Origin of the sequence: Acidiphilium acidophilum, assembly GCF_033842475.1 — a bacterium.
Classification (GTDB): domain Bacteria; phylum Pseudomonadota; class Alphaproteobacteria; order Acetobacterales; family Acetobacteraceae; genus Acidiphilium; species Acidiphilium acidophilum.
The window spans coordinates 112548-170218 of record NZ_JAWXYB010000001.1 but is presented as its reverse complement, the minus strand read 5'-3'; the positions used below and the strand labels follow the sequence as shown (position 1 = coordinate 170218).

The window sequence follows — 57671 nt, the reverse complement described above, 5'->3', positions numbered from 1 at the left end:
CCGTCGGTGCAGACGAGCAGAACGTCGCCGGCGACGGGTTCGACCGAAACGACATGAGGATCCAGCGCCAGCGGCACGGAGGTCCCGCCCAGCGACTGGGTGAGCGCGTGGCTGCGTCCCGCCGCGCGGCGCGGCATCGTGTCGTCGACGCTCAGGAGGCTCAGCCCGCCGTCACGCGCGAGGTAGACGCGACTGTCGCCGACGTTGAAGACGCTGACCGCGCCGCCGGCGCGGCGGAAACCCGCCACTGTCGTCCCCATGGCCCTGCGACCCGGCGCCTCGTCCATCGCCGAGAACACAGCCCAATTCGCCTCGGCGATCGCCGAGCGCATGTCGGAAGCGCCGTCCCGATCGAAATGGCGGCAGAGCGCGTCGAGCGCGACCGAGCTCGCCACGTCACCCGAGCCGTGGCCGCCCATGCCATCGGCGACCAGAACCCAGGGACGGGTGCTCGGCAGGGACCCGGACCAGTTCCCGTCGGGCGCGTCGCCGGCGATCCCGCCGACGCGCCAGCCATCCTCGTTGGCGGTACGTACGAGGCCCACGCGCGTGGCCGCCCACACCCGAGGACCTTCAGCCACGCTTCCTCGCCGTCGCGCTGCGCTCCGCGAGCGCCCTGATCTGCTCGACCAGCCTCGGCTTGCGCGCTACGTAGCCAGTGACGCGGGAGAAGCCTGACCGCCGCACTACGTCTCCGAAGAACGGCCGCGTCGAGATGACGGCGAGGCGGTCGTCCTGGACGAGGAAATGGAACTCGCCGCGCGCCGCCTGCTCAAGCCGGAGCCGACCGGCATTGGCGCGCTTCGTGAGCTCAGAGAGCGGGTCGTAATGGTCTCCGCCGCGCGGCTCGACCTGCGGTGCCAGGAACGACGTGAACCGCTGCTTCACACCGTCGGAGATGAGCCGGTCGATTTCCCGGAGGACGTATCCGTTCAGCCTCGTCGGCTGCATCCCAGCACTCGTCACCAGCAGCTCCCGGTTGGCCTGCTTGAGCGCCTCGAACAGCAGATCGTCCTGCTCGTAGCACGCCAAGGGCCGCAACGGCATCCTCACCAGCGTGTGGCGCGCAACCGCCAGCCGCTCTTCGGCCGCGGCCAGCGCCCTGGCCGGTCCGGACGAGCGGCCAGCGGACGCAGCCGCGGGGCGGACCGATTGAACCTCGGCGACCGCCGACGCCTCCTCCTGCCGCGCGGCCACCAGCTGCTCGTCGGGGACGCAGTCCCGCACAGTGTCGCGACCGAGCAGCCGGTCCAGACGCCTGCGCGGTTGGTCGCCGGCGACCGTCCTGACGAAGCCCATCTTCTTCGGACCGCCGTGCCACGCGAAGGCGCGCTCGTGGGATTCGGACAGCTTGCCGCCGATCGCGAACGCCACCTGGATCTCCTCGCCCTTCAGGGGCGCGAACACGAGCGCGACCGCGTCGCGGAAGACGTTGTTCCGGCGCAGCACCTTCCTGAGCCCCAGAACGGTCCGGTTGAAGTCGTCACCGCCCTCCCGCCTGATCGCCCGGCTCACCTCGGGGATCGACAGCTTGTCGACAGAGGGCGGCTCCGCCGGATACGGCCTGATCTCCACCGCGCCCGCTGACTTGAGCTCCGAAGCGCGCACCACGTTCTCGCCGGCCAGCCTGATCGGGGTCCGCCGGATGCCGTCGTAGTCAACGACAAGTGTCTCCTCGCGGATGACCTCAATCAGCTCCTGCGCCAGCCGCTCCTCGCCTAACTCGGTCAGGCGGAAGACGTCGAGGCCATCGGGCGAGGCTATCCGGCTCGCGGTCCCCTCAGTCACGAGGACGTTCATCGCGCCCTCGACGACGTCCCGATTGAGGCCGAGCATCCGCGCGATGTCCTCCTCGCGCGTCTCGCCCAGCGCCAGGCAGCGCATGGTGAACTCCTGGATGGTGGGGATCGCACGCTGGCTCGTCGTGAACGCCTCGAGCGTGAGCCGGAAGACCGGAAGCCCGACCTCTGCGTAGTCGACCAGCTCGAAGCCGTCCCGGAACTGGTTGGCCCGCGCCACATCCTCGGGGGTCATCGGGCGATCTCCAGCGTGACGCAGGTGTCCTCGTGGGCATCCATGAAGTCGATCACGGGGCGGAAGGGATTGGCCCCGCGCGCCATCCGGCAGAACATCTGGTCGCCGACGATCGCCAGCGCGGTCTTGCCGCGCGAGAGCGCCACGTTCAGCCGCGGCCGCTCCTTGAGGAAGCCCAGCACCGCGCGCGGGTTCGAACGGACGACCGAGTAGATGCAGACGTCCGCTTGCCTACCCTGAAACGCATCGACGCTGTTGCACTCGACGTCGAGGTCGGCCCACTCGGCGACCCCCTGCGAGATCATCTCGCGCAAGGCGCGGACCTGCGCGGTGTAGCCCGCGATCACCGCGACGGAGATGCGGCGCTTCTTCGCCTTCCCGACGAACTGGAGCCGCAGGAGAAGGTCGCGGACGGCGGCGACCTCGGCCGGGTTCCAGAAAGTGTCGCCCTCTCGGCGCTCCTCGCGGTTCGGCAGCAGGTGCGTGGAATGCCAAGTCACGGGCGCAGCCAGCGCGAGGTCGAGGTTGAGTCCATGGTCCGTGACTGGGCTCTCGAGCAGCCCGCCGTAGAAGCACCTGCTGACCAGCTCGCCGATCGGACGGATCATGCGGTACTGGTGGGCGAGGCGGTCGCGATTCTCGCGCGGCAGCCCGTCGCGCTCGTCCAGCAGCCGGTCCAGCAGCGTCGCGCGGATCTCTCGGTCGTCGAACGCCTTGAGGAGGTCCTCGCCGAGGTTGTCGAAGAAGGGCGGCAGCTGCCTCGGATCGCCGACGACGATCCAGCGACGGCTGCGCGCCATCGGGATCAGCATCTCCGTCGCGGTGGCCTTCGACGCCTCGTCCACGATGCAGAGGTCGTATTCGACGTCCTCCATCCCGCGCACGCCGGCGACGCCGACGCAGGTCCCTGCGATCACCTGTGCGGCCGAGAGCATGGCGGCGTTGAAATCGGGCGACCTGCCGATGCGGAGCTGCCACTCCTCCAGCAGGGAAAGGCGCGCCCGGCAGGCCTGGACGAGCTCATCGCCGGCCAGAAAGTGAGCGGCCCACTCGACGAGGTCCGCAGGGTCCTCCGTCGTCGCGAGTCCGGCCGCGTATTCGCTCATCGTCGACATCTCGGTCCGCAGAAGCGCCATGTCGGAGTCGAGCTTCTTCAGCTCCCGCCTGAGTTCGGCGATGTCGGTGTCGAGCTGGGTCGCCTCCTCGCCGACCTCGTCCGGATCGACACCGTCGGCGCGTTCCGACAACTCGGCCTCGACCTCCTGCTTCTCCTCGGTCAGCTCGGCGATCTCGGACTCTATGGCGTCCCGCCTGCCGAGCATCCCCAGCAGCCGCTCCACCTTCATGCCGACCGCTACGGTGGCGCGATCGACGCCCTTCTCGGCCGCCCAGCGAGCCATGTCCGCCTCGGCCGCTGCGCGGACCTGCCGGATCCACTCCTCGACGCGCAGCTCCAGCAGCAGCGCCCGGCTCGACTCCGCGACACGCGCATCGTCGGTCCGTCCGATGCGGATGATGTCCACGGAACCGTCGAGCTCGACGATGCGCTCGATCACATTGTCGAGCGCGATGTGTGTCTGCGACGAGAGCAGGATGCGGTGGCCGGGGTTGCGACGCAGCCACTGCACGATGATCTCGCCGATCAGCTTTGTCTTGCCGGTACCCGGCGGACCCTCGACCGCCAGTATGTCCCGGACGCCGAGCGCCTTTCGCAGGATGCGGGTCTTCTCGTCGTCGAAGTGCTTGTCCGTTGGGACGACGTCGTCGACCGGAATGGGGGCCGTCGCGGACGAGGGATCGAGGATAATCGGCTTGAGTCGGTCGCCGACGGCGCGGTCGAACACGACGGCGTCGAGGGCTCTCGTCTGGTTGGTCAGCGCGCGCTGCGCCGCGGCCGTGTTGATCGAGATCTCGCCGCGGCGGGGCAGCCTGCCGGGATCGCCGAAGACGACCTCCATCGTCAGCATGTTGAACGACACAGCGGTGATCGTGCCCGTCACGCGCCCGCCCTGGTATGAGACCACGCGCTCCTGACCGACCACGTCGTCCGGCTGCGCGATCTCGGTCGTGAAGACGATGAGGTCGCCCGCGAACGATCGGTCGACGTATTGGATCGCGCTGCTGCGCTTCGCCTCGAGGTCAGCCCGGTCCCTAAGATATGACCGCCAGACCCTGAAGATCCGCCCCGAGGCGCGCGCGGCGCGCTCCTCGGCGACACGTTCCGCGAGCGTCCGGGCCTCGGCGAGTGCGAGGGCCAGCTGCTGCCCGGCGCGTTCCGCGTCCGACGGACGTCCGAACCGGACCGCGACGGGCCTCACCAGGGCGGCCTCGCGCAGATCTGACGCCAGGCCCGCGCCGATCTCGCTCGCTTGCGTTACGTGGACGAGTTCGCCGTTTCGTCCCGCCACGATGGCGTCGAACCGCCAGGTCGGGCCGATGAGCTCCAGCCGGTCGCGCTCCGCCTCGACGGGCGTGCCTGGGATGACGCCGCACACCTCGCCGAGCTCGTCCTGGACGAAGCGCTCGATCAGGACGTCGTCGTCGGCGTCGAAGCGCCGCTGCAGGGCGATGCGCGTGCGCGGGTTCAACTGGATGAAGAGTTCGAGCACCGGCTCGCGGCCGATCTGCTCGCGCAGCATGCCCTGCTCGAGGCGCTGCTTGAGCAGAGACGCCAGGGGCGGGCGGCGGGTCGGGTCGGCGTCGAGGCATGCGAGCAGGACCGCGCGCACCGCCTCCGGCAGCACCGCCTCCTGCACGCCGACCGCGAGGTCCGCATCGCTCATAAAGACGCGACCTGTCACGCAGGAGAGGGCAACCGCCGCGAACGCATAGGAGTCGCGCGTGAGGACATGGGCCTGCTCCGGCGCGGCCGGTGCATAGCCCGGTGTTCGGTCGAACCGGAAAGTGTGCCCGGCCACCGGGGCCCACGAACCGCCGTCGTCGAGCAGCTTGGCGATCCCGTAGTCTGCGAGCTTCGCCACGCCGCGATCGGTGACCAGGATGTTGCGCGGCTTTATGTCCCGGTGGGCAATCGGCTCCGTCCTGTTCTGCGCGAAGCATATCGCGTCCAGCAGGGGCTCGCCGTAGGTGTCCCAGAACTGCGTCCAGGACATTGGGCCGTCCGCAAGGATGACGTCCTCAAGGTTGCACTCGATCCACTCGAGCACGAGGAACCAGTGGCCCTCGTCGTCGCGATCGATCTCGATCAATTGGACGATGTTTGGGTGGGTCAGCGCCTGGAGCGACCCGGCCTCGCGCTCGAAGCCCGCCCGCCCGCGCGCGTCATCGGGCCCGAAGCGGACGCGCTTGATCGCGACCATGGCGCCAGCCTGGCGATCGAAGGCCTGCGTGACACTTGCCTGGGCGCCCTTACGGACCGTCTCCGTCAGGAGATAGCGACCCTTCAGCATCTCGGGAGGCGAGGCGGCGGCTCCGCTCACGCCGGAAACCCGAAGCGGTCCACTGACGCCGCCGGCGTCAGCACGCACTCGCTCGCGTAAATGCCGGTGCAGTGTTCGAGCCGGGCGCAAGAACCCAGCAAATACATGTTTATCAAAGCAAGCTCCCATGTTTATCAAAGCAAGCCCCCATGTCATGATGCATCGTTCATCCGGCTCGGGCAACCGGGATATGCACCGATCCGGTGCATTCGCCGGGCGGCGTCGCCTGGCGACCGGCCCCTCGTCCGACTCGAAATACGAGGAGGCGGGGTTCGCCAGCGGGACCAACGCGACCGGCTCCAAGCCGAAGGCCGGCATCACCGCGAGCAGCATCGAGAATATCGCTGAGGCGACGCCGGCGGGCGCCGCCCGCACACATGACAGACGGGTCGCCGCGGACGACCTGCTCGGTGAATCAGACCTGTTGCTCCGCCGCAGCGATCGCTACGTCGCGGCCTACATCAAGTCCGGCTACGACGAGGAGGGCGGAGAGGACGACGGCAGGCAGTAGGCCATTACACAATCCAGATCGCACTCTACATGGGCATGCTTAAGCGCCCTGGGCTGTCCGCCGACCGTTTCCCGAAAATCTAGGGTGTTCGGAGCGACCCCGTCATTCACGACTTCCACGCGACCCCGGGCTGAGGACGTTTGGCTGCTCTTCAAAGTAGCGAAACCGTCAGCTGCCAGTCCGCGACCGTCCCATGGTCCGTCGCGACGCACGCCGCGCGGACAAGCGCTGGACGTCGGCTTCTGACAAGAGCTGACGCTGAACCTGCGGCATGGGAATGACGGTTTTGTCCCAGACCTGGACTTTAGCGCGACCGCCCGGATGGTCCGCTATCAGGATCTGGGCTTGAAGCCGGCTATGGCGGACATGAGCGCAAAGCGGCTGTTCGACCGCAGCATAGGCATTCAGCCAAGCTGGCGCCACATCAGCACTTCATCAGCATATCCCACCGCCGTTTTCAGTGCCCTCGGCTCCATGCCGTATGGCTGAAATTCACATTTCTGATAGAGGGCCAGCGCCGCATCATTGCCCTGCACCACCGTCAGCGTCAGCTGATCAACAACGTCCCGCGCATACTCGACAACGGCCGCAACCAGCGCGGCTCCGATCCCCTGGCCGCGCGCTTGCCGCCGGACATACACTCCCCAGACGACCCCTTTGTGCTGATGTTTCAGGCCCGTTTCCTGTTTGAACCCAGCCATTCCAATAATCTGCCCACCGGCAAACGCCCCAAATATTGTCGATGTCGCAAGCCGCGCGGTGAATTCCGCAAGGGGCCGATCCCGCTCCACCTCATACACCGAGCCAAACGAGTCCGGAGCGCCGGCTAAGGCGGCCAGACGAATGGTGCGGTAGTCTTCGACATCGCTGACTTCGAGGCGGCGGACTTCGAAAAGTTCGGTCTTCTGATCAACCTCGAACATAGACCACCTTTATCTTGAGCGGAGGCGATGGCAAAGGTAGAGAAATCAATCCCCTGGATTGGTTAGCACTCGAACCGGTTTCTTGTAGCTGTGGCAATATCGAAATGGCTGCCGCGCGGAGTTGTCCCAACGGAACCTTCCGGGATGGCTCATATTGCCCGGGAACGGTGGGTGAGGCGCTCAAGAGAGAAAATCCCAGGGATTGATCACAGTCAAACCTGCGGCTTCGAAGGGGCTGGTATCGCGCGTCGCCACAAGGAACCCATGCTGGGCCGCCGTGGCGGCAATATACCCATCAGCAACGCCGATCGCTTTTCCAGCCCCCCTCGCCCGCGCCATCAATTCGGCATAGACCGCCGAAATCGGCAAATCGAAGGCCATCACTCGCCCTTCGAAGAGGGGCAGTACCTCTCCCTCCAGGCGATCGTGCAATACTTGTCGACGCCTGCCGACCGCCAGGGACGCGATGCCGAACCGCAGTTCTGCAATCGTGATAGCCGACAGATACAGCGTCTCGATCGCCTGAGAGTCGATCCATGCGAGGACGCGCGTAGCCGGCTCTGGCTTCCACGGCTCGGAAACGACATTCGTATCGAGAAGGATCATTCAAAATCCATTGGACTGGCGGCGGTTTTGTCGCGGTTGTGCAGAGCCGCCACCTCTTGTTCCGACAGCCCCGCCTCGCGGCCAATGGCATTGAGAAGCGAACCAAGCTTGACCCTCCCCTCCGGACGGACCGCCGATTCCAAAATATCGCGGATTTCAGCTTCGGTACTGCGACCGTGCTGTAGTGCGCGCGTTCGCAAAGCGCGATGCGTTTCCTCTGAGATGTTGCGGATGGTAACTGCGGGCATTTTATCCAATCCAGCCGTCTTGAAAACGATGATATCATCGTAGTATAAATGATATCGATCAGCAAGTCCGATCTGTTCCCTCGGCTGATTGGCGTGGGGTCGCAAACGGCAAAGTCACCTGCTCGTGGCAGTGAGCAGGTGATGATCATTGCCGATTGGCCCATTCGCGCTCAGCCGAAATCACACCTTGGTACGCTCCGCAAGAGCCAGCGCGTCCTTCACGACATGCCCAAATATCTCGCGGTCATCTCGATTTTGGTGTGGCCCAGCAAGAGCTGCAGGCTCGGAGATTGCCGTGAAGCGCTCAGCCTCGGCGGCCATGCGCGCAAGGTATGCGGGGCATAATTGTTGTCTACGCGGACCAACTCACACCGGATGATGAACGTCGGCGCGCGGCGGAGGGCGGAGGGCGGCGAGGAAGCTCCCGTTCTTGAAACACTTAACCGTGTTTAACACGACGCAGTGCGAGGGGCTGCCAGCCACATAACGATGCCGGCGCCACCGGTCGAAACCGGTCTCGTTCTGCCGCAGGTTACCGACGTCGTAGCTGATTGCATTGCAGACGATCTATTTGAAGCGATCGTCGGCATCCTGCCACAGACCGGAAAATCCATCTTGCCCGGCGTCGTCACGTTCACTGTGGACGAGACCAAGGCCTGCGATGGGATCAATCCGCGCACGGCAGAACCGATCAAGATCAAGGCCGGCAAGGCTGTCCGTTTCAAGTCGTCCCCGCCTTGCAAACCCGCGTGTGATCGCCGGCAAACGCACAAGGAAGCGTGTCGTGTGTCGCCGTCTGTTCGATCAGCGCTCGTCCGTGACGACCATCGGGTGATCGGGGTCGATGCGACGAAGCAACGTGGTGGCCAGGCGGTGATCACTGGCGGCCAGAGCGCGGATAACCAGGTGGCGCAGATCGGGCCACACATCGGCAACGCGTCCCAATGCCACGAAACATTCATCGGAACCCACCGTCACCAACGCTTCGATGACCTCATTCGTCGGCTCTTGCATCACGAGCCCGACAAGGGAAGGCACGGCCTCGCATCGTCCCGCAACACCGAGGGCGATCGCGGCATCACGGGCGACGTCGTGATTAAGATCTTCGAGCAATTCGATCAGGCGTGGAATCGCCGCGGGCCAAAAGCGCGCACATCGACAGGCGCTGGCGCGCAGATCGGGTTCGCGCGCGTTCAGCGCATCATGCACGATGGTCGGTGGCACCCGTACCCTGAGCCTCGCGGCCGCCTTCAGGGCCAATGACAGACCCGGCTCCGCAACGACATGATCATTGATCAATCGTTGCACCGTTGCGGCTGCCTCGGGGCCACCGATCGCGGCCAATCCCGCCAAGGCCACGGTTTGCTCGCGAACCGGATGGGTCATCCCGAACCCTTTGAACCGCCGGCACAACGCATCGAGCGCCGGAACGGCCCCGGCGATCTGACGGCGGACGGCCTCATCCACGAAGGCTGAACAATCCACCGATCCCACGAGCGGCAGTTTCTCCAGCAACAGTCTGTCATCGACCGTTCGCGGATCGATTGGCTCTGAGCCCGGCGGCGCCGTCGCTGCGCGCACCGGTGCCTCCCAGCCACCTCCGCCGAATAGGTCGCCCTGTCCAGGCAAGGCTGATCCCGGCAAGCCTATCTCATCCTTTGGTTGGCTGAGGCATGACCCTTAATAATCAAACGGTCCACGGAATTCCACCGCTTTCTGATGGCGGCGCGCAACGATCGGCCTCGGCGCGGATCCAGTATCCTTCCGTCACTCAGGCAACCCCAAAATGCGGCCGCTGACAGTGTCGCCCTGCAGGGCCTTCACACAGTTCGTGAACCCCGTCATGCGCTCCACCGGCCATTCAGCTGCCAACCTCACGAGTGTCGACCATATTATCTGAATCGGGGGATTCTCATCAGATTCCACACCGCCTAGACTCACACCATCATGATCGAAACCCCTGCCATGCAGGGGAATCGCACTTGAAATTTTCAGAATAAGGGGGGCTTGCGTGACTGAGCGGGAGCGATTCTACCGACGGCGTGTGAAACACTTCAGGGGAGGACACGTTGGAGGAATTTGCTGCGTGCTGGCAGGGTTTGGAAGATCCGCGGACCAGTAATGCCGCTTTGCACAACTTCCATGAGCTTTTGATGATAGCCTTGTGCACGGTTCTGTGCGGTGGCCAATGCGCTGTCGACATGGCGCTGTTTGCCCGCGCGAAAGAGTCGTTTCTGCGGGGGTTTCTGAAGCTTGAGAACGGACTACCCAGCCATGACACGTTCAGCCGGCTATTTCGTCAGATCGATCCGGAGCAGTTCAGCGCTGCGTTTCAGCGGTTCATGGCTCGATTTTCCAAGACGATCGAGGGTGTTGTGGCGATCGATGGGAAAGTCCTTCGTCGATCTTTCGATCATGCCCGCGGCAAATCGGCGTTGCATATGGTCAGCGCTTGGGGTTGCGAACAGCGTCTCGTGCTGGCGCAGATCGCCACAGACGTCAAATCCAATGAAATCACCGCAGTGCCGAAACTGTTGAAGTTGCTATCATTGAAAGGCACGATCGTGACAACCGATGCGTTGAACTGCCAGCGTGCGATCGCGCAACAAATCGTCGATCAAGGAGGTGATTACGTTCTCGCGCTGAAGGGGAACCAAGGCAACTTGCATGGTGATGTCTCCATGTTTCTCAACGGCGTGCCGTGCGACGAAACCAATACGACGCGCACAGTCGATGCTGATCATGGTCGTATCGAGACCCGCACCGCAACCGTTTCAGACGATATCGCCTGGTTGCAGGAGGGACACCGATGGCCGGGTCTTGCCGCCATCGGCAAAATTGTCCGTATGCGCGAAACCTCCACCAAAACCACGACTGAGACCGCCTACTACCTGCTCAGCACTGTGCTCTCCAGCGAACGCTTCAATGAGGTTGTCCGGTCACATTGGGGCATTGAAAACCGGCTCCATTGGAGGCTCGATGTCGTCATGAACGAGGATCAGGATCGAAGCAGATTGGGCAATAGCCCAAATAATCTCGCAGTCCTGCGACATATGGCCCTGAACGTCATGCAAAAAGAGAACGCCACCAGGGGCTCCCTGCGCGGCAAATTCAAACGGGCCGGATGGGATGATGCCTACCTCACCAGCCTCCTACAACTATTCTGAAGTGCGATTGCCCTGCCTGCCATGGCTGGCGTCATGCTCGAATTGCGCGCCTGCGCTCCGGAAAAGAACCGGTTCCGCAGTTGGCGGATCGAAATCGATCGCGATCTGTTTGGCCTACTCAATGCAAGGATCACGTTCGGCCGGATCGGCACAACAGGACGAACCCGGCGATGGGATTTCCCGACCGACGCAGAGGCGGCCCGCTTCCTGCGCGCCAAACTGCGCCGCCGGGCCAGCGGGACGCGACGACGCGGCGCCGTCTATCGCGTGATCGACGCCAGCGCGACCGCGATGCCTTTCATCGAGACCCTCCTATCGGTAGATAGATCTCCGGAATGAGCGACATCATGAACCCTATGCCGAAGCCCGATCTGTGGCAGGCCTATCGCTACCCGTGGCCGTTCGCCCAGGACCTTGCTTCTATGGAAGCCGATCGACCCTTTCACTCCGGGAACGGCCGAGCCTGCTTGCCCCACACCCATGACGCAGCGCACACATTGCTGCCACGTCAGGCTTCTTCATTGTGCTCAACGTCGCGATGCCAGCGACGAAGCAGAATCGCTCGAAGCTGACCGCTACTTTTTCCCAAGCATCTTCTACAATTCCAGGCAGTGTTGCCGCTTCGGGCGTGGTATCCTTCATCGCTCTGCCTTTCTCCTTGGATTCGATACTCGAGCCTTCAAACTCAGGCTACGCAACGCCGCTCCTCTCAATTCAACAGCGGACGCGCCGTCCCCTTCGGGGGGGGGCTGACGTTGCTACCCTGGCGGAGACGCATCGAGGCTAACACCTAACTATCTGAGCGATCGTACGTTCTATTGTTCTTTTAGATTCGAAGGTTCAGAGACGAATGGATTTAGGAAATATGTGAAGTATTTTCAAAAACGGCTACCGATTACGAGTTAAAACCTACCGGTTACGTTTTGAATGACTACCTTGCACGAGCTCAAAAGCTACATCTTGCGAGCAGGAGCAACCTATTGCGAGTGAAAAGCTACTTATTACGAGCCATATCTTCGATCACGGATTTGGCGGCAGAAAAAAGCCACTTGAAAAGCTACCCGGTTGCTGACAGGGTAGTTTTGAGATGACCCGAGTCCCCACCATCCAAGCTATCACAGACCGCTCAGCTCGATCGAATGATCTTGTAGGTGCGGGTGAAGTGCTTGATATGCAATTTGATACGACCAGGAAGGGACTATCCCTTCGGGCAGCTAAGCTTCTGCATCTCCTTATCAAAGAAGCGGGGAGCAAGGCGGTTGATGATGTGGAGCACCGAGTACCCGTTGCTGCCCTGAATACCTCGATGCATCTTACGCTCGATGAGTTTATCTCTACGGTTAAAGAATTGATGTTTGTCCAGCTTGGCCTTCGCGCCCTCAATGAAAGGACGGGCTTGCCGGAGCTCTATTTTGACCCTCTTATTCACTCAGTCAGCCGTACCGACTCGGAAGAGGATTCCGCGATGGTTGGTTATCGGCTTTCAAATACTTTGCGGCGAGTAATGAAAGACTCGGTCCATTGGGCCATCCTTTCCCGCCAAGCTGTAATGGCATTCGAAAGTCGTTATGCATTGCGTCTTTACGAACTGGTTTCGCTGCGAATCAACTTGACACGCAGCACGGAAAAATTTTCGATCGATAGTTTGCGCGAAAAACTCGGCGTTCCGGCGGGTAAGCTTATGAAGTGGGATGCGTTCAACCGCAAGGCCCTCGGCCCAGCGATAGCCGAGGTCAACCAGCTATCCGGCTTTACCGTATCCGCATTGCCCTACAAATCCGGACGGTCCGTTGCGGGGGTAACGCTGACTTGGGGGATTGCGCCTACGCCAGAGAGGGTGAAAGTTCAACGAGAGCTTGAGTCGAGCCGGGTTGGCCGTGCTGTGCGCCGGGATCAAGGTTCAGACAAAGTGGTCGATCTTCTTTCTATGCCACCCCAAAACGGTGAAACTTCATATTTCCCGCGCCAAGGTAGCATCATTTACTCCAAATGGGCTGAAGTAGCTCGAAATAGTTTACCACAGCAAGACCGACCAGACGTTGATCTTGTTGCGGAACGCTTCCGTGATTTTTGTTCTCGGAAAGCGATCTTATTGAGTAGCTCAAAGATCGAAACTATTTTCACATCATTCTGTAAATCGTGGCGCCCGGAGGACTAGCTTGTGATAGCACGTTCGGCAACCTATTGTACTGGTCAAATGCTCCTTCTACTGGATAGACCCCTTGGTTTGTAAGCAAAAGCAACCGTAGACGCTTCCGCATTGCGGGCCGTTTTTGGCTACACTGAAGCTGGAACGTTAAGGGTTCGGATATCGCATTCTGCTAGCCTCGTTTGTTGCTCCGCCGCAGCCAGGACCCACCTACGACCTCAGTTGCGAATTAGGGAGAGCCAATCGATGCAAGACGGTGGCCCCTCCCCTCCCCTCCCCTACCTTGTAAAAACTACTTCTCGCGACTCGGCTACGACATCGTCAACAAGCAGGTGCTATCACGTGGTGGCGCTTGGTCCGGACGCTCTGATACAGCGAGAAACTACTTTCTACGAATCGGATTTATTCGACCGCCTCGTCCTGACAATTAAACCGTAAAAACAGGAGGTTAATGTTATTTTGCGGACCATTGCCTCTTTGAAAAACTACCTTCTGCGAGCGTCCTGTGGCAACGACGCTCGATGATTCAACTGCGACTTTTTGCGAGTGTAAGAGCTACCAGTTGCGAGCGTTTATATCGCTTAAATGCGCACAAAAAAGTAATAAGATCAGGGCCTTCTGACAAAAACTACTGATCGCGACTTAACCCTGCCCCGTGCTTCTGCGACTAAAGTTGCTCGCAAAAGGTAGTTTTCCCCTTGCGTGCCACATATGACCTTCCGGCTCCCTGCGGGCGTCATTGCCTACGCATTTGCTGCTCAGCTGGAGTCGGTTTCAACCTGACGCTCGTAATTGGTAGCTTTTAGCCCAAGCGCCGCGGAGAAGCGACCGATTGCGAGACCAGCAGCAGGTGCCTAAGCCGCCCTCGTTCCGTTAGGATTCACGCGACCGCTACTGTTTCAACGTTCCATTGGAATTGTCATTCATTGGACGGACACTATATCCCACGCTTGGCGAACCACTCATCGAGTGCTTCAATTACCATCTCCTGGATGGAGCGCCGTTTCAGCCGACCTGGGCCCGGCCTCCCGGCGTCCGCCAACCGAAGATAGCGGTTTTCATCCAGCTTGACTGTGGTTGCGACCGTCTGCCCCGATGACGTAGAAATCGGTCGGAACATCTCTGGGGTTGGGGGCCGCGGCTGCGTTTCCGATTTCCGGGATGCCGAAACGACGGAGCGAGGGTCAGTAATATCTACTTCACGCACAGGATCGGGTTCGAAGAGCCTTGCCCCCTTCCCTTCCTTCTCATCCTCACCGTAGGTTAAGGCGGCCGGATTATCCAAGGCGATTGGCTTCGCGCCGCCCTTCCTAGGAATAGGGAACGCGCTTAAGTCAGGCCCCTTACTCATGCCGCCTCCTTCACGTACTTCCGTAGCCGCGTTATAACGTACTTCCATAGTTCCGCAATCTCATGTGCAGAGTTACTATTCAGGTCGAGTTCGGTAACGGTCCTACCGTCAATTCCTGATGTAGGAAATGCCACCGAATGATGAATCGTGGCCGTTGCGACGGTTCCACTTTGAGAAAGCGCGATGGCCGCCTGTCCTGTGATCCGCGCATTTTTGGTTGCTCCGTTGATCACGAACACCATAGGCTTCTTGGCCTCGTCGACGATGTCAATCGTTCGCCCGACCGCGTCTAGATCGTCCGGTGACGGTCTAGTGGGAATAAGAACTAGATCGGCAAGAGCAACCACTGCCCGGATCAGGCCAGTGGCCTGAGGCGGCGTATCAATGATGACTAGTTTGAATCCGCCGATTCGCGCCTGTTCAATATGGTCGGGTAGGTCCTCCAGCCGACTCGCAAAAAACACCGGCGAGTCTGCTTGGCGGCGATTCCACCATCCGGCCAAGCCGCCCTGAGGGTCGGCATCGATTAGAACGACCGGTCCCTCGCCCGCGCGCTCGGCTTCCACTGCGAGATGACGCGACAGAGTGGTCTTTCCCGCCCCACCTTTTTGCGAAGCCAAAACAAGCACATGCATAACGGTTTTCCATATTTAGTCTCTGACTTAGTGTCATACTGCCAAAAGCACCGGGAGGAAAGGACCATGCACGCATGGATAGGCGGGAGCACGGCCAGCCTTGCGACCATGCGTACGCCAGTGCGGTAGTACGTAAGCGCGTACGTGCGGCATAGTGGTCTCGGTGATTCTCTGCCAGTTGATTTTCATATGAGGTCCGCACTCGTGACGCAGACACGAGCGTATGTAACTGCGTACGTACGTACAAGGCCACGTCCTGCCCCCCCCCGCGAGGCACGCATCGGGTGGAGCGGCAATAGTAAAGGCAAATGGATACTTTTTAGCGCGCTATAGACCTGCTCTCCGATAACGTCGCGGGGGGATAGCCTAATCACGAACGGCCCTAACCTGCACTGTTCCCTGATGCCAAAGATCAAAGTATGCGGATCTACGTTTAACCGTACGCACGGAGGACGGCAATGGGCAAGCGCACAACCGTACGGCCAGAGGCACAAATATGGCGCGACAGCGACATGGGTCCCCACGCTCTCACAGGTTGCTGATGGCCTGGCACGGCGGCACCCTCGCATGGCCTGTTGCGCCCTTACGCAGAACGCACGGGCAAATGGCAGTGCGGGCGGGCATGCGGACCGACGTACGTACGCAAGGGCGGCCGTAGGTTAAAGCGAAGCGGCGGGCGAGAAGGGATATTATCATGCCGCTTACGTTTTTAGCGGAAGTCAGTCAGCACATACGGGCCGGTGGCGATAAATACGTGGGTCCGTACGCACGTAGAGCCGGACGTGCCATCTTGCGGGTGATGCAGCATTGGCCTTCCCGTCTAGTATGCCTGAAACCGGGGCGACGGATGGGTTTGCGTACGTACGCGCTTAAAACAGGCGGCAAAACGATAGGTAAGGACAAACGTACGTACGGACAAAAGCCCGCTAAGCTTTGGAGCGGTGCGTACGTACGCACGGCCAAACGTGCCCACGCCAATGAGAGCAGCACACATCTGGGCGCCGCAGGGTTTGCGAGCGGCATAGTTCGCCCATCTATCTGACCGTTCTAGCCGCAAACGGCAGATTGCTGCTGCTACGGATGCTACCTCCCCGATAAAGCCATCCATACCTGCCATCAAGTGCCGAACTCCGTATATGCGTACGCACGTACAGCGATACGGCCACAAATATGGCGTAATGCCATGTGTTTAACCATGGAGCGACGCACCGGGCGGCGAAAGTACAAGACAAGCGGCAGAGGACTGCACGGCAAGATTAGCGGTGCCCACGTACCTACGGGCCCACGTGCCCACCTGCAAAAGGAAGTGCGACCGGCATGGTTTGCGCGTGTGTCTGACGGCTGTGGTTGCAAAAGGGCACGAGGGCATTCTCATGGCCCGTCCGATGGAACATATAGTTGGAATCCAAAAATTATTGCTCTGCAAATAAATGTTTGGATGCCAGCAGGGGAAAGGATGCGGAACCACAACAAAGCCAAACATCCCTCGTAGGCAGATCGAAAACTTCTATCGGAATAATGCGTGTCAACGCTCTCGCTGCAGTCCGCGCAGACCAAAAACTACGGAATTGCATCAAGCAAGTGTCCTTCGGGCAGATTGCCGAAGACCAGATACTCGTTTGGCGTTGCGTAGGCTTGCTGCTAACCGGTACGCCTCGGCCGAGGCAAACGGCGGCATCCATCCAGCTGGTCAATGCCCGGCACTTCAGGTTGTGCCCGCGAGATTCCGCCGCATTAATCCCTCCCTCATCGCTGGATGCCGCGCGATGAGGGTAATGCTCTGCGTGCTGAGCAGGTTGGTGGCCAGCCGCATGGCCGGGTACTGCGCGGCGACTGCCAATGCACAGCGGTGTGCCGGAACAGCGGACCGCCGATTACAGCCGCTGAAGACTGACAGCGAGCAAGGGCGCGAGCTCGGCAGACGTCGCTATCGCCATAGGGAAGGGGGGCAGTCACCTACTGGGTAAGTCCGGTCGCGCGAGCCAGCGCCCGGAGTCGTATTCAAGTTGGGTGGCGTCTTCCAGCATGCGAATGTGTAAACTCGTTCAAAGGCGCTTCTGGCAGTAGGTCGCTCTAGCCGTCCGCACGGCCCTTGTTCGTGTTCTTGATAGCTAGCACCAGCCAACACCGAGGTTTCGGACTAGGGGCCCTTATCAGGGCCTTGCGACGGCAGTGGTGAGTTCATCGTACAGGATCGTGAGTGTCTCGACCGAGAGCTCCTGCAGCGCGAGGGCCAGCATCGTGGCCCAGCGTGGCACGGCAGCCCGGTCGCGGCACCATTTGTTGACCTGGCGGGGGCTGACGCCGCTGAGGCGGGCAAAGCCGGCCTGGCTGACGTCGGCCTGCCTCAAGAGGGCGGTAAACGCTGAGCCTGAAATCGCTTCCATCGATTTATCATAGAAGCCAGTTCTATTATGAATGCAAGCTGGTGGCTTGCTTTTTGTGGCAGGGCCGACCTACACGCGATAATCACTATTATCGCGCGTAGTGGAATTATTTGGGTTGCTATCGGTCAGGCGTCGGCCTATCGGTCGAATCATGGTCGATCAACCTCCCGAATCGGGTCGCGCTCTCGACGGTGAGATCCTGACCGATCCCGCGGAAAACCAAGGCACGGCGGTCGCGCCGGCCCTGACGCCGGCTGGGCAGGCCGCCCTCGCACAGGCGCAGGCGTTCGCGCGCCAGGCGGTCTCGCCCGCGACCCTGCGCGCCTACAAAGCGGACTGGACCCATTATGCTGCATGGTGCGATCGCACCGGCTTTGTCCCGGTACCGGCAACCCCGGCCGTGGTGGGCGCTTATCTCTCCAGCCTTGCGGTTTCTCACGCGCCGACCACGATCCGCCGGCGCCTGGCGGCGATCGGCACAATGCACCGGTTTAATGATCTGCCGTGGAATCCGGCCCATGGTGATATCCAGCATCCGCTGCGTGGCGCCCTCCGCAACCACGGTCGCGCGGTGCAGAAGGCGGCGGCATTGACGCTACCGATGCTGCGCCAGCTGGTCGCCACCTGCGATCGCACCGCGCGCGGCCGGCGCGATCGCGCCTTGCTGCTGATCGGCTTTGCCGCGGCGCTGCGTCGCTCGGAACTGGTGGCGCTGCAGGTCGATGATGTCGCCGAGGACGCGCGTGGGCTGCGGCTCCGCATCCGGCGCGGCAAGACCGATCAGGCAGGGGAGGGGGCTGAGATCGGCGTGCCGCGTGGCCGCCATGTCGAGACCTGCCCAGTCCGGGCGTTCCAGGACTGGATGGAGATCGCCACCCGCAAATCAGGACCTTTATTCCGCCGGATCAGTACCGGCGACACCATTGGGGATGTCGGGATGCATCCCGATGCGGTGCGGCGGATCCTGGCGTATCGCGCCGAAATGGCCGGGCTGGTGATCGAGGGGTTCGATCGCTTGAGCGCCCACGCGCTGCGCGTCGGATTTATCACCGAGGCCTACGCCAAGGGGGTGCGTGACGAGGATATCATGCGCCACACGCGTCACCGCACCCAGAGCGTGATGCGCGGCTACGTCCAGCGCGCCGGTCTGGTCAGTGACAGCCCGGCCGGCATGCTTGATCTCTGATGGCGCTCCGGTTTCCGTGGGAGACCGAGCCTGATTCGCCTGAACCGGTAACCCCGCCGGCGCGACATCCTCTGCCGCCCCCGCTGCCGAAACCGCGGGGGCGTCGGCCGTCTGGCCCATCCCGATCGGATGCGCCGCAGACCGCACCGCCCACTTCGATCTGGCGGTATCACCACCTCACGATCAAAGGCCCATCGGCCGAGCTCGAAACATTTGCATCGGCCGCGCGGGGCCCCGGGATCATCCCCTGGGAGATCAATGGCGCGGCGATCGAGGAGGATATTTTTATCCGCGCGGTGAGCCACACTGGCGGGCAGCGGAGTCTTTCGGTCGCGGGCTGCCGAATTCTCGCCCGTCAGTTCCGCGAGCGGATCGAGGCCCGCGAGGCCAGGGCACGAGACCGGATCGGGGTCAGGCGCGCGTGCCCGTTCGATCTGCAGGTCCTGGTCCCGATCCCGCTGGCAATCTTGACGCTCGGGCATGATCATCCGACCGCGCTGGCCTGGTTGTCCCGCCATTGGGGGATCAGCGATCTGCCGCGGCAGGTGATTGTGCGCCCCGACGCGGGGCCGGGGCGACGGCAGAAAGTTGGACATGGCGTTCTCAGCTACGGGTTCTTCACGGCGGAGACCTCCCCGCGGCCAGCACTCATCGCCATTGCCGAGGCCTGGCCGGGTCTGAAATTCCAGCTGCTGCCGATCGCGACGGATTGATCGCCGCTATGGATGGGGCATCCGGCATAGTGGACGGGGCAGGGGAGGGGGGATCGCCGCATCTTACGCTGGATGGGTTTGACGGATCGCTGGCCCTGCTCCTGGCCCAGGCACGGGCCCATCAGATTGATCTGTCGACGTTGCGTTTACCTGAGCTGATCGACCAATTGGCTGACCGGTTGGAGCGGGCGAGGGCGACAATCCCGCTGGGCCATCAGGCGGATTGGGTGGTGATGGCGTCGTGGATTCTGCTGTTGCGGTCTGACCTGCTGTTGCCAAGGGATGCGCCGGCGCAACAGGCGGCGGAACGACGTGCGTCAGATCTGCGGGACCGTTTGGTTGCGTTGCAGGAGATCCAGGCGCTGGGCGCCTGGCTGGAGCAGCGGCCGCAGTTGGGACGGGACGTTTTTGCCCGTGGCCGATCTGAGGCGATCGGAAGCGTGATCGGCGGTTCGATCGAGGTCGATATGATCGCCTTCCTCTGGGCGTGTCTGGAGCAGTTCGATGATCCCGCCGACGCCGTCGATACAAGGCCAATCTATCGGCTGCCGGCTCTGGACCTGTATGATATTCCGGAAGCCCGGGACCGGATACTCCGACTGTTGGCCGAAAGCGGAGAGGGGCTCAGCCTCGATCAGTTGTTGCCGGGCCCCAACCAGCAGACCGCTCAACCGCCAACGGAGACCCGGTTGCGTCTGCGCTCGGCGTGGTCGAGTACGTTCGTCGCCAGCCTGGAGCTTGCCAAGCAAGGCGATGTCGCGCTGGCGCAGGCGGAAAACTTCGATCCCATCATCGTCAGCGTCGGCTCCAGCGACCAACCTCTGCCGCATATTTCTGCGATGCCTTCCGCCTCTCCATAGCCCCATCCTCTCAAGAATTTGAGCCTCTCGGAACACCCGGTGCGGTTCACCCCCTCAGAGTCGACCCGAATCACACGAATTGAGGCAGAGCCATTTAAGGAAAACTGACATCTGGGCTGAAAACCGTGGCGCTGGCTGGGCAGGTCGCCGCCGCGCCGACCCGCAGCTGATCGGCGCGGGTTAGGCCGCGAGCGCCACCGATACCGCGATATTGGCCTGAAACGCCGCCTGGGCTTCGGCCAGTACGGCAGCGGTGGCGTCGGTATCGAGTCGAATGGCGTCGATTGCGTCGCGGTACGCGCGCCGGAACGCGGCCAGATCGGGGATCGCCTCGAAGCGGTAGAAGGCGAGTGCCGTGTCATCAAGGCCGAGCGCGGTGCCCAGACGGCGCTGGAGCATCTGGCCACCGTTCAGATCGCCGAGGTAGCGAACGTAGCCATGGGCAATCAGCAGTGCGGGGGCAGTGGCCGTCGCGTGGGCGATCCGATCGGCGTATGCCCGTCCGGCTTGCAGCAACGGCAGCGTGCCCGCCCAGTCCGGACCGGCGAGGGCCGCCAGATCGCTTTGCAGCGCGGCGGCGCGATACACCGCCGGCAGCGCCAGCGCCCGCAGGTGCGGGTGATCGCGATGCTGTTCCAACCCGTGCTCGATCTGTTGATAGGCGGGCAGTAGGTTGCGCAGCAAACCGGCGTACTGGTCGCGCGTGATCGTGCCGCGCAGCATTTGCGCGACAACGCCAGAGCGTTCGGCGTCGCGGTGCAGATCGTGCGTGGCGTGCCGCAATGCGGTGGCGAGAGCCGGTGGCGCTTCGGTCGATCTTGCTTGGTCGACTGAAAAAACCGGGCTATCATCCATCAAACATTGATTGAACCGGTTATGACCACTGTCAACCTCGCGCAGCCTGACCTGACGTTGCATCTGGATCGCGATGGCGTCATCCGCGACACCACATTGTCGGACCGCATCGAAACCGGCGGCCTGCAGCCGTGGCATGGCCGGCCGTGGAGCGAAACGGTGACCGCATCGGGTTTCGCGACGATCGAACGGATGGTCAAGGACGCCTGGCGCACCGGCGTTTCAGCCTTCACGCCGGTCAACCAGCTGTTTCCAAGCGGTGCGGAACTGCCGTTGGAATATACCACGGTCAGGCTCGGCGGCGATGCCGGGTTGCTCGCGATCGGCCGGCGGTTTCATGTCGTTGCCGATCTGCAAAGCCGTCTGATCGCGGCGCAGCAGGCGATGGAGCGGGACCATTGGCGGCTGCGCGATGTCGAGATCCGCTATAATCTGATGTTCAACGGCGCAAACGATCCTTTGCTGCTGCTCGACGCGGCAACGCTGCGCATTACCGAGGTCAACCCAGCGGCGGGGCGCCTGCTGGGCGTCGGCCATGACTGGAGCTTCATCGATCAGATCGCGAAGCCGTCGCAGCCCGTGTTTCATGCCATGATCCAGCGCGCCCGCACCGATGGGCAGGCGCCCGGTGTGATCGTGCAACTCGGCACCCCGCGAGAATCCTGGATCGTGCGGGCATCCCTGGCCGATGGCGGGGTGGTGCCGTCGTATTTGCTGCACCTTACACCGGTGGCGGCTAGTCCGCGCGGCACCACGCTGCCGGACCGCAGCGTATGCCCCGCCCTGATCGCGCGCCTGCCCGACGCGTTCGTGATCATCGATCGCGATGGCGTAGTCCGCCAAGCCAATGCCGCTTTCCTCGACCTGATCGAGGCGGCGAGCGACGCGGTCGTGCTCGGGGCCCGGCTCGATCGCTGGCTCGACGGGAGCGGCAATGATCTGGCCATGGCGCTCGAGCTGATCCGCAATCACGGCAGGATCATGACGATGCCGTCGGTGATCCACGGGGAATACGGCGCGGTCGTCGAAGTCGAGATCTCGGCGAGCAGCGACGACGGCATGATCGGGCTGCTGATCCGCGACACCTCGCGCGGGGCGATACGGGGTGGGGCTGGCAACGGTGATCCGTTGCAGGCGGCGCTGGGCGCGCTTTCGCTGGAGGTCGGGCCGACCACGATGCACGAGGCGGTGGACCAGACCGTGGCGGCCGTCGAGCAGCATTTCATTCGCGCCGCCCTCGAGCAGACCGCGGGCAACCGCAAGGCGGCAGCGGCATTGATCGGTCTTAGCCGCCAGAGCCTGTATCTGAAAATGAATCGCTACGACTTGGAATAGCGCCAACCGACCGCAATCTAAAATGCGGCAGCAACGCGGGGAGGCACGCCATGACACAAAAATTCGTGCCCGCACCGGCATTCGGCGAGGCCGATCTTTCGAACTGCGAACGCGAGCAGATCCATCTTGCCGGATCGATCCAGCCGCATGGTGCGCTTTTGCTGTGCAGCGAACCAGGGCTGAAAATTGTGCTGGCGAGCGAAAACGCGGCTGAATTCCTCGGCCTCGCCCCTGCGGGTGAGCCTCACACTCTGATCGGGATGGCGCTGTATAAGCTCGCCGGTGATCTGGCCGGCCGCATCCGCCCGCAACTGCGCGCCCCGCTGCGCACCCAACCGCTCAGGCTGCGCTGCACCGCCGGCCGGCCGCTGCGCGGCATCGATGCCATGATCCATCGGCCGGCAGGCGGTGGCGTGCTGATCGAACTCGAACCGGCGGGGCCGACCATCGACGTGGTCGGGCCGATCGAAGCGGCGCTGCAGACCATTCTCGGCTCGGTCTCGCTGGCAAGCCTGTGCGACGAGACGGCGCGGATCTTCAAGGCGCTGACCGGCTATGACCGCGTCATGGTCTACAAATTCGACGATGAGGGTCACGGTCAGGTGTTCGCTGAACAGCGCGAACCAGGGCTGGAGCCGTATCTCGCGAACCGCTATCCCGCAAGCGACATTCCGCAGATCGCGCGCCGGCTTTACGAGCGCCACCGGGTGCGCATGCTGGTGGATGTCGGGTTCAAACCGGTCAGGCTGCATCCGGCGCTCTCGCCGATCAGCGGCGCACCGCTCGATATGTCGCTGTGCGCGCTGCGCAGTTCGTCGCCGATCCATGTGCAATATCTGCAGAACATGGGGGTGCGCGCGACGCTGGTGGTGTCCATCATGGTGGGCGGGCAGCTATGGGGATTGATCGCCTGCCATCATTATGCACCGTTCTTCGTCGCCTCGGAAATTCGCGCCGCCTGTGAATTTCTGGTCGAAGCCGTCGCGACCCGCATTGCCGCGTTCGAGAGTTTTGTGCTGGCCCAGGCCGAATTAGCGGCCCGGCGGCTGGAACAGCGCATGGTCGAGGCGTTGTCGCGCGAGGGTAACTGGAAAAGCGCGCTGTTCGACAATCCGCAATCGCTGCTGCACCCGGTGCGCGCCACCGGTGCCGCCTTGCTGTTCGACAACGAAGTGACGGTGACCGGCGATGTGCCGGGCACTCAGGACATCCGAGCGATCGGCACCTGGCTCGACAGCCGGGCCGCAGAGTCCGGCACGGAGCAGGCCAAGCTTGATCAGGCCAAGCTTGATCAGGCAATGACCATCACCGCGTCGCTCACCGGCGAGGCAGAGCATTTCGAGGCGATCAAGGCGGCGGCGAGTGGGGTGCTCGCGGTATCGCTGTCCAGCGAACCCGGCACTTATCTGATCTGGGTGCGACCCGAACAAGTGCGCACCGTCACCTGGGGCGGCGACCCGACCAAGCCCGTTACGATCGGGGATACCCCGGCCGACCTGTCGCCGCGCCGCTCCTTCGCGCAATGGCACCAGGTGATGCGACTGCAATGCGAGCCCTGGACCGAGGCCGATATCGCAGCCGCCCGGCTGATCGGCGCCATGGTCAGCGACGTCGTCCTGCAATCGCGTACGGTGCGCATGCTGATCGCGCAGGATCAGCTCGAACGCGTCCGGCGCGAGGTCGCCGTATCGACCCAGCCGGTGATCGTGGCTGACGTCAACGGTGATATCCTGTTGATCAACCGTGCCTTCACCGCCATGGTCGCCGGCGCCAACCACCCGTTGCAATCCCTGACCGACCTGCCAGGACTGTTCGTCGATGCCCAATATGTGGCCGAACGGTTGCAGACGCTGCGGACACACCGGCTCAGCTGGCGCGGTGAAATTGCGATCCGGCGGGACAGCGGCGAGGCGCTACCCTTGCTGATTCGCGCGGACCCGATCCTGGCCACCGCAGACCGCGTGCTCGGGTTCGTGCTGATCATGACCGACATGACCGAACAAAAGGCGGCAAGCGTGGCACGGCGACGCTTCCAGGATGGCATCATCGAACAGAACCGCACGGTCAGCGGCTTGATCGCGTCGAAACAAGACATGACCGTCCAGAATCTGCTGAAATCGGTGTTCGAAAACGCCCAGCTTGCCGCACTCGAAATCACCGACCGGGTTGACCCGTCACGCATGCCGGAAATGCTCGAAAGCGTTCGCGACTCCGTCCGCCGCACGACCGTCGTGCTGCAGAACCTATTCACCCAGGACCCCCCGGGCGAAGAGGCATGACACCAGCTCGCGTCAGGTGAACTGGCTTGCGCTTCAAAATCGAGGATACGTTCAAGCGGTTCTGCCTCAATTCGTGTGATCGTGGTGCTGCTTGATGGCTGGGACAGAGACTGGGCTGATGTGGCATGGTCAAAAATGCAAAATGGGCGCTTGGATCTGCGATCGAGCTCTTGGGGTCGGAGTGCCGCGACGGGCGCTGGACGATCTCGGCCGTGGGACTGGGGAGCGCTCGTAGTCCCAGATGTAATACCAACCTGCCTATCCAGTGACCGTTTTGATCCAGTCTCGTTGTGTGATCGAAGCGATTTGTTTTGGCATCTGCATGAACTTGTTCCAGGCGTTTCGGCAGGCGGCAAGGATTTCGTCGTAGCTGTTCCAGACCTGATGGCTTAGGAAGTTGCCACGCAGAAATTGCCAGATGTTTTCGACTGGGTTGAGCTCTGGGGAATAGGGCGGCAGCGCTAGCAGGCTGATGTTGTCAGGCACTGGCAAACGTTCGCCGGCTTGATGCCAGCCGGCGCCATCGAGCACCAGCACGGCGTGCGCGCCAGGCGCGACCTGCGTGCTGATTTCCCGAAGATGTTCGGCCATCGCCTCGCTATTGACTGCCGGCATGATGATGGCGGCACCAATACAGCGTTTTGGGCAGACGGCGCCAAACAGATAGGCGGAGTCATGGCGATTGTCGCGCACAGCCACTGGTCGGGAACCCCGCTCTGCCCAGACATAGGTCAGGGTTCCCTTCTGACCGACACGGGCTTCATCGGCGAACCACACCTCGATCGGCTTACGGGCCGCCGTGGCCGGGATCGCCGCCGCTACCAGGCCAGCGAAGTCTTTTTAAAAATGTCCTGTGCCGCAGTGTCCTTTTTCGGATGATACGGACGCGGCTGGACCCGCGTGAACTTGAGCCGCCGCAACAGTCGGCTGATCGACGTCTCGTGCAGGGTAACCGCAAACTCGGTCTCGATCCGTCGCTGCAGGTCGACACAGCGCCACCGTACCACGCCGTCACGCTCCAGGTCCGGGCCCTGCCTGACCCATGCCGCGATCTGCGCCTGCTGCGAAGCCGACAATCGGGGTGGCGGGCCGTTGCGGCGCGGCGCATCGCCCAGTCCTTCAGGTCCCAATCCATTGTAACGGTGCACCCAGTCGCGCAGCGTCTGCCGGTCCATGGCACAGGCCTCGGCCGCATCGCGCCGAGACCAGCCTTCGAGAACAAGAGCAATCGCCAGCAGCCGCCTCGAAATCTTCGCATCCGTCGCGCGAGCCGCCCGCTCGCGCAGCGCCATAGCCGACAAGTCCAAACGCGTTATCGCTACCGTCATCGCAAACCTCCTCCAGGGAAGTTCAGCGAATCATACCCGCCCGAGCCGCGACAACTCACTTTCGAGTCAACGGAACCTCAGGTTGGTATTATGCCGTTTGAACGGACAGCGAAAGCGGGAAGGTAAGGAGAACCAGATACCAGCCGGAGGCCTCTACCAACGGAGAGCAACTGATGATACCATTTCCGAAATAAAGAGTGAATTTGGGCGGTTCGGCTCGATTCATACGGTTTCACCGTCGGAGGGCTGAAACGATGACTCCCGAGGAAGACAAGTTTCGGGTTGACGGAACCCTTGAGCGTACTTCCCACACCAGCGCATCGATTGTCCTGACGAACTTGGGCACGCTGCTTGCAGATCTTGAACCGCTTTACAAGGACATTCACGCCCATCCAGAATTGTCGATGCATGAGACGCGAACGGGCGGCATTGCGGCCGACAATCTCCGGAAGGCAGGCTACGAGGTGACGACCGGGGTCGGCAAGACGGGTGTGGTCGGACTGCTCCGCAACGGCGACGGGCCAACCGTGATGCTGCGGGCCGACATGGACGCGCTGCCGATCGCGGAGAACACCGGTCTTGCCTACGCCAGCAAGGTTTCGGTTAAGGATGATGCAGGAAATGACGTTCCGGTAGGCCATATGTGCGGCCACGACATGCATGTTGCGTGGCTAGTTGGGGCCGCGGCATTGCTGTCGCAGGCGCGCAGTGCCTGGAAGGGCACGTTGATGGTCGTGTTCCAGCCGGGCGAAGAGACCGCGCAAGGCGCGCAGGCCATGATCAATGACGGCCTGCTGAAACGCTTTCCGACACCCGATGTCGTGCTTGGCCAGCATGTCATGGTCGGCCCCGCCGGTACCCTTGCCGGCAGCGCCGGACCGATCACGTCCGCGGCGGACAGTCTGCAGATCCGTCTGTTCGGACGTGGTGCGCATGGCTCGATGCCGCAGGCAAGCATCGATCCCGTCGTCATGGCGGCATCAATCGTCCTGCGGCTCCAGACCATCGTGTCCCGCGAAGTTGCCGCGAACGAGGCGGCGGTGGTTACGGTCGGCGTGTTGCAAGCCGGCACGAAAGAGAACGTCATTCCTGACGAGGCCACCATCAAGCTGAATGTGCGGACCTTCGATGCCGGCGTGCGCAAGCATGTGCTTGCTGCGATCGAGCGGATCGTCAATGCCGAGGCCGAGGCTTCTGGAGCGCCGCGAGAGCCGGAGATTACGCCGCTCGACCGCTACCCGCTCAACGTGAACGACGAAACCGCCAGTAACCGCATCGCCGCGGCGTTCCGAGACTATTTTTCCCCCGACCGGGTGAGACACACCGGACCCGCGCCGGCCAGTGAGGATTTTGGCTGCTTCGGCACGGCGTGGCATGTTCCTTCGGTGTTCTGGTTTGTGGGGGGGAATGATCCGAAATCCTATGCCGACGCCAAAGCAGCGGGTAAGCTCAATGATCTTCCGGTCAATCATAGCCCGCAATTCGCGCCGGTCCTGCACCCCACCCTGGAGACTGGCGTCGAGGCGCTGGTCGTTGGCGCGTTAGCCTGGCTCGATGCATGCTGACGTTCGCGTGCATCGACGGGTGTTGCGGGAGCCGTAATGGCCACGATTGAGAGCTTTGTGCCTATCCTGGACTTGGGCGGGACATTTGTATTTGCGATTAGCGGGGCCGTCGCCGCGGTTAATCGCCGCCTCGACATCTTCGGAATCCTCGTCCTGGCCTTCGTGACGGGAAATGTTGGTGGGATTACGCGTGACGTGCTGATCGGCGCGGTGCCTCCAGCCGCCCTTGTCGATACCCGCTATCTTCTGGTCTCGATTCTGGCGGGGATTATCACTTTTTTCTGGTATGCGGGCGTAGATCGACTTCGTACACCTGTTCTGCTGTTCGATGCGGCGGGGTTGGCGTTTTTTGCCGTCGCCGGCACACAGAAGGCTATCGAGTTTGGATTAGGCCCGGTCCCATCCGCACTCCTCGGCATGCTCAGCGGCATTGGCGGGGGCATGACGCGCGACGTGCTGCTTTCCGAAATCCCGCAAGTGCTGCGTTCTGATTTCTATGCCGTGGCGGCGCTGGCGGGTGCGTTGATCGTCGTCATCGGCGATGGACTTGGTCTTCCCTATAGTGTCTCTGCGCTGGTCGGCGGGATACTATGTTTCGGTCTTCGCTTTATGGCGATCAGGCACGGCTGGCATTTGCCTCTCGCGCACCATTCTGCACGGCAACGCGCGGCGGTAGATGGTTTGAACCAGAACAAGACAACCAGGGAAGGGAACTGAGATGGACAAAATACGCGATGTTGCCGTGATCATCGGCAGCCTCAGGAAGGATTCGATCAATCGCAAAACCGCTCATGCGCTTGCTGAAGTCGCGCCCGCAGGATTGAGGCTCAGCATTGTCAAAATCGGGTAATTGCCCCCCTACAATCCGGATTTAGACGAAAATCCGCCAGCGGAATGGACGGCGTCTCGCCAGCGCATCGCGGCGGCCGACGCGGTTCTTTTTGTCACGCCCGAGTATAACCGCTCGGCGCCAGCCGTTCTGAAGAACGCGATCGATGTCGGCTCGCGTCCTTATGGCAAGAGCGTGTGGAGCGGTAAGATACTGTCAGTTTCCCTTAAAGAGGTTCTGCCTCAATTCGTGTGATAGTGATGCTGCTTGACGGCTGGAACGGAGGTTGGGCTGATACGGCATGCTCAAAAATGCAGAATGGGCGCTTGGATCTGGCCTCGAGCTCTTGGGGTCGGAGTGCCGCGACGGGCGCTGGACGGTCTCGGCCGTGGGCTGCATGACGCCGACCTCTCAACACTTTATGGCATTCGCCGCGTCGTCCATACGCTGCGCCAAGATTTGGCGGCGGTTGCCAATTTCAGCGAGGGCAATGTGAACGCCTGCGCCGCTGCGGGGATTGAACCGGTGATCGCGATGGGTCGTGAAGCGCATCATCCATCGCTGGCCGAACGTTTCGCAGAAGACCCGACCCCGCCGAAGGATCCCACGCCGGTCGCATCAATGCGCCATCGGCTCCAGACCAAAGAAGGCAATGAAGCGCTACGCCCTGCGCAAGCAGACCCCTGAACCAGTGTTCGGCATCATCAAGTCGGTACTCGGGTTCCGTCAGTTCCTGCTGCGTGGCCTCGACAAGGTCCGCGGCGAATGGAGCCTCGTGACCATGGCGTGGAACATGAAGCGGATGTTCGCCCTGGCAGAGGCAAACTGAGCCAGATCATGCCCTTTCGCGCCGATTTGGTACCGCTGTGAGGGGCGCAGTGATCGTCGGCACAATGGCCGAGGTCTCAAGTGCGGATTCCGCTATCCAGTCACGCAGCGGGAACCGTCACGCAGCCGCCAATGACCTCCTCCCACCAAACATCCCCAAGCTAACTCCGACAGGCTGCTCTCATGTCCGCATTCAAGGGTTCGGGCACAATTATTTGTTCCGCGTCAGCGGATGACCGGGAGTGGCTACAGAGATGCGCAGGGCAGGAGACAGGACCCGAAGACGCCGGTTGAACAAGCTCTCATGCGCGGGTTGGCTACCGCATGACCGTGGTTCCGTCTTGGGGCTGCCTCATTCTAGAAGCGAGCGTCGGTCCGGGGACCGGCTCATAACAGCTCAGGAGGATTCCCCACCGTGGCCCTGCCTCCAGCCTTGCGCACCCGATTTTTCGCTAGATCCTCTTCTCCTTCGCTCTTTCAAGCGAAATTGGGTTGAGCAATGCGGCTGATCGCCCAGATGAAGCCGACCATTTCGCGAGCGATGGCAGTCGTGACCACGACCTTCGGCTTGCCCAAGGCGACCAGCCGGCGATATCGTGCACACAGACGAACCTGCGCATTCCAAGCAATGTCTCGGATCTCAGTGGACAGCGGCTCAAGACGGTCGTGGATCTTTCGGCTGACGCGCGCTGACAGTCGGTATGTCCACGCCCCTTCAATCAACACACGCCGGGCCAGCGCATTGCCGGCCTTGGTGATGCCGCCGCGGCGGACGCTGCCGCCTGACGAGTGCTCACTCGGCACCAGGCCAAGATAGGCCATCAGCTGGCGCGGATTGGCGAAGCGGCGAAAGTCACCGACTTCGGCCACAACAGTTACCGCTGCCACGAGGGCAACTCCGCGCATCGCCTGTAGCGCAGCGACAACCGGTGCCATCGACCAGTTCGGTAGCAACTCCTCAATCTGGCCTGTCAGCCGGTCGCGCCGGGCCTCAGCATCCTGCACGGCATGGATATAGTCCTGTAGGACGATCTGCTGCGCCGGATGCTCGAACTTTACCGTCGTCAGCCAGCGCTGGTAAGCCACGGTCCAGGCTCGAGACCCGTGATAAACCCGCTCATGGCGCAGCAAAAATCCCTGAAGATGCTGCCGCGCCTTGCCCAGCACGCGGACCGCAGTGGCGCGCGCCCGCACCAGGTCGCGCATCGCCTCATGTGCCTGATCTGGAACCCAGATGGCGGTCAGTTCACCGGCCCGATGCAGCTTCGCCAGCATCATCGCATCGCGGCGATCCGTCTTTACCCGGTCGCCCGCCTTGATCGGGATCAACGACGGCGCAACCACCACGCACTCATGTCCGGCACCCCGCAGCAGTCGTTGCAGACCATAACCACAGGGACCTGCTTCATAACAAAAGCTAAGTCGCCGACCATTTTTACCAAGCCGAGTTACCATTTTCTTCAAAACATCCGGCCGGTTCTCAAAGACGCCGATCTGTCGCACCTCGCCGTCACGGCCGCTCTCAGCAACGGCCGCACATACCGTCGCCTTATGCACATCCAATCCAACAAACGTGATATTGTCCATTAGGTCCGCCCTCCATGTATGAGGCTCTGTGCCGGCCATCCGGCACAACCCTCGACATCATACATGCCATGGGCGGGCCGCCGATCACTCAGCGGACATTGGGTCTAGAGCCGTGACGACGGCATCGAGTTCCTCCGGTTTCGCATTGGTTGGCACAAGGGTTGCTGCCAACTCGACCATTTCCTCGCTATCGGAGAGGATTTCGATTTCGCGGATCGGATAGTGCGCCGCTTCCAGCTCGGCGAACAGCAGGTCGCGCACATCCGAAACATCGGCCGGATCGCACATTGCGTGAATCGCATATTGCGCCTCGGTCGCACGGGCATCGATCGGTCGGCGATTGATATAATTGACCAGTGGGCGCAGCAGGGTATTCCCCGCGAGGATGAAGCCGGTTAGCGCGGTGGCTTCCGCAGGAAAGCCGCACCCGCTGAAAGCACCCACCGCCGCAGAGCACCAGAGGGTTCCCGCTGTGTTGATACCGCGGATATTCGCGCCATCCTTTAAAATGACTCCGGCACCGAGAAAGCCGATCCCCGAGACGATGTAGGCTACCACGCGGGTCGAACCGGCCGGACCAGCCAGACGAACGCCGAGATCGGCGAAGGCCGCGGCACCGAGTGCCACCAGCACCGTCGTCCGCAAGCCGGCGGAGCGTTGGCGCCATTGCCGTTCGGCACCAATCAGGGTGCCGAGCACGAAGGCGATCGCGAAATCGGAAATAGTCGTCAGAAACGGTACGGCAAGCGGTTGTGGGAGGGTGGTCATTTGAGCTTCCTTGCCATCCCTGACGACATTCAGAACGTGAGCGTCAACTGAAGTTGCGCCGCGAAGACATTCGGTTCCCGTCGGCTCGGCGTGGTTGGGTCCGCGATGCCGCCGCCAGGTCGGACGATGTATTGCATATCCGGCGTTGCAATGAGCCAGGGTGCGAGCTCAGCGTTGTAGTCAAGCTCGACATCGGTTTCGCTCGCTGGGATCGGAAGCGCGCTGCCGGTAATTGCATTTTCACTACGGACGAAGTCGATTTTCCGTGTGCTGATCCGGTCATAGCTGATCGCGAGAGCTGCCGTGTCATCCGGGCGGTCAACAAGCGGCGCATCGAGCACCAGACCCGCCTGGACATCGAGCGTGATTGCGTTCTGCGCGGGTGGCGCATAGGCAAGGCGCGCGAAGCCACGCAGCCGGCGTGTGTCCAGCCCGTGCCAGAGTGTCTGGGTGTCGCCGGCGTAAATCACGTATTCACCGCGATCGGGCCGGGCCGGGCCGGGAGATGAGGCGGCGAGGCTTTGGCCGGTGATGCTGAATAGCAGGTCCGGGCGGCTGAGCGTGTCGTAGAGCCCTCCGACACGTAGCGTCCCATTGCCTAAGCCTGGCATCCGATAGGCGTCATCGGCTTCGGCGATGAACAGAGCGCCGGTATCGAGCGGAAACGCGAGACCGCCGGCATCGCGCGCCGGAGGCTGTGGTCCTTCCAGCGGGCGACCGAGCGGATCGCCACTGAACAGGCCGATTCGCAGTCGGAGCAGCTTGGTTGCCTGAACCCCGAGCATGGCGCCCGGACCTTCGTAGGAATAGGCGGGGCCACCGCCCGGCAGGTTGTTCGCCATGATGTCGCGATAGGTGAAGTTAGAGTTGAGCAAAGTTGCCGCGGCGGGATTCTGGTCGAAATTCTCGTCGATGCCGAATTTTCCGACCTTCACATGAATGGCGTCGTGCGGCGCGTGCCACGTTAGATAGGCATCGGCCAGACGGGCACCATCCGGCGCCTCGACGTAGGCGAGGCCGCTCAGGCTATGCACGTTAAAGGCGGTCGGGCCGTGGCCCTGCACCACCCAGGCGGAGACATACGCGGCAAGGCCGGGGATGCCGGTATATCGGCCGAGATCGACCCGCGCTGACGGTGTCAGCAGGGCAGCGAATTCGTCGCCCTGCCGCGCGCCACCTCCGAGTACGTTGGAGGTTACCGCCTGTTCGTTGAAGCCGATCGTGATTCCGTTATCGCTCAATGTGGGTTTCATGCCATCCCACGATCCGAATAGCGCATTGCGGGTCCAGAATGTGGTGGGAGCCGGTGTCGTTTGGTTCTGCTGATCGGCACCAGCCGGATAATTGATCATGAGGCAGATAGGGAATGCCACCAGCATGGCACATGTCTTTGAAGCCATGGTTGGCCACCTATTTGAAATGCGACCGATCTACCACCGAGTCCAATGTCTCGCGGTGGCTGAGATCAGTCTATTGTTCTTTGCAAGGAAACGGCCACCTATCCACCCGCTGCGTGGAAAAATCCCCAGCCCATGATGATCAGCATAACACCGATATAAAGCCGTAGCCCCCAGAAGATAGCTTGCTGCCAGGGCCGCAACCTGACCCGTTGGATCGGGATGAGCGGGGTTAGCCAGCCCTCGGCGTGGGCAATCGCGGCGATGTCGGCGCTGCTGTCATGGGCGTTCCGATCGAGGTCACGCTGGCTGGCGCGGACCCTCCGCGGCACAGGGATCCGGCTGACGCCTTTCGAGCGCCTGGTTTCACTGGCGGGAGAACGATTGTCCTGGTTCATGGCGTGACGCTCCTGAGCGACAAAATTTCAAAGGGCATGGGGAAACACGGTGGCGATGCCGTACAGGCCATTGCAGGCGATCAGCATAACCATGACGCCAACCGAAAGGATGTTGCGCGTCGGTGAATTAACATGCTCACCCAGCAATTCCCGGTCGTTTAGCAGCATTAGCAGGAACAACATGGCTGCAGGCATGAACACTGTCGCAATCACCTGGACGGTCAGGTTCAGGAACCCGACTGGCACGTGCGGTAGCATCAACACCCCCGCGGCAATCGCGGTGCCGAAGATTGCCGGTGCATAGAAATACAGCGACCGACGTGGCGAGATATTGACCGAGCGGGGCACGTCGAGCGCCTCGCCGATCGCCCAGGCGGTGCTGGCGGTGATTACGATCGAAGCAATCAGGCCGGCCTCAAGCAGGCCGAGCGCAAAAACGATCATGGCACCATGCCCCAACTTCGATCCGATGCCTGCGAGCACCGAATGGTCATCCAGCGAGGCCGCATTCGGCATGCCATGCAGATACTGCCCCGAAATCACGATGATGGATGTGGCCACCACAACCATGCCGATGACGCCGAGCATGAGATCGCGCCGGCTCGCCTTGATGTCCTGCGGGAGAATACCTTTATCGACCACGCAGGATTGCTGAAAAAACAACTGCCATGGTGCGATCGTGGTGCCGATGTTCGCCGAAACGAGGATCAGGAATCCAGCAGAAAGCAGCCCGCCCGGCAACGCCCAACCGCTGCCGGTGAAGGTGCGGGCGACTGCACCCCAGTCGGGATGCGAGAATAACGCCAGAGGCAGGAATACCAGATTAAACCCCGCGACGACCAGCGAAATACGCTCCCAGCTCGAATATTTCAGGAACATCAGAATGCTCACGATGAAGACGAAGGCGAGTGGGATCGTTACCAGGTAGGGGACATGGAAAACCTCGCTCGCAACCCGGATGCCGATGAACTCGGTCATCAGTGTGAGGATGTTCGCGACCACCAGATCAATCAGCGAAAACGCCCCCCAGAAGGCGCCGTAGCGCTTCCAGATCATCTCGGCGTGCCCGCGGCGGGTGACGGCTCCGAGCCGGATGGTCATTTCCTGGACCAAGTATGCGATGAAGCCGAGCGGGATCATCAGCGGGATGAACAGGCTGAAGCCGTAGGTGGCACCTGTCTGAGCATAAGTGATGACACCCCCGGCGTCATTATCGCCCAGCATGACGAGCAGGCCCGGACCGACCAAGGAGAGACCGAGGACGATGCGGCTGCGTAGGCCCCCCTTGCCGGTGCGCAGTCTCTGGATGCGGAGCCGGTCGCGCAGACGGTCTTCGAGACCGGCGGGGAGGGTGATGTGGGCGCTCGCGGGGGAGATCAGGATATCAGTTTCGGCGGACATGGCATGTCTCCGTGATCGGCAAGGAATGGGTGGGAATGGGCAGACGTCGATGGTGATCCGTGCCGGGTTTAGCCCGGAGGCTCGCCGCGCGATTCCGCGATCACTTTCCAATAGATCACAAGCCGCCCAGCACCATCGGGACGCCAGCAGGCGACAAGCCGACGGCGCGGCAAAGCTGCGTTATTCGACGCGGCGATCGTGACCGGCGAAGATGGCCGGTTCAATAGTTTTCTGCGGAAGATCATATCGATCCCTCCTCCTGGTCAGCGTTGGCTTAAACCCAGGCGGAGGGGGCGGAGTTCAGCGCGTCGCGCAGATTTCTCCAGCCGTGTATCCGGCCCGGGCAATCGTCCATCCCACGGTGAACATGACAGCAAGCGAAAAGCGCTTACTATCGTCCTCTGAAGGTTGGCTGTTCGATCGCGATTTCATGGGGTCCTTGGCACATTGGGTTGATCAAAACCATCGAAATTCGCATTTCGTGGCCTGATGTGCTATATACCCCCTCACAGTATCTGGTCAAGAGGCAATGCAATACACCGACAAGGAAAAACGCAAGCTGGTGAACCGACTGAGCCGCATCCGCGGTCAGGTGGAAGCCATGCAGACAGCCTTACAAGAAGACGCACGATGCACCGCCCTGTTGCAACAGGCGACGGCATGTCGTGGCGCCTTGGATGGGTTCATCGGCACTGTGATCGAGCACCATATCCGACAGCATATCGTCGATCCGGACCAGCATGAAACCGATCGCGCGCAAGCGGCAGAAGAACTGATCGGCGTAGTTCACTCCTACCTCACGTGACCGGCGCCGGGCTACCGGTGGACCTGGCGACTGCCCCTGAACTCAGACCAGCAACCTGGGCAGTCTGGCCAGAGCGTAGCGTAGTATGACCTGATCCGGCATTGATCGTGGCAGATGCAGGTGTCAGTTTCCCTTAAGGAAACTCTGAAAAAATCATTTACGATACGTTTTCGGTATGATTCACTGTGTTTGACAGAGAGGATGCCCCTGGATGCAGCGCAGTTTTGCTGAGTATGACGGTTTCCGGAAACAGCGGAAGTTCACCCGTCGGGACGTGTTTCTGGCGGAGATGGAGCGTGTTTTGCCGTGGCGGCGGCTGGAGGCGCTGATCGAGCTGTCAGTTTCCCTTAAAGGCTCTGCCTCAATTCGTGTGATTCGGGTCGACTTTGAGGGGCATCATTCGCGCGCGGAGTAAATCGACGCCCGCACGGCCGTACCTCGCCCCTTTCAGCGTCTTCAGTCGGTTGATTTGACCTTCAGTCTGACCGTTGCTCCAGGTGTCAGAGCCCTTTTAGGAAACCTCAAAGTTACCGTCTCAAAATCAGCCGGGCAGCGGGATATGGTCTGCGGCGATAACGGTGACGCAGGACTTGATGACGTCAGCGAAGGAGTTGGCATAATGATCGGCACCGATGGCGGTGCGGGTCTGATCCTGAGCGGGATCGTCGCTGGGCCAGAGTCCGACGAGGATTGGCGTGCCGGGGGGCAGGTAGCGCCGGAGGCGGCGGATCAGGTAGCGCAAGTGAGCGGGGCTGCCGCTGATGTCGAGATATGCGATTGAGGCCATGGCGACGTTGCTGACGTCGAGGTTTTGCAGGGTGTGGCGGGAAACGTCGTTGTATCTGACCATTCGGGCGGCGATGCCCTGGTCCTGCAGGAGGTGCACCAGCATGGCGGAGGCCGGTTCGTCGAGTGGGCCGCGGCCGGCGATGCTGAGGATGGCGGGGGCGCCGTCCAGCGGGGGTGCGCCTGCGGATAACGGATCGGTGGCATCGGCCGGGTCGTTGCGCTTTCCGATGTGTTCGGTCAGGCTTTCGACCAGCTCGTAGATGGTTTTTTTGACGGTCTCGAGCTGATCGGCGGCGAGTACGCCGCGTTCGGCATCAATGGCGGCGAGTTGCATGCCTTTGAGGGCGACGTCGTCGTAATACTCCGAGAGCGGCATTTCTTTGAGCAGTATTTCAGCCTGTTCGAGCACTTCATCGCCGTCTTCAGCCAGGATGCGCTGATAGAAGCTTTCGACCGGGCTGAGGGCGGGGCGGTCGCCGAACATGACATCGAGGAACTCCAGGCGTTTGACGTTACGGCCCAGGACCACCAGGCACAGGGTGAGCGGCGTGGACAGGAACAGGCCGACCGGGCCCCAGACCCAGGACCAGAAGATGGCGGCCACCACGACGGCGAAGGGCGAGATGCCGGTGCTGTGGCCATAGACCAACGGCTCGATCGCCTGGCCGGTGATGCCTTCGACAACGACGTAGAGGGCTGCAGTCCAGAGCGCCATCGACCAGCCGGGCTCGACGCCGGCGGCCAGGGCGATCGGCAGCAGGGCGGAGATGAACGAGCCGATGTAGGGGATGAAGCGCAGCAGCGCCGAGAGGACCCCCCAGAGAACAGGGTTTGGGACGCCGATGATGAACAGGCCGATGCCGACAACCAGGCCGAACGCGGTGTTGACGGTGAGTTGGGTGAGGAAATAGCGCCGCAAGCGGCTGTCGGCATCGTCCATGGCGATGGTTGTGCGGTGGATGTCGTCGGCGCCAAGTAGGCGGATCAGGCGATCGCGCAAATCTTCACTTTGGAGGAGCGCGAAAATGGCCACGATGAAGACGATGCCGAGTGTTGCAAGCGGCGAGAGGATGGGGGTGAGGAACTCCTTCGCCATGCCCCAGCGCGAGTTTGCCGAGGGCGCCGGCTGGGCCTGGGCCGGGGCTGATTTGCCGGCGTGCGCTGGCTGCGAGGGGGATTGCGATGCGGTCGACCGGGACGCCGGCGAGGGGATGGCGTTTGGGCTGTTATTAGTCTGCACCAGTTTCGTGAGTCGGCCAAGGGTGGCGGCTTTGAGGGTGCTGACCTTGGTTTCGATGGTGGTGGTGTATTTCGGCAGGTCACCGGCGAGGGACCCGATCTGGCTGCCGATGACGCTGCCGAGGGCGAGCAGTATGCCGATGGTGACGGTGACCACGAGCAGCACGGAGGGGATGCGCCCGAGATGCATGCGGCGGAATAGCGAGACCAATGGCACCAGCAGGAAGGCGAGCAGCAGGGCCAGGGCGATCGGGATTAGGACTTCGCGGCCGAAATAGAGGGTGACGACGATCATGACGAACAGCGTCATGACTTTGGAGGGTTCGGTCGGGGTCCGGCGTGCGCCTGGCTTGAGCGAGATGGACGGAAGTGGTGGTTTGGTCGCTGTAGCCATTGGTAAGACTGTCCCCAGGATAAACCAATCCAATCATCACGAAAAGTTCATCAGGACAAGGTGGTCGCGGGATTGTTGCCTTATCTTAATTATGATTCGTCCTTAATGGCCGGAAGCTCGATAGGCGGGTCGTTGGGTTTTTTGCGATGATTTTCCTTGAATTGCCTCTACTTGGTGTTGGGACGCCCCCGAAGTAGGTGAAACTCGACTTTAGTTAGTGACGTCATGGTATCGGTATTGCATAGATCAAGAAAAGTTTCCTGCGGATCACCGCCTAGCGGGCTGTCCGCAGGTGGGTTTTCTTGCGGCATTTCTCAGCCGCGATAACGCATATTATCGCGCGTAGTGGAATTATTCGGGGGGCTATCGGGGTAGGGGCCGCACGCCGCGCGTTGCCGAGTAACGTTGGCGTGGGCCAGATTGAAGATTTCGGGCAGGGCAGGGGGGCCATGGAAGCAGGATTGAGGCTTTCCGGGCCATGGGTGATCGGCTAGCATCGTTTCATGGCCGGAGAAAAACCTGCAGCCCGAATGACCGACATGCACACCTGCCCGGAGAGTGACGGGCCAGTTCCGCATGTTGGGGGACCGATCCTCACCGGCTCGCCCAATGTGCTCATCGGTGGTCTGCCGGCGGCACGAGTGACCGACAAGGTGACATGCGTCGGACCGCCCGACATGGTCGCAGTGGGCTCGCCCACTGTGCTAATCAACGGCCTGCCCGCGGCCTCACTCATCCCCTCATTACGTAGCCGGCATGGAATTGCCGAATATGCCGCTGCTGCGCAGCATTTCCGTGAACCGCCGCATCAGGGGCAGTAGCCGGTGCTTCGGCATGTTCGGGATCAATTCATAGAGCATGCACCCCTGACGGAACAACGAGTGTGAGCGGGTCTTCGAAGTGTTGGACTTGAGCTGTCGATCCATTCCCAGGCTCTCGCCTGCCGTCCCGAGCATGGTCAGCAGCGCCATCGCAAACGCGCTGATGAGCAGCAGCCGATCGCGCCGCTCTGGTTCGGCGATGCGGATCTCAGCCATCCCCATCCCAAAACGCAAATCCTTGACGTCCCTGAAGCTGGGTTCGATCGTCCAGCGCCGGGAATATTGCTTGATCAATGTCCCTGCAGACGCCACGGCGTCACTGCTCGCCAGGCACCACGGCTCCTTCATGTCACGCGCATGTACGCACACCACGGCACCGACCTGATAGGCGTGCGAGGCGGTGACGCGCGCACCACGCAGTTTGCGCGCCCGGCCCGATTTGCCGACCCAGTCCGCCGCGGTTCGCGTCTCGCCTGCGGCATCGGTGACATGGATGTTGCCGCGGAAGCGAATGATATAGGCAAAGCCAAGCTCCGTAAGATACGCGAACAGCTTGTGGTCACCGAAGCCGCGGTCGGCCAGGATGGTCACGCGGCAGCCGGGCGGGACAACCTCCGACAGGCGGCGCAGGCAAGTATCCTCGATGGCGTTGCGCTGATCTTTCAATTCCTCTTTCCACATCGACAGCCACAACAGAGGCATCGCCCGGCCATGCTTGCTCACCAGGTTGAGCGCCAACGTTGCCTGATCGTCGCCGTCGAAATCCGTCCAGTCCATGGCAACGACGATGTCGGTCTGCGAACCCACCAGATGCGGTACCCAACGGGCGAAGCTTTCCCAGACGTCGATACTCTCGTTACTGAGCATGCGATCAACCTGCTTGATCGCGTGCTTGGTCACCAGCCCGCGCGCCTGTGCCAACGCCTGACCGATCATCGCGACGGCGAGCGACGCGCCGGTCATCACGCCCAGTGTCGCAGCAGACAGGGAGTCAACGCGTTTGGCGTGGAGATCGTGGGCATACAACTCGTCAATGAATGCGCGGATGTCCTTCAACCGCCCACCATCACGCTTTTTCGATGCTGCAATTCCCATGATCCACCCTCATCCATGCATTCCAACGCTTGGTAGAGAATCGCAGCGAATCGGCGCAATACCTGGACCTATGGAAAATGGGGGGATTCCTGAGGCCCGCGGCCCGTATGGGCGACCAGGGCACTGTCAAGTTGCTGGTGTGATACCAACCGGCTAAACGGTTGACTCGCGGGGGATTCTCAAATTTTTGTGGCTGTGTTTGAATGATTTCTGTCGATTCGCGAGGACGGAGGGATCATGTCGCAGGCATTGGCGATCACCAATCATGATCATACGGCGGCCGATTTACGCCGTTTGATGTCGCGCCAGCGCGACGGCGATGTGGTTCGCCGGCTTTCGGCATTGGCGCTGGTGCTTGAGGGCAAATCGCGTGCGGAGGCAGCTGCGTTGAGCGGCATGCAGCGTCAGATATTGCGCGACTGGGTGCGTCGCTACAATGCCGAAGGGGTGAGTGGCTTAACGTCACGGGTAGGTTCGGGGCGTCGACCGGAGCTGAGCGAGGCGCAAATGCAGGAGTTGAAGGCCTTGGTGATCAAGGGGCCTGATCCAGAGACCGACAAGGTTGTGCGCTGGCGCTGCGTTGATCTGAAGGCGCTGGTGGCGCGGCGGTTTTCGGTGGAAGTGCATGAGCGCACGATCGGCAAGTGGTTACGCCAACTGGGGCTGACCCGGCTACAGCCGCGCCCTTTCCACCCAAAGAAAGATGCGGTGGCGCAGGAGACTTTTAAAAAAACTTCGCCAGCCTGAGCTGCGATGCGCTGCCAGCCTCGGCGGCCGGCAAATCAATCGAGGTGTGGTTTCAGATGCTATGAGGGCGGTGGCGCCAAGTGTTTTGTGCATAATGGCAGGCATCCGCAACCACTGAGAGAGGAGTCTGTTGTCATGTCGTTCAATAATACTATTCGTATCGCTATCGAACTCAGCGTCTCGTCTTGGCTTGTTGCCGTGCGGACGCCTGGTGGTAGCGAGAAGGCGCGTCTGCATCGCATCGAAGGGGGCGAGAGCGCCGCACTCCTGGCGTTGATCACGTCGGTACGGACGCGAGAGTCGGCCAAATCGGGTCATAGTGACATCGGCGTTGCGTGTTGTTTTGAGGCAGGCCGGGACGGGTTCTGGCTGCACAGATTGCTGACGGCGCATGGTGTCGATGCCTACGTGCTCGAACCGACCAGCATCCTGGTCAACCGGCGCGCACGCCGCGCCAAGACCGATCGGCTTGATGCCGAAGGCATGCTTCGCGTGCTGGCGGCGTGGCTGGCGGGCGATCGGCAAGTATGCAGCATGGTGCGCGTTCCAACCCCCGAAGAGGAGGATGCCAAGCGTCCGCACCGAGAACGCGAACGTCTGGTCCAAGAAAAGCAGCGCATTGAAAATACCATCGAGGCATTGCTGTTTACCCAGGGCATACGGGGAAGACCGTCCCTGCGCTCCTGGGAACGCGACGTCGAGGCACTGCAAACTGCTGACGGCCGCCCGTTGCCACCTTTGCTGCGAGCCGAGATCGACCGCCTGCGGCGTCGGCTCGTTTTAGCTTTGGAGCAGATCAGGGAGGTAGAGGCTGAGCGGACTGCACGGCAGGCTGCGACGTTTGACGACACGATCGTCCAGAAAATATCGGCGTTACAACGCATCCGCGGCATTGGCGAAAACTTCTCCGCCGTGCTGGTGCGCGAGGTGCTCTACCGCCCGTTTGACAACCGCCGCCAGCTCGCCAGCTACGTCGGTATCGCACCGATGCCGTATCAAAGCGGCAGCATGGTTCGTGATCGACATATCGGACGTGCCGGCAATCCGCGCGCACGTACGACGCTGATCCAGCTTGCGTGGCTGTGGCTTCGCTACCAGCCGGGCAGCGCGCTCGCAGCTTGGTTCCGCGAGCGGGTCGGCACGCTGCAAGGGCGCACCCGGCGAATTGCGATCGTCGCAATGGCAAGAAAATTGTTGATCGCGCTCTGGCGTTACGTCGAAACCGGACTGCTGCCCGACGGCGTCGAGATCAAGGCCCAAGCAGACACTATGGCATAAGCTGACAGAATTGCCGTTGGTGGGATAACTGCCGACGGTAATGCGGGGTGCGCGACCGTCTTCTTCTTTGGTGGCCCCCAGCCACCGCGTTTCAGGTGGGTCGCGTCTCACCAGGGCTACGCCTCGTGAATGAGGCATTATGGTCACGGATCCGGTGTTGTTGGACCCGACCGCATGTAAGGTGACGCAGCATAGCTGCGAGATTAAAGATCGCCCTGGACCTGCGAACTACGTTGATGTTGAAAACCGGATTTAAGGAGTGCCATCTGCAAAATCACCATTGACAGCCAAACCCTCATGTAAGGACGAAGCGCGGGTCGGGCAGAAGGGCTCGATCGAGTATGTCTGGGCCGAAACCGGCTCGCGGCCGGCGATGGTACGTGATACCCGCCATGATAGCCTGTATATCTTTGGGGCAATTTGTCCGGCGCGCGGGGTCGGTGCTGCCATCATTATGCCGAGCGTGAATACCGAGGCGATGAACGAACACCTCAAGGAAATCAGCACCCAAATCGCAGCCTCCGCCCACGCGATCCTGGTCTGCGACGGTGCTGGCTGGCACCAGCCAGGCGAACGCCTGATCGTGCCCGACAACATGACCCTGATACCACTGCCGCCCTACGCCCCCGAACTCAATCCAATGGAAAATGTCTGGGATTATCTGCGCGGAAACAAGCTGAGCAGCCTCGTCTGGAACAGCTATCAGGACATGCGCAATGCAGCCAAAAACGCTTGGAACTTCCTCGTCAGCGATCCTGCAAAAATTACCTCAATCGGGACTAGAGATTGGGCACAGGTTACGCGTTAGGGCGGTTGGTATGACGTGTGGATTATCCCGTCTGGTGATGGATCAGGCTGCCAGTTGGGCAGCATAGTCGGCCCAGAGCGAGAAGGCGTCGGCTCTGGCGTGGCGGAAGGATCTGGCGGAGAGACGATAACGTTTGGGGCGAAACAAGGTGGCAATCTGGTCATGCGTGGAGAGGAATCTCTGGGCATGGCCTGGCGATTTGAACCGCGCCATGACCTTTTCTCGTCGCCGCGTATGACGGTGTGATGCCTCGGCCCGATTGTTCAGCCCCTTATGGGAACGGTGATCGGCACTGGGGCAATCCTTGCGCAAGGCGACATCGTATCTTCTGAGCTTGTCGGTCACGACCACCCGCGGCACACCCCAGTTACGCATGAGTTTTCTCAGGCACTTCCTGGCTGCAGGCGCATTTCGTCGACTTTGGACCAGGATTTCCAGCACGTCACCCCGACCGTCGACGGCGCGCCAGAGCCAATGCCGCACGCCGCGGATCTTGATCACGACTTCTCCAGATGCCATGTATCGGAAGCGTGCGGCCGGTCACGCCGGATGTGGGCTGCCATCTGCGGCCCGAAGCGATTAACCCATGCGCGGACGGTCTCGTAGCTGACCATCACACCTCGCGCCGCCAGAAGATCTTCCGCATCGCGCAGGCTAATCGCAAAGCGGTGGTAGGCCCAGACCGCATAAGCGACCACCGAGCGGGGAAAGCGATAACCCTTCAACCGACGTGCAGAAATCATGGAAATCATTCAGGATCGCTATGATCGCTCGACCGGCGCGTCAACCTGACAGTGCCGTCAAAAGGCTTCGACCTGATCGAGCACTCCATGGTTCGAACCGGACGGGACATGCCCATTCCATAAGTACCCAGACAACAAGTTAGCCCATCTTTAGCGCTAAATCGATCATAACGTGTAACGAAGTCGCATAACATATTGATATTGCGTTCTTTCGGTTTTGTTTTTATTTGTAGTGCCATAATAATATTGCAGACCCCTTGACGCTCCACCGCGCCGGCCTCATGTCTCGGCAATGTTTATCCGCAAAACAAAAACCCGGAATAAGTCCGATAACGAAACATACTTCACCTACCGCCTCGTCGCCTCCGAGCGCAACGGTAAGCAGGTCCGCCAGATTACCCTGCTCAACCTTGGCCGCCAGTTCGACCTGCCACAGAGCGACTGGCAGGCGCTGTGCTCCAGGATCGACGCCTTGCTCGCCGGACAGGTCGGTATGCTCGCAGAACCCGAGATCATCGAGACCATGGCTCAACGATATGCCGCCCGTCTCATCGCAGCCCAGCCAGAGGCGGCCCAGCCAGGGGCGGCCCGATCGGACGCTGGACGCCAGGCTCCACCGAGCCCGTCGACCGCCGCTCAGGCAAGCTTGTTCCCACCGTCGTCCGCGTCCTCTGCAATTTACACCGAAGTCGATGTCGCCTCGCTGCAACTCACCCGGCCCCGGTCGATCGGGGTCGAAGCGGTCGGCATCGCCGCAATGAAATGGCTAGGGATCGATCAGATCCTCCGCGATCTCGACTTCAATGGAGTCCAACGCGCCGCGGTAGCCGGCAGTCTCATTGGCCGCATGGCAGCGCCGGGCAGCGAACTCGCAACGTGGCGCTGGCTTCGCGAGCGCAGTGCCCTCGGCGAACTGCTTGACGTGGACTTCGATGCCATGCCGTTGATCCGCCTGTATCGCACATCCGATCTTCTCGTGCGCCACCGAAACAAGATCGAGACCGCTTTGTTTGGTCGGATCCAGGATTTGTTCGGACTGCCGCTTACCGTCACCCTCTACGATCTGACCAACACGTATTTCGAAGGTACCGCCAGCGGTAACGCCAAGGCCGCTCGCGGCCGATCAAAGGAGAAGCGAACCGACTGCCCTCTGGTTACCCTCGGCCTGGTCCTCGATGGCAGCGGCTTCGTGCGCCGCTCAAAGATGTTCGCCGGCAATGTCGGTGAAGCCACGACCCTGGCGGAGATGCTCGACGGCCTCACCGCCCCCAAAGGGGCGCTGGTCATCATGGATGCCGGCATCGCCACCGCAGCCAACGTCGCATGGCTCATAAAACACCGATACCGCTACCTGGTGGTCAGCCGCGAACGCACCCGCCAGTTCGATCCGGATCAGGCGATCAGCACGCTGACCGCGTCGAACGAGACGGTCAAATTGCAACGCGTGCTGAGCGAGGATGGTGCGGAGGTTCGGCTCTATTGCCACTCCGAGGGGCGCAAGACCAAGGAGACCGCAATCACCGATCGGTTCATCACCCGGTTCGAGGCCGGTCTCACCACGCTCGCCGGTGGTGTAACCTGACGTCTGGAAATTCATTTTGGGTTGGGAGTTGGTGCCCTTGCCGGGGCATGCCCCGGCAAGGGCTGTTCATTCTGGTATTCCATGCAGTTGTTCACACCAACATGGAGACCGATGAATGGACGCCAAAAAGGATACGATTATCGAGGCACTTTTGGAACATCTGATCGAAAACGGCGCAGGCGATATCGCCACGGTATTTGCCAGGACCTTCGAACTCGCCATGCAGATCGAGCGCGAACGCTTCCTCCACGCCAGTCACTACGAGCGCAACCCCGATCGTCAGGGTTACGCCAATGGCTACAAGCCCAAGCGGATCGATACCCCGGCCGGGTCGATCACCGTCGATGTCCCCAAAACCGCCGGTCACGTGGGCGAACCCTTCTACCCACAGTCCCTCGAACGCGGCCGACGCTCGGTCCGCGCCGTCATGGTCGCCGTCGCCGAAATGTACATCAAAGGCGTCTCCACCCGCGACGTCGAGGCCGTCATGCGCGAATTCGGCATCGAAAGCCTCTCCTCCGCTCAGGTCAGCCGCGCCAGCAAGCTGCTCGATGACGAACTCGCCGCCTGGCGCACCCGACCCCTCGCCGAGATCCGCTACCTCATCCTCGACGCCAGATATGAAAAAATGCGCGATAATGGCGTCGTCCGCGATGCCGCCGTGCTCTCGGCCATCGGCATCGGACCCGATGAACGCCGCCGTGTCCTCGGCGTCTCGGTCGCCCTTTCCGAGGCCGAAGTCCATTGGCGTGCCTTCCTCGAAAGCCTCCATCAGCGTGGCCTGCGAGGCGTCGAATTCATCGTCTCCGATGACCATGCCGGATTGCACGCCGCACGCCGCGCCGTCTTCGGCGCCGCACACTGGCAACGATGCCAGTTCCACCTCGCCCAAAACGCCATCCACCACGCCCCCAACCACGCCATCCGCAAACGCATCGGCGCAGAACTCCGGACCGTCTGGAACGCAAATTCCCTCGCCGCTGCCCAGATCGCTCTCACAACCCTCGTCAATGCCTATCGCGACACCGCACCAAAGCTCGCCGATTGGCTCGAACGAAATATCCCCGAAGGCCTCACCGTCTTCACACTGCCAGAACCCCACCAGCGCCGGCTTCGCACTTCCAACCCCATGGAACGCGGCATCCAGCAGGAACTCAAACGCCGCACCACCAAAATCAGGGTCTTCCCCAACGAAGCCTCCCTCGAACGCCTCGTCAGCGCCGTCCTCGTCGAAATCGATGAAAAATGGGCCGCCGACACCAAGGGCTACATCAAGTGGGACTACCAGGATGCCTGACCCCCGCTCGCCCTATTTTCCAGACATCAGGTTGCTCAATCCGCTCGCCGCCGGCCTGGCAAAACCCCACGGACAGAAAAAGCTGGCTGATATCCAGCGACGCATCGGCCGATTGATCGAGAAGAGCAACGGCATCGGGCAACACTACGAGATCACCGTGACTCCGGATGAGACCGGAGCCAAGGCCGCGTCGATCACCTGGGTCAAGGCTCCACTCGAGGGTTCAATGCTGACACATCCCGGGGTCTATTGTCTGCGCAGCAATGAAACCACCTGGGACGCCGCCACCTTGTGGCACACCTACACCATGTTGACCGATCTGGAGGCGGTGTTTCGCGGTCTCAAATCGGAACTCGGCCTGCGACCGGTGTTCCATCACAAAGCGGACCGCACCGAAGGGCATCTATTCATCACCGTGCTGGCTTATCAACTGGTCCAGGCAATGGTGGTGTAACCTGACGTCTGGAAATTCATTTTGGGTTGGGAGTTGGTGCCCTTGCCGGGGCATGCCCCGGCAAGGGCTGTTCATTCTGGTATTCCATGCAGTTGTTCACACCAACATGGAGACCGATGAATGGACGCCAAAAAGGATACGATTATCGAGGCACTTTTGGAACATCTGATCGAAAACGGCGCAGGCGATATCGCCACGGTATTTGCCAGGACCTTCGAACTCGCCATGCAGATCGAGCGCGAACGCTTCCTCCACGCCAGTCACTACGAGCGCAACCCCGATCGTCAGGGTTACGCCAATGGCTACAAGCCCAAGCGGATCGATACCCCGGCCGGGTCGATCACCGTCGATGTCCCCAAAACCGCCGGTCACGTGGGCGAACCCTTCTACCCACAGTCCCTCGAACGCGGCCGACGCTCGGTCCGCGCCGTCATGGTCGCCGTCGCCGAAATGTACATCAAAGGCGTCTCCACCCGCGACGTCGAGGCCGTCATGCGCGAATTCGGCATCGAAAGCCTCTCCTCCGCTCAGGTCAGCCGCGCCAGCAAGCTGCTCGATGACGAACTCGCCGCCTGGCGCACCCGACCCCTCGCCGAGATCCGCTACCTCATCCTCGACGCCAGATATGAAAAAATGCGCGATAATGGCGTCGTCCGCGATGCCGCCGTGCTCTCGGCCATCGGCATCGGACCCGATGAACGCCGCCGTGTCCTCGGCGTCTCGGTCGCCCTTTCCGAGGCCGAAGTCCATTGGCGTGCCTTCCTCGAAAGCCTCCATCAGCGTGGCCTGCGAGGCGTCGAATTCATCGTCTCCGATGACCATGCCGGATTGCACGCCGCACGCCGCGCCGTCTTCGGCGCCGCACACTGGCAACGATGCCAGTTCCACCTCGCCCAAAACGCCATCCACCACGCCCCCAACCACGCCATCCGCAAACGCATCGGCGCAGAACTCCGGACCGTCTGGAACGCAAATTCCCTCGCCGCTGCCCAGATCGCTCTCACAACCCTCGTCAATGCCTATCGCGACACCGCACCAAAGCTCGCCGATTGGCTCGAACGAAATATCCCCGAAGGCCTCACCGTCTTCACACTGCCAGAACCCCACCAGCGCCGGCTTCGCACTTCCAACCCCATGGAACGCGGCATCCAGCAGGAACTCAAACGCCGCACCACCAAAATCAGGGTCTTCCCCAACGAAGCCTCCCTCGAACGCCTCGTCAGCGCCGTCCTCGTCGAAATCGATGAAAAATGGGCCGCCGACACCAAGGGCTACATCAAGTGGGACTACCAGGATGCCTGACCCCCGCTCGCCCTATTTTCCAGACATCAGGTTGCTCAATCCAGGCAATCCGGCGCAAACTGGAAGCGGCAGGGGATCCCTTGTCATGGACCCGATTGCGCGAAATCCTCTCGGTGCAGCAACGCATCACCGCAACCTTCCAGCAGCGCGACGGTCGCACCCTGCATGTCCGCAAGGCCACGGTCGCCGAACCAGCCTTGCGCCGGATTTATGATGCGCTGGAACTCAATGCCGCGCCAGGAGGGATCCAGAAACTCACCGTCTGACACCCTTTGGATGCGGTTGTAGTGCCACTCGGACTTTTTTACGAGTGTAAGATGTTGATACTATAAGGTTTATTCGAGGTACTGCTAAATATGGGTTAGGGTTGCGAGCGATTGAGCAACCTGATGTCTGGAAAATAGGGCGAGCGGGGGTCAGGCATCCTGGTAGTCCCACTTGATGTAGCCCTTGGTGTCGGCGGCCCATTTTTCATCGATTTCGACGAGGACGGCGCTGACGAGGCGTTCGAGGGAGGCTTCGTTGGGGAAGACCCTGATTTTGGTGGTGCGGCGTTTGAGTTCCTGCTGGATGCCGCGTTCCATGGGGTTGGAAGTGCGAAGCCGGCGCTGGTGGGGTTCTGGCAGTGTGAAGACGGTGAGGCCTTCGGGGATATTTCGTTCGAGCCAATCGGCGAGCTTTGGTGCGGTGTCGCGATAGGCATTGACGAGGGTTGTGAGAGCGATCTGGGCAGCGGCGAGGGAATTTGCGTTCCAGACGGTCCGGAGTTCTGCGCCGATGCGTTTGCGGATGGCGTGGTTGGGGGCGTGGTGGATGGCGTTTTGGGCGAGGTGGAACTGGCATCGTTGCCAGTGTGCGGCGCCGAAGACGGCGCGGCGTGCGGCGTGCAATCCGGCATGGTCATCGGAGACGATGAATTCGACGCCTCGCAGGCCACGCTGATGGAGGCTTTCGAGGAAGGCACGCCAATGGACTTCGGCCTCGGAAAGGGCGACCGAGACGCCGAGGACACGGCGGCGTTCATCGGGTCCGATGCCGATGGCCGAGAGCACGGCGGCATCGCGGACGACGCCATTATCGCGCATTTTTTCATATCTGGCGTCGAGGATGAGGTAGCGGATCTCGGCGAGGGGTCGGGTGCGCCAGGCGGCGAGTTCGTCATCGAGCAGCTTGCTGGCGCGGCTGACCTGAGCGGAGGAGAGGCTTTCGATGCCGAATTCGCGCATGACGGCCTCGACGTCGCGGGTGGAGACGCCTTTGATGTACATTTCGGCGACGGCGACCATGACGGCGCGGACCGAGCGTCGGCCGCGTTCGAGGGACTGTGGGTAGAAGGGTTCGCCCACGTGACCGGCGGTTTTGGGGACATCGACGGTGATCGACCCGGCCGGGGTATCGATCCGCTTGGGCTTGTAGCCATTGGCGTAACCCTGACGATCGGGGTTGCGCTCGTAGTGACTGGCGTGGAGGAAGCGTTCGCGCTCGATCTGCATGGCGAGTTCGAAGGTCCTGGCAAATACCGTGGCGATATCGCCTGCGCCGTTTTCGATCAGATGTTCCAAAAGTGCCTCGATAATCGTATCCTTTTTGGCGTCCATTCATCGGTCTCCATGTTGGTGTGAACAACTGCATGGAATACCAGAATGAACAGCCCTTGCCGGGGCATGCCCCGGCAAGGGCACCAACTCCCAACCCAAAATGAATTTCCAGACGTCAGGTTACACCACCTTGCGAGCATTGGGTTCGCCTTTCCAGAGGCTGGCGCCGTCGGTCCTGCTCGATGATCCAGGGCCGAGCGCGCTTTTTGTTCAACAGGTGGCGGCTTCTCTTGCCTGCCAATGCTTGGCGGTGCGCATATCTATCCAATCGCAATGCAGCTCCAGCCGGAGTTCAGAGTTGCCCTGTGGCACGAGAAACCGTTCAAGGGAACCGGGGATAGGGAAATACATTCCGCCATACATTTCTTGAAGCGGGCGATCGAGCTGAATTGCACCTTCCGCTCGGATAGAGCCGTTCACGTCGGCGGCGACAACTTCATCGACGCGGATTTCATATTGAAACGCAGCGCTCACGGTATCTGAGGCAACGTACATAATCTTGTTACCGGCCCAGACGACGCCTCGACTTTCGCATTCTGGCAAGAGATCACCATAGGCATTGTAAGCGGGGTCTGGCAAACGCAGGTAGTAGCCGCCTAGCCCCGTGCTTCCCTGCTCATCGATAACATGAATGATCCGCGGGAGTGGTTTTCCTGGTTGAGGCTCAGGCTGATGATGTTGTCCGCCGCCCACAGTAACAACTTGCACGTCCGAACGCGTCACAACCTGTTTTTGGCCACCTTTTCGCACGATTCCGATATCGTCTTTGAGCAGAATCCAAAGCTCCGACCGTCGTTTAGCCAGCAGTTCAAGGTTTAGAGCGCCATCTCCGAAAAAACGTGGACTCCATTTCTTGAGGGACGGCCCAAGATATTCGCGACAAAACGTCCCAATCAAAGAGTAAAGGAGTGCGCTATATCCGAGGTCCTGCAGCTTGACGATTTCCGGATGTCGAACATCTACGAAGATTTCGATTGGCTGAGCGCTCCCGTGCTCCTTAACGAATACCGGTATATCCTCTGTCAGCTTGCCCGCAATAAGACGGAAATTCTGTACCTCGTAGGATTTAGATATATTCAGCTCCAACTCGCTCAGAAACACTCGTTCAAACCGGCTAAGTTCTGCATAACGTTCGGTGCAGTCTATCATTCCATCGAACGGCTTAGCGTTACAGAACTGTTCGAGGTAACGCCGTTCGGCATCCTGCCGCTGGCGATCGGAGGACAGGAGCACGACAATATGTCCCCGCGCCTGCATGATCTGGTTTAGGGCCTGCTTTTGAGCCAGCCCGAAGAACACGCCGACTCCGCCTTGCTCGGCCCGCCTGCGGATCTCTGCCAACGTGCTTTCCGAACCATCCGCCAAAGTGACCTTGACCTTTCCGAGCTGGTTCACAAGGCCATGCTGCAGCACATACCGAAAGATCCGCGTGTGCTGTCCAATGCGCTCAGGGGATTCAAGAACGGCTTCAATTGCTATCTTCTCTAACGCATGAACAATTCTGCCCAGCAAGCTTGTCGTCGGGGCGTCAAGTGAGTCACGTCCGGCGGTAGGAATAAATCGGTCGCAATCGAGGCGGCCCGATACACCAATCGTAGTGCCGATTTGTGTCGCGCAAAGTTTGAAACCGCGCTTGAAGACATCGATCGGACCATTTTCAAATCGTATAAAGCCCACTAGACTGATTGACTCGTCACCAATGGTTAGCCCATCTATCGCGGCAATGATGGCATGGCCTCTATCCGCGTACAGGCGTCCGGTGATCACCATGTCGCCGCTCTGCCATTGCTGGGTTCCTTGGCGTATTTCCGTCAGATTCTCGCGATTCTCCAAATCGGCGAATTTGCCCTGAGGAATTCTCTGTCCGCCAAAATAGATTTTCGTGGGAACAAACCGTACAAAGTCCAGGAGGTATCGCTTCAGTTCATCGACATTCGGCGGCTTGCGCATATGACCGACAACGACCGTGCCTCGCGGCGCCGCCACGTCCGATTGCTCGACCGTCACGGAAGGAATAGCGGCGCCGGCTTTTTGAATGTCGGCTTCAGACAGACGCGTAAGAGTACCATCTGCGGCGCCCGCTGTCTGGGATATCACCTCAAGGATGTCGCAAACGCCAAAATTGGCAAAACCGCCAATGCCAAACATGCCAACGCAACCGGCTGCCTGTGCTTCCTGAGTCCGCTTGCCGCTGGCACCAATCGTCCAGAAGAAGCTTTGGAGGTCATCTTCCGACATGCCGATCCCATTATCACGAACCGTAACCATTCCGTCGACAACGGTGATCTCAATTTTGTATCCTTCATCGCCAGGATCAACTCCGTCTCGGAGCGCCTGAATCCTGATCGCGTCGACGGCGTTCTGAACGTTCTCTCGGATGAAGGCGAGGGGTGTTTCATAAATCTGCTTTGAGATCGCGCGTAACACGCTCTCAAAGTCGATTCCTACTTTGAATGATTTATTGCCCTCGGTCACCACCGCCTCGCTTTCACCGCTTCATCAATCTGATTACGAAATTTTTTGTCTCCCGTCGCTTCGACGACTCGTTGCCCGATTTCGACAAATGCCGCAGCTTTATCCGGATACTTCGCGATACCGTCCAGAACGGTGCTCTTTGCTTCGTCGTACCTTTTCGCGCCACAGAACAGCGTCGTGAGCATAGCTGCGTCCTCAGCTTCCGCGTGTGCCTCGGAGGTCATCGACCGATAAAGGGAAATAGCATGTTCGTTGTCTTTGGCCTCGGTGGAATGGCTCAAAGACAGTGCGAAATATCGTGTGGCCCTATGCGCCAACTCCGGTATGGACGAGCCCTTGTGCCGTTCCGAAAGGTCCCTTAATTGGATCCAGTCCTGTTCCGCGGCGACCTCATCCAACAATGAGACCGTGTGAATGAACGACGACGCCGGTGCGGTCGTCGCCATGGCTAAAGCATCTTTTTCAGCGCTAGCTAATCGGCTCTTGAGATCGGCATTCGCGGCGCATGCCTTCAGGAGCGCGGTGCCATATTGAGCAACGGCATCTCCGTACCGAGTGAAAATTTCGGCAATTGGAGTGCGGCCATAAAAAACGCGTAAGACGTTCTTGAATGGGATGAAGCCCATCGTCGTTCGTTTCAGTTCGCTTTCGGGCTCATCGCGAAGCACGTCCAATGATCCGAAAACGTAACCCTTTTGAGCCGGGATTGGCAGGTCTGCCTTTTGATCGAGCAGCAACGCAGCGAGATAGTGCGACAATGGCGAAAGTGAACCCTGAAACGCCGTTATCGCGGCGGCGAGTTCGCCCACATTGCTCGTTCCAGCCGGGTCGATTTCAATCGGATATTTCCCGGTTCCGGCAAACGTGAAATCGCCTTTGGCAGGCCGGTATTGAACTGTTTTGACGGTGCGCGTCCCAAGCATCAGATCAACAGTGACAATCGAATAAGTATTCTGAGACTGGCGCGTCTCATACGTCGCACCTGCCGAGAGGGTGAGGCAGCCTGACGCGTTGAGCCCAGTCGCCCGTATCTCCGGCTCATGCAAGTGCCCGCACTGAAAGAAATGGCACTGTTCCTCAATACGATTTTGTACCGGGCGCCGATCGAAGTCCTGGAGCAATTGAAAAGGATGATGCGCCATGCCGACAATGATGTGCGCGTCGTTTTTGTTTGCCAGCTCCAAAGCGTTGATGACTTGGTGCTCGCCGATCAGCAGCTTGCCATGGTCGGCTATTCCGCCTTCAGCGAGCCACGCGGAATCGAGGCCAACGATTGCCACACGAACATTCTCGATGGTTACGACTGCGACGTAACCGAGCCCATCATCCGTCCAGTCCCTGGGCTGATTCTTGAGATAGGTGTTCTGAAAGGTCCGATAATTTTCCTCTCGTGCTAGCAGCGTCCCCATATCCTCGCGGGAAGACAGGAGATCATCGATCTGATTCTGGCTTTGCGCAAATTGCCTGGCGCCAGCGAAGCACATCTTCTGGCGTTCGCGGTCTATGTCGTGGTTACCGGGTATACAGAATATGAAGTCCGCTGGCACTCCTGACGCGGCACTCACAGCGTCAAAGAAGCTCGCTACAAGTTTGTACTCCTCGGCATTTCCTGAGAAGGCCAGATCACCGGTCACCAGGATAAAATCGAACGCCGCTCCGGCCCGCTGCTGCTTGGCAATGTCCTCACACATCGCATTCAGCACAACATCCTGTGACCAGATCTTGCTGACGCGCATATGAATGTCTGAGATGTGGAGCCAGCAAATAGGATGCATGTCAGCCGGTCCTCTCGGGGAACAGCCCCGGCATCCAGCGCGAGGCGAGGGTCGCGGGGAAGGCGAGGCGCAGATGCGCGCGCGTGCTTTCTGACACGAGCACACCGTGATCGGTCAAGGCGGAGACTACGCGTCGCGCCTGACGGTCGCCGGTGCCGACAATCGCGGCTGCTTCGCCGCGCGGCAGTTCGCCACGGTAGAGAACGGCTTCAAGAATGGCTCCGGACTTCGGCGGTAATCTGTTGAGTCGGATTTCCTCCTCGGCCCACAGCAGGATTCGGGCGCGCAGTTGATCGGGTTGCATCAGGCGTTCCATGAAGATGACCTGATCGAGGCATGTTGTCAGTAAGAAGCGTGTGAATTCAGCGAGATTCTCTTCACTCAGATTGCCCCTTCCATCGAGATCGTTGCGCCGGGGCAGATCACAGGCGGCGAGGTGACCTTTGTAGGCGTCGACGTTACGGGCGAGACCGCGCGCGACGGACCAGACGGCGCCTGTTTCGAGAGCTTCGAGCAGCATCGCATGCGACATGAGCCGGGCAACGCGACCGTTGCCGTCGAGGAACGGGTGAATCCAGGCGAGGCGGTGATGCGCCGCCGCCGTTGCGAGGATTGTCTCGGACCTGCCGAGTTTGCTGTAGACATCCTCGAAGCGTTGCATGAAACGCGGCAGTGCACCGGGGCTGACCGGGACGTGTCTGCCGACGGAAACATCAAGGGGACGCAGTCCGCCGGGGATCACCTTGATTCGCTCTTTGGTCGTCGGGTGCTCGACCCACAGGAGATCGTCGGGCAGCAGGACGCAGAAGCGTTCGTGGATTTCTCGGATGGCGTCGGCGGTGGTGGCCCGACCTCTCACGCCGCCGCCGTCGATCCATTGCTGGACGGTGATGTGGGCTTTCGCCTCCAGCTGGAGGTCACGCTTTGTGGTGTCGCTGCTGTAATCCCCCTTGAGAGCGCGCTCGATATCGATCGGGTGCGTGTCGTGCCCTTCGATCAGGTTGCTGTAGTAGCAGTTCATCGAACGCACGAGATCGGCGAGCGACGCCAGCAGGCTTTCGGGTAATGAGCGCCGGAAGCCGGCGCTCTTCTGCGCCAGATCCAGTGCCAGATCGGTCAGCGCGGCCCGGTGGCGTGAGCCTTCGCCAATCAGCAGCGACTCCATCAGACCGATGCTTTCGCCCCGGTCTTGTGCCGCTGTAATGTCCTCTTTTAAGTCCGCTTCTCTGCTAGCCATAGATCATTATATACCAATTCATTAGGTGAATAAAAGTCGCCTCTAGGGCCGCCTAAAAGTCCGCTTTGATGTCCGCTTACAGGTACGCCTAAGGGTCTGAAATTCAAGGGCGAAGTGGTGGATCCCCAGGGCAATCGGTTGACCATTTCGGCTCTGCCTCAATTTGTGTGATCGTGGTGCTGCTTGACGGCTGGAACGGAGACTGGGCTGATGTGGCATGATCAAAAATGCAAAATGGGCGCTTGGATCTGGCCTCGAGCTCTTGGGGTCGGAGTGCCGCGACGGGCGCTGGACGGTCTCGGCCGTGAGACGGGGGAGCGCTCGTTGTCCCGGATGTGATATGCGCTCTAGCCGGCGTCACGGTTGGCAGGTTCGCCTTCTGCAGGACCTGCTGGCTCAGGGAACGCCGGTCACGCTACGCGTGTGCCTTTCACGATGGCGATGTCAGAACCAAGTGTGCGCGCGCAAGACGTTCAGCGATCGGCTTCCCAAAATTGGCCTACCGTTTGCTCGAAGGACCCGCCGGGTGGCCAATTTGACCAGGCTCTTCGGCCATGCCGCCGGCGGTCGTCCGGCGGAGCGCCTGATGGCTAGCCTGGGGCTGCCACAGAGTGATGACACGATTTTGCGTCATCTCAAGCGCCATGCTGGCGCGCCCGCCGAGGCAGAAACGGTGCGGGTGGTCGGGGTAGATGACTGGGCTTGGCAGAGGGGGTTCCGCTACGGGACGATCATGGTCGACCTTGAACGGCGCGAGGTGGTTGACGTGCTGCCTGACCGTTCGGCAGAGGCCACCGGCCATTGGCTGGCGCAGCATCCCGGTATTGAGATCGTCAGCCGAGATCGCGCCGGTCTCTACGCGGAAGGCGCTCGCCAGGGCGCGCCGCAGGCCAAGCAGGTGGCCGATCGCTTCCAATTGCTGCAGAACTTCCAGAAGACGATCGAGCAGCAATTAAGCCGCGCGCCTCGGCCCAACAGGCAACCCTCGCCGTCGCTTACCAAGGCCGAGCCCGTGATCCTCGCCGGATGGATTGGTCACGGGCGGCAGCCAGCGTTGGTGGAACATCGGCAGCTGGTTTCAATAGCCCGCCGGGCCGTCAATACGGACAAGTTCAACCAGGTCAAAGCTTTGCAACTTTCCGGCCATCGCATCACCGCAATTGTCCGTCAGACGAAGTTCAGTCGGCGCACCGTTACGAAATGGGTGCAACTCGATGCGCTGCCAGAGCGCAACGTGATGGCGCCGAAATCAAACACACCAAGTGGTTTTCACGACCATCTTGCTCGACGCTGGGCCGAGGGTTGCACGTCCGGGCCTCAGGACTCCCCTCATTCCTATATCGTACCGAATGTTGCGTTGAAAACTGACTGTTGAGCGAGGTTTTGGGCGAAGTTTTCGATCAATGGGCGGAGGCGATGCTCTGGCATATTAGGGATGAGTTCGTAGAGCATGCATCCTTGCCGGAAGAGCGAGTGGGTCCGCCGCTTTGAGGTATTGGATTTGAGGTGCCTGTCATAGCCGAGCGCTTCTCCGGTAGCGCCGAGCGGAGTGAGCAGGGCGACGGCGAAGGCATTGAGCAGCCACAGGCGATCGCGCCGCTCTGGGGTGCTGACGTGGATGGCGCCCATCCCCATGCCGAAGCGCAAATTTTTGGTGTCGCGGAAACCCGGTTCGATGGTCCAGCGTTTCGCGTAGAGATTGATCAGTTGGCGCGCGGTATCATCGGTGGTGCTGGCGGCCAGGCACCACGGTTGTTGGCGGCGGTGAGAATCCGCGCATAAACGGCGCGGGAAGATATATCGGCTGATTTCGAAGGCGGCCTGATCCTGATGGAGCGGTGGTGATGTGCTGCCCTTCTGCTTTGATGGTTCCGCCGTGCTCGCGGCCGTCAAGGACGCTGCGCGCCGCGCAAGAGCGCGGTGGCCTCCGGCCATCCTTGACCGCCACTGCGCGCGACGGTGTTTTGGTATGCAGGTCGGGACGACAGGATGGCCGCTTTAGTCGAACCACAGGATGGTTGCTGAAGAGAAGCGCGGAGGCGGTGTGCAATCGGCCTGGGGGGTCGTCACACCAAGGCGCGGAGGCGGTTGATCAGAAGACCTGAGGTGGTCCGCCGATTGGGGCGATATCCTCGAAATGATCAGCTTGGTGTTGCTCGCGCATCATGCGCTGAATCTGGCAATTATAACGGACCCAGATTTTTTCTCTCAGATCGTCGAGTAGCTCGAAGATCGCAAGGGCCTGATCTGGCGTCCAGTGGATCGGGATTTCGAGGATAATTGGTTGCAAGTGCGCCGGATTCTTTGCACGGCCCTTTCGGGATTTTGTCATGATTTTGCATTGCGGGCGCGGCGCTGGCCGGCGCGCTGATCCGCCCGTTCGCGCGCTTCCTTGAGGCGGTAGGACTCGCCGTCGAGCGCGATGATTTCGGCGTTATGGATCAGGCGATCA

General features: G+C 60.9%; 49 protein-coding genes and 5 pseudogenes (2 of these 54 cut by a window edge). 28 read left to right on the top strand and 26 right to left on the bottom strand.

Annotation, left to right across the window (positions count from 1 at the left end):
* The 3 genes in view from SIL87_RS00855 to SIL87_RS00845 are tightly spaced (at most 28 nt apart) and all read right to left on the bottom strand, a layout consistent with a single transcriptional unit that may run on beyond the window.
* Window positions 1–545 carry the 5' portion of a PP2C family protein-serine/threonine phosphatase gene (locus tag SIL87_RS00855; RefSeq protein ID WP_319612420.1) on the bottom strand. Its footprint begins 139 nt before the window's first position, so only the first 545 of its 684 coding nucleotides appear in the window; its start codon is at window positions 543–545; the stop codon falls past the left edge of the window.
* 28 nt (window positions 546–573) lie between these two features.
* The gene (locus SIL87_RS00850; RefSeq protein ID WP_319612419.1) at window positions 574–2034 is read right to left on the bottom strand and encodes a hypothetical protein; all 1461 of its coding nucleotides are present in this window, start codon (window positions 2032–2034) and stop codon (window positions 574–576) included.
* Entirely contained in the window at window positions 2031–5474 is a 3444-nt protein-coding gene (locus SIL87_RS00845; protein ID WP_319612418.1) for an AAA domain-containing protein, read from the bottom strand. The genes SIL87_RS00850 and SIL87_RS00845 overlap by 4 nt, the downstream gene beginning before the upstream one ends.
* 127 nt (window positions 5475–5601) lie before the next feature.
* On the opposite strand from SIL87_RS00845, the gene SIL87_RS00840 reads away from it, so the two are divergent.
* On the top strand, window positions 5602–5985 hold the full coding sequence (locus SIL87_RS00840) for a hypothetical protein (RefSeq protein WP_319612417.1): 384 nt from the start codon (window positions 5602–5604) through the stop codon (window positions 5983–5985).
* Between the two features lie 404 nt (window positions 5986–6389).
* Here SIL87_RS00840 and SIL87_RS00835 read toward each other — a convergent pair whose 3' ends face one another.
* The 3 genes from SIL87_RS00835 to SIL87_RS00825 all read right to left on the bottom strand — a co-directional run bounded on the left by SIL87_RS00835 (window position 6390) and on the right by SIL87_RS00825 (window position 7762).
* A complete protein-coding gene (locus SIL87_RS00835) occupies window positions 6390–6908 on the bottom strand; it encodes a GNAT family N-acetyltransferase (RefSeq protein WP_288006366.1) in 519 nt (172 codons plus the stop codon).
* A 180-nt stretch (window positions 6909–7088) separates the two neighbouring features.
* Window positions 7089–7514, bottom strand: coding sequence for a type II toxin-antitoxin system VapC family toxin (locus tag SIL87_RS00830; protein ID WP_288006369.1), 426 nt, complete (start codon window positions 7512–7514; stop codon window positions 7089–7091).
* A complete protein-coding gene (locus tag SIL87_RS00825) occupies window positions 7511–7762 on the bottom strand; it encodes a FitA-like ribbon-helix-helix domain-containing protein (RefSeq protein WP_288006372.1) in 252 nt (83 codons plus the stop codon). Before SIL87_RS00825 ends, SIL87_RS00830 begins: the two co-directional genes overlap by 4 nt.
* Before the next feature lie 489 nt (window positions 7763–8251).
* Between SIL87_RS00825 and SIL87_RS00820 the strand changes: the two are divergent.
* A pseudogene (locus SIL87_RS00820) lies at window positions 8252–8512 on the top strand (HU family DNA-binding protein); the annotation flags it as partial.
* Window positions 8513–8566: 54 nt separating this feature from the next.
* Here the strand turns inward: SIL87_RS00820 and SIL87_RS00815 are convergent.
* Entirely contained in the window at window positions 8567–9277 is a 711-nt protein-coding gene (locus tag SIL87_RS00815; RefSeq protein ID WP_319612435.1) for a HEAT repeat domain-containing protein, read from the bottom strand.
* Window positions 9278–9831: 554 nt separating this feature from the next.
* Here SIL87_RS00815 and SIL87_RS00810 point away from each other — a divergent pair.
* The 3 genes from SIL87_RS00810 to SIL87_RS00800 all read left to right on the top strand — a co-directional run bounded on the left by SIL87_RS00810 (window position 9832) and on the right by SIL87_RS00800 (window position 13087).
* Window positions 9832–10929, top strand: coding sequence for an ISAs1 family transposase (locus tag SIL87_RS00810; protein WP_319612416.1), 1098 nt, complete (start codon window positions 9832–9834; stop codon window positions 10927–10929).
* A 33-nt stretch (window positions 10930–10962) separates the two neighbouring features.
* Window positions 10963–11268 carry a WGR domain-containing protein gene (locus SIL87_RS00805; protein ID WP_288006380.1) on the top strand — a complete coding sequence of 102 codons (306 nt, stop codon included), beginning with the start codon at window positions 10963–10965 and terminating at the stop codon, window positions 11266–11268.
* A gap of 748 nt (window positions 11269–12016) precedes the next feature.
* Window positions 12017–13087 carry a replication initiation protein gene (locus tag SIL87_RS00800; RefSeq protein WP_319612415.1) on the top strand — a complete coding sequence of 357 codons (1071 nt, stop codon included), beginning with the start codon at window positions 12017–12019 and terminating at the stop codon, window positions 13085–13087.
* 1338 nt (window positions 13088–14425) lie between these two features.
* Here the strand turns inward: SIL87_RS00800 and SIL87_RS00795 are convergent.
* Together SIL87_RS00795 and SIL87_RS00790 are read right to left on the bottom strand one after the other, a co-directional pair.
* Window positions 14426–15064 carry a ParA family protein gene (locus SIL87_RS00795; protein ID WP_286705200.1) on the bottom strand — a complete coding sequence of 213 codons (639 nt, stop codon included), beginning with the start codon at window positions 15062–15064 and terminating at the stop codon, window positions 14426–14428.
* 2153 nt (window positions 15065–17217) lie between these two features.
* On the bottom strand, window positions 17218–17451 hold the full coding sequence (locus tag SIL87_RS00790; RefSeq protein ID WP_286705201.1) for a helix-turn-helix domain-containing protein: 234 nt from the start codon (window positions 17449–17451) through the stop codon (window positions 17218–17220).
* Window positions 17452–17602: 151 nt separating this feature from the next.
* Between SIL87_RS00790 and SIL87_RS00785 the strand changes: the two genes are divergently transcribed.
* From SIL87_RS00785 to SIL87_RS00775, 3 genes are read left to right on the top strand one after another with little or no spacing between them, the layout of a single operon-like run.
* Window positions 17603–18637, top strand: a complete 1035-nt coding sequence (locus SIL87_RS00785; protein WP_265638672.1) for a tyrosine-type recombinase/integrase — start codon at window positions 17603–17605, stop codon at window positions 18635–18637.
* Window positions 18637–19350 carry a hypothetical protein gene (locus SIL87_RS00780; RefSeq protein ID WP_265638670.1) on the top strand — a complete coding sequence of 238 codons (714 nt, stop codon included), beginning with the start codon at window positions 18637–18639 and terminating at the stop codon, window positions 19348–19350. Before SIL87_RS00785 ends, SIL87_RS00780 begins: the two co-directional genes overlap by 1 nt.
* Window positions 19351–19358: 8 nt before the next feature.
* Window positions 19359–20210, top strand: coding sequence for a segregation and condensation protein A (locus SIL87_RS00775; protein WP_286840636.1), 852 nt, complete (start codon window positions 19359–19361; stop codon window positions 20208–20210).
* Between the two features lie 180 nt (window positions 20211–20390).
* Here the strand turns inward: SIL87_RS00775 and SIL87_RS00770 are convergent, their stop codons facing one another.
* Window positions 20391–21065, bottom strand: a complete 675-nt coding sequence (locus SIL87_RS00770; RefSeq protein WP_319612414.1) for a biliverdin-producing heme oxygenase — start codon at window positions 21063–21065, stop codon at window positions 20391–20393.
* Between the two features lie 21 nt (window positions 21066–21086).
* Between SIL87_RS00770 and ppsR the strand changes: the two genes are divergently transcribed.
* Both ppsR and SIL87_RS00760 read left to right on the top strand, forming a co-directional pair.
* Window positions 21087–22400 carry a transcriptional regulator PpsR gene (gene ppsR, locus SIL87_RS00765; protein ID WP_319612413.1) on the top strand — a complete coding sequence of 438 codons (1314 nt, stop codon included), beginning with the start codon at window positions 21087–21089 and terminating at the stop codon, window positions 22398–22400.
* Window positions 22401–22450: 50 nt separating this feature from the next.
* Window positions 22451–24679 (top strand): GAF domain-containing protein, encoded by a 2229-nt coding sequence (locus SIL87_RS00760; protein ID WP_319612412.1) that lies wholly within the window; start codon window positions 22451–22453, stop codon window positions 24677–24679.
* 258 nt (window positions 24680–24937) lie between these two features.
* Here SIL87_RS00760 and SIL87_RS00755 read toward each other — a convergent pair.
* Window positions 24938–26007, bottom strand: a protein-coding gene (locus SIL87_RS00755) for an IS630 family transposase (RefSeq protein WP_319612411.1) whose coding sequence is annotated in 2 segments (ribosomal slippage) — window positions 24938–25515 and window positions 25515–26007 — 1071 coding nt in all. Because the reading frame shifts where the segments join, the coding sequence is not laid out codon by codon here.
* A 254-nt stretch (window positions 26008–26261) separates the two neighbouring features.
* Here SIL87_RS00755 and SIL87_RS00750 point away from each other — a divergent pair.
* The 6 genes from SIL87_RS00750 to SIL87_RS00730 all read left to right on the top strand — a co-directional run bounded on the left by SIL87_RS00750 (window position 26262) and on the right by SIL87_RS00730 (window position 29230).
* Entirely contained in the window at window positions 26262–27572 is a 1311-nt protein-coding gene (locus tag SIL87_RS00750; RefSeq protein WP_319612410.1) for a M20 family metallopeptidase, read from the top strand.
* 36 nt (window positions 27573–27608) lie between these two features.
* Window positions 27609–28289 (top strand): trimeric intracellular cation channel family protein, encoded by a 681-nt coding sequence (locus SIL87_RS00745; RefSeq protein WP_265638476.1) that lies wholly within the window; start codon window positions 27609–27611, stop codon window positions 28287–28289.
* A 1-nt stretch (window position 28290) separates the two neighbouring features.
* Entirely contained in the window at window positions 28291–28422 is a 132-nt protein-coding gene (locus SIL87_RS00740) for an NAD(P)H-dependent oxidoreductase (protein ID WP_319612409.1), read from the top strand.
* Window positions 28423–28656 (top strand): NADPH-dependent FMN reductase, encoded by a 234-nt coding sequence (locus tag SIL87_RS20100; protein ID WP_405055196.1) that lies wholly within the window; start codon window positions 28423–28425, stop codon window positions 28654–28656.
* A gap of 102 nt (window positions 28657–28758) precedes the next feature.
* Window positions 28759–29088: a hypothetical protein gene (locus SIL87_RS00735; protein ID WP_319612408.1), complete on the top strand. Its 330-nt coding sequence runs from the start codon at window positions 28759–28761 to the stop codon at window positions 29086–29088.
* On the top strand, window positions 29003–29230 hold the full coding sequence (locus SIL87_RS00730) for a transposase (protein ID WP_405055198.1): 228 nt from the start codon (window positions 29003–29005) through the stop codon (window positions 29228–29230). The genes SIL87_RS00735 and SIL87_RS00730 overlap by 86 nt, the downstream gene beginning before the upstream one ends.
* A 476-nt stretch (window positions 29231–29706) precedes the next feature.
* Here the strand turns inward: SIL87_RS00730 and SIL87_RS00725 are convergent, their stop codons facing one another.
* The 5 genes from SIL87_RS00725 to SIL87_RS00705 all read right to left on the bottom strand — a co-directional run bounded on the left by SIL87_RS00725 (window position 29707) and on the right by SIL87_RS00705 (window position 34780).
* On the bottom strand, window positions 29707–30816 hold the full coding sequence (locus SIL87_RS00725) for an IS110 family RNA-guided transposase (RefSeq protein WP_319612407.1): 1110 nt from the start codon (window positions 30814–30816) through the stop codon (window positions 29707–29709).
* 84 nt (window positions 30817–30900) lie between these two features.
* A complete protein-coding gene (locus tag SIL87_RS00720) occupies window positions 30901–31584 on the bottom strand; it encodes an MgtC/SapB family protein (RefSeq protein ID WP_319612406.1) in 684 nt (227 codons plus the stop codon).
* A 29-nt stretch (window positions 31585–31613) separates the two neighbouring features.
* Window positions 31614–32825 carry a carbohydrate porin gene (locus tag SIL87_RS00715; protein WP_319612405.1) on the bottom strand — a complete coding sequence of 404 codons (1212 nt, stop codon included), beginning with the start codon at window positions 32823–32825 and terminating at the stop codon, window positions 31614–31616.
* A 257-nt stretch (window positions 32826–33082) separates the two neighbouring features.
* A complete protein-coding gene (locus SIL87_RS00710) occupies window positions 33083–33379 on the bottom strand; it encodes a hypothetical protein (RefSeq protein WP_319612404.1) in 297 nt (98 codons plus the stop codon).
* A gap of 27 nt (window positions 33380–33406) precedes the next feature.
* A complete protein-coding gene (locus SIL87_RS00705) occupies window positions 33407–34780 on the bottom strand; it encodes an NRAMP family divalent metal transporter (RefSeq protein ID WP_319612403.1) in 1374 nt (457 codons plus the stop codon).
* A 529-nt stretch (window positions 34781–35309) separates the two neighbouring features.
* On the opposite strand from SIL87_RS00705, the gene SIL87_RS00700 reads away from it, so the two are divergent.
* Window positions 35310–35585 carry a metal/formaldehyde-sensitive transcriptional repressor gene (locus SIL87_RS00700; RefSeq protein ID WP_319612402.1) on the top strand — a complete coding sequence of 92 codons (276 nt, stop codon included), beginning with the start codon at window positions 35310–35312 and terminating at the stop codon, window positions 35583–35585.
* A 211-nt stretch (window positions 35586–35796) separates the two neighbouring features.
* On the top strand, window positions 35797–36000 hold the full coding sequence (locus SIL87_RS20095) for a hypothetical protein (protein ID WP_405055195.1): 204 nt from the start codon (window positions 35797–35799) through the stop codon (window positions 35998–36000).
* Between the two features lie 126 nt (window positions 36001–36126).
* Here the strand turns inward: SIL87_RS20095 and SIL87_RS00690 are convergent, their stop codons facing one another.
* On the bottom strand, window positions 36127–38007 hold the full coding sequence (locus tag SIL87_RS00690) for an AI-2E family transporter (RefSeq protein ID WP_319612401.1): 1881 nt from the start codon (window positions 38005–38007) through the stop codon (window positions 36127–36129).
* 503 nt (window positions 38008–38510) lie between these two features.
* Here SIL87_RS00690 and SIL87_RS00685 point away from each other — a divergent pair.
* Entirely contained in the window at window positions 38511–38828 is a 318-nt protein-coding gene (locus SIL87_RS00685; protein ID WP_319612400.1) for a PAAR domain-containing protein, read from the top strand.
* Here the strand turns inward: SIL87_RS00685 and SIL87_RS00680 are convergent.
* Window positions 38751–39923 (bottom strand): IS4 family transposase, encoded by a 1173-nt coding sequence (locus tag SIL87_RS00680; protein ID WP_319612376.1) that lies wholly within the window; start codon window positions 39921–39923, stop codon window positions 38751–38753. The genes SIL87_RS00685 and SIL87_RS00680 overlap by 78 nt on opposite strands.
* A gap of 237 nt (window positions 39924–40160) precedes the next feature.
* Between SIL87_RS00680 and SIL87_RS00675 the strand changes: the two genes are divergently transcribed.
* The 3 genes from SIL87_RS00675 to SIL87_RS00665 all read left to right on the top strand — a co-directional run bounded on the left by SIL87_RS00675 (window position 40161) and on the right by SIL87_RS00665 (window position 42756).
* A complete protein-coding gene (locus SIL87_RS00675) occupies window positions 40161–40670 on the top strand; it encodes a winged helix-turn-helix domain-containing protein (protein ID WP_319612399.1) in 510 nt (169 codons plus the stop codon).
* A 135-nt stretch (window positions 40671–40805) separates the two neighbouring features.
* Window positions 40806–41948: an IS110 family RNA-guided transposase gene (locus SIL87_RS00670; protein ID WP_319612358.1), complete on the top strand. Its 1143-nt coding sequence runs from the start codon at window positions 40806–40808 to the stop codon at window positions 41946–41948.
* A 259-nt stretch (window positions 41949–42207) separates the two neighbouring features.
* Window positions 42208–42756, top strand: a complete 549-nt coding sequence (locus SIL87_RS00665; RefSeq protein WP_319612398.1) for an IS630 family transposase — start codon at window positions 42208–42210, stop codon at window positions 42754–42756.
* 42 nt (window positions 42757–42798) lie between these two features.
* Here SIL87_RS00665 and SIL87_RS00660 read toward each other — a convergent pair.
* Window positions 42799–43508, bottom strand: a pseudogene (locus tag SIL87_RS00660) (IS6 family transposase).
* Window positions 43509–43791: 283 nt separating this feature from the next.
* Between SIL87_RS00660 and SIL87_RS00655 the strand changes: the two are divergent.
* From SIL87_RS00655 to SIL87_RS00635, 5 genes and pseudogenes are all read left to right on the top strand, one after another.
* Window positions 43792–45075, top strand: a pseudogene (locus SIL87_RS00655) (IS1634 family transposase); the annotation flags it as partial.
* Window positions 45076–45196: 121 nt separating this feature from the next.
* On the top strand, window positions 45197–46378 hold the full coding sequence (locus SIL87_RS00650; protein WP_319612316.1) for an IS256 family transposase: 1182 nt from the start codon (window positions 45197–45199) through the stop codon (window positions 46376–46378).
* 34 nt (window positions 46379–46412) lie between these two features.
* Window positions 46413–46823 (top strand): annotated as a pseudogene (locus tag SIL87_RS00645) (IS1634 family transposase); the annotation flags it as partial.
* A gap of 129 nt (window positions 46824–46952) precedes the next feature.
* Window positions 46953–48134 (top strand): IS256 family transposase, encoded by a 1182-nt coding sequence (locus tag SIL87_RS00640; RefSeq protein WP_319612316.1) that lies wholly within the window; start codon window positions 46953–46955, stop codon window positions 48132–48134.
* Window positions 48135–48172: 38 nt separating this feature from the next.
* Window positions 48173–48400: pseudogene (locus SIL87_RS00635) on the top strand (IS1634 family transposase); the annotation flags it as partial.
* Window positions 48401–48550: 150 nt separating this feature from the next.
* Here the strand turns inward: SIL87_RS00635 and SIL87_RS00630 are convergent.
* The 4 genes from SIL87_RS00630 to SIL87_RS00615 form a co-directional block, all read right to left on the bottom strand.
* A complete protein-coding gene (locus SIL87_RS00630; protein ID WP_319612316.1) occupies window positions 48551–49732 on the bottom strand; it encodes an IS256 family transposase in 1182 nt (393 codons plus the stop codon).
* A 210-nt stretch (window positions 49733–49942) separates the two neighbouring features.
* Window positions 49943–52207: an ATP-binding protein gene (locus SIL87_RS00625; protein ID WP_287994902.1), complete on the bottom strand. Its 2265-nt coding sequence runs from the start codon at window positions 52205–52207 to the stop codon at window positions 49943–49945.
* Window positions 52204–53982: a metallophosphoesterase family protein gene (locus SIL87_RS00620; protein ID WP_287994904.1), complete on the bottom strand. Its 1779-nt coding sequence runs from the start codon at window positions 53980–53982 to the stop codon at window positions 52204–52206. The genes SIL87_RS00625 and SIL87_RS00620 overlap by 4 nt, the downstream gene beginning before the upstream one ends.
* A 1-nt stretch (window position 53983) precedes the next feature.
* Complete coding sequence (locus tag SIL87_RS00615; RefSeq protein WP_287994906.1) at window positions 53984–55147, bottom strand: Fic family protein; 1164 nt, start codon at window positions 55145–55147, stop codon at window positions 53984–53986.
* 289 nt (window positions 55148–55436) lie between these two features.
* Between SIL87_RS00615 and SIL87_RS00610 the strand changes: the two genes are divergently transcribed.
* Complete coding sequence (locus SIL87_RS00610; protein ID WP_319612394.1) at window positions 55437–56594, top strand: ISL3 family transposase; 1158 nt, start codon at window positions 55437–55439, stop codon at window positions 56592–56594.
* On the opposite strand, the gene SIL87_RS00605 is transcribed toward SIL87_RS00610, so the two are convergent.
* The 3 genes from SIL87_RS00605 to istB form a co-directional block, all read right to left on the bottom strand.
* On the bottom strand, window positions 56555–57112 hold the full coding sequence (locus tag SIL87_RS00605; protein WP_405055194.1) for a transposase: 558 nt from the start codon (window positions 57110–57112) through the stop codon (window positions 56555–56557). The genes SIL87_RS00610 and SIL87_RS00605 overlap by 40 nt on opposite strands.
* A 199-nt stretch (window positions 57113–57311) precedes the next feature.
* Entirely contained in the window at window positions 57312–57551 is a 240-nt protein-coding gene (locus SIL87_RS00600) for a hypothetical protein (RefSeq protein WP_319612381.1), read from the bottom strand.
* Window positions 57548–57671, bottom strand: the final stretch of a protein-coding gene (gene istB, locus SIL87_RS00595) for an IS21-like element helper ATPase IstB (RefSeq protein WP_319612379.1). The gene runs 641 nt beyond the window's last position; the window shows 124 of its 765 coding nt (coding positions 642–765); its start codon lies off the right edge, out of view — the gene reads right to left on this strand; it ends in the stop codon at window positions 57548–57550. The genes SIL87_RS00600 and istB overlap by 4 nt, the downstream gene beginning before the upstream one ends.

Coding starts and splice junctions, on each gene's coding strand:
- SIL87_RS00775 (WP_286840636.1), top strand. CDS start 19,359: ATGGATGGGGCATCCGGCATAGTGGACGGGGCAGGGGAGGGGGGATCG.
- SIL87_RS00710 (WP_319612404.1), bottom strand. CDS start 33,379: ATGAACCAGGACAATCGTTCTCCCGCCAGTGAAACCAGGCGCTCGAAA.
- SIL87_RS00785 (WP_265638672.1), top strand. CDS start 17,603: ATGGTCGATCAACCTCCCGAATCGGGTCGCGCTCTCGACGGTGAGATC.
- SIL87_RS00640 (WP_319612316.1), top strand. CDS start 46,953: ATGGACGCCAAAAAGGATACGATTATCGAGGCACTTTTGGAACATCTG.
- SIL87_RS00745 (WP_265638476.1), top strand. CDS start 27,609: ATGGCCACGATTGAGAGCTTTGTGCCTATCCTGGACTTGGGCGGGACA.
- SIL87_RS20095 (WP_405055195.1), top strand. CDS start 35,797: ATGCAGCGCAGTTTTGCTGAGTATGACGGTTTCCGGAAACAGCGGAAG.
- SIL87_RS00780 (WP_265638670.1), top strand. CDS start 18,637: ATGGCGCTCCGGTTTCCGTGGGAGACCGAGCCTGATTCGCCTGAACCG.
- SIL87_RS00840 (WP_319612417.1), top strand. CDS start 5,602: ATGTTTATCAAAGCAAGCCCCCATGTCATGATGCATCGTTCATCCGGC.
- SIL87_RS00615 (WP_287994906.1), bottom strand. CDS start 55,147: ATGGAGTCGCTGCTGATTGGCGAAGGCTCACGCCACCGGGCCGCGCTG.
- SIL87_RS00600 (WP_319612381.1), bottom strand. CDS start 57,551: ATGACAAAATCCCGAAAGGGCCGTGCAAAGAATCCGGCGCACTTGCAA.
- SIL87_RS00825 (WP_288006372.1), bottom strand. CDS start 7,762: ATGCCCGCAGTTACCATCCGCAACATCTCAGAGGAAACGCATCGCGCT.
- SIL87_RS00725 (WP_319612407.1), bottom strand. CDS start 30,816: ATGGACAATATCACGTTTGTTGGATTGGATGTGCATAAGGCGACGGTA.
- SIL87_RS00700 (WP_319612402.1), top strand. CDS start 35,310: ATGCAATACACCGACAAGGAAAAACGCAAGCTGGTGAACCGACTGAGC.
- SIL87_RS00830 (WP_288006369.1), bottom strand. CDS start 7,514: ATGATCCTTCTCGATACGAATGTCGTTTCCGAGCCGTGGAAGCCAGAG.
- SIL87_RS00805 (WP_288006380.1), top strand. CDS start 10,963: ATGCTCGAATTGCGCGCCTGCGCTCCGGAAAAGAACCGGTTCCGCAGT.
- SIL87_RS00835 (WP_288006366.1), bottom strand. CDS start 6,908: ATGTTCGAGGTTGATCAGAAGACCGAACTTTTCGAAGTCCGCCGCCTC.
- SIL87_RS00620 (WP_287994904.1), bottom strand. CDS start 53,982: ATGCATCCTATTTGCTGGCTCCACATCTCAGACATTCATATGCGCGTC.
- SIL87_RS00760 (WP_319612412.1), top strand. CDS start 22,451: ATGACACAAAAATTCGTGCCCGCACCGGCATTCGGCGAGGCCGATCTT.
- SIL87_RS00790 (WP_286705201.1), bottom strand. CDS start 17,451: ATGGAAGCGATTTCAGGCTCAGCGTTTACCGCCCTCTTGAGGCAGGCC.
- SIL87_RS00705 (WP_319612403.1), bottom strand. CDS start 34,780: ATGTCCGCCGAAACTGATATCCTGATCTCCCCCGCGAGCGCCCACATC.
- SIL87_RS00650 (WP_319612316.1), top strand. CDS start 45,197: ATGGACGCCAAAAAGGATACGATTATCGAGGCACTTTTGGAACATCTG.
- SIL87_RS00800 (WP_319612415.1), top strand. CDS start 12,017: ATGACCCGAGTCCCCACCATCCAAGCTATCACAGACCGCTCAGCTCGA.
- SIL87_RS00690 (WP_319612401.1), bottom strand. CDS start 38,007: ATGGCTACAGCGACCAAACCACCACTTCCGTCCATCTCGCTCAAGCCA.
- SIL87_RS00675 (WP_319612399.1), top strand. CDS start 40,161: ATGTCGCAGGCATTGGCGATCACCAATCATGATCATACGGCGGCCGAT.
- SIL87_RS00795 (WP_286705200.1), bottom strand. CDS start 15,064: ATGCATGTGCTTGTTTTGGCTTCGCAAAAAGGTGGGGCGGGAAAGACC.
- ppsR (WP_319612413.1), top strand. CDS start 21,087: ATGACCACTGTCAACCTCGCGCAGCCTGACCTGACGTTGCATCTGGAT.
- SIL87_RS00610 (WP_319612394.1), top strand. CDS start 55,437: ATGATCAAAAATGCAAAATGGGCGCTTGGATCTGGCCTCGAGCTCTTG.
- SIL87_RS00630 (WP_319612316.1), bottom strand. CDS start 49,732: ATGGACGCCAAAAAGGATACGATTATCGAGGCACTTTTGGAACATCTG.
- SIL87_RS00770 (WP_319612414.1), bottom strand. CDS start 21,065: ATGGATGATAGCCCGGTTTTTTCAGTCGACCAAGCAAGATCGACCGAA.
- SIL87_RS00750 (WP_319612410.1), top strand. CDS start 26,262: ATGACTCCCGAGGAAGACAAGTTTCGGGTTGACGGAACCCTTGAGCGT.
- SIL87_RS00850 (WP_319612419.1), bottom strand. CDS start 2,034: ATGACCCCCGAGGATGTGGCGCGGGCCAACCAGTTCCGGGACGGCTTC.
- SIL87_RS00670 (WP_319612358.1), top strand. CDS start 40,806: ATGTCGTTCAATAATACTATTCGTATCGCTATCGAACTCAGCGTCTCG.
- SIL87_RS00680 (WP_319612376.1), bottom strand. CDS start 39,923: ATGGGAATTGCAGCATCGAAAAAGCGTGATGGTGGGCGGTTGAAGGAC.
- SIL87_RS00720 (WP_319612406.1), bottom strand. CDS start 31,584: ATGACCACCCTCCCACAACCGCTTGCCGTACCGTTTCTGACGACTATT.
- SIL87_RS00685 (WP_319612400.1), top strand. CDS start 38,511: ATGGCCGGAGAAAAACCTGCAGCCCGAATGACCGACATGCACACCTGC.
- SIL87_RS00740 (WP_319612409.1), top strand. CDS start 28,291: ATGGACAAAATACGCGATGTTGCCGTGATCATCGGCAGCCTCAGGAAG.